General features: G+C 60.5%; 56 protein-coding genes (2 of these 56 running past the window's edge). 15 read left to right on the top strand and 41 right to left on the bottom strand.

Translation table 11 applies throughout. The features are described from left to right. From glyS to GGD46_RS00765, 11 genes are all read right to left on the bottom strand, one after another. Positions 1-548, bottom strand: the 5' end (the start) of a protein-coding gene (glyS, locus tag GGD46_RS00815) for a glycine--tRNA ligase subunit beta (protein WP_184700860.1). It extends 1,567 nt beyond the left edge of the window; 548 of the gene's 2,115 nt are visible here — the first part of the coding sequence; it begins with the start codon at positions 546-548; its stop codon lies off the left edge, out of view. Between the two features lie 85 nt (positions 549-633). Continuing rightward, a complete protein-coding gene (locus GGD46_RS00810; RefSeq protein ID WP_184700858.1) occupies positions 634-2,571 on the bottom strand; it encodes a DUF2207 domain-containing protein in 1,938 nt (645 codons plus the stop codon). A 93-nt stretch (positions 2,572-2,664) separates the two neighbouring features. Beyond that, a complete protein-coding gene (locus tag GGD46_RS00805) occupies positions 2,665-3,921 on the bottom strand; it encodes a 3-phosphoshikimate 1-carboxyvinyltransferase (protein ID WP_184702191.1) in 1,257 nt (418 codons plus the stop codon). Between the two features lie 293 nt (positions 3,922-4,214). After that, complete coding sequence (locus GGD46_RS00800; RefSeq protein WP_184700856.1) at positions 4,215-4,766, bottom strand: LemA family protein; 552 nt, start codon at positions 4,764-4,766, stop codon at positions 4,215-4,217. Positions 4,767-5,070: 304 nt separating this feature from the next. Continuing rightward, positions 5,071-6,030 carry a glycine--tRNA ligase subunit alpha gene (locus GGD46_RS00795; protein ID WP_047627810.1) on the bottom strand — a complete coding sequence of 320 codons (960 nt, stop codon included), beginning with the start codon at positions 6,028-6,030 and terminating at the stop codon, positions 5,071-5,073. 123 nt (positions 6,031-6,153) lie between these two features. Further along, the gene (locus GGD46_RS00790) at positions 6,154-6,555 is read right to left on the bottom strand and encodes a PIN domain-containing protein (protein ID WP_210325421.1); all 402 of its coding nucleotides are present in this window, start codon (positions 6,553-6,555) and stop codon (positions 6,154-6,156) included. After that, positions 6,555-6,785 carry an AbrB/MazE/SpoVT family DNA-binding domain-containing protein gene (locus GGD46_RS00785; RefSeq protein WP_184700853.1) on the bottom strand — a complete coding sequence of 77 codons (231 nt, stop codon included), beginning with the start codon at positions 6,783-6,785 and terminating at the stop codon, positions 6,555-6,557. Before GGD46_RS00785 ends, GGD46_RS00790 begins: the two co-directional genes overlap by 1 nt. Positions 6,786-6,848: 63 nt before the next feature. Beyond that, entirely contained in the window at positions 6,849-7,040 is a 192-nt protein-coding gene (locus GGD46_RS00780) for a hypothetical protein (protein ID WP_184700851.1), read from the bottom strand. Positions 7,041-7,056: 16 nt separating this feature from the next. Beyond that, on the bottom strand, positions 7,057-7,917 hold the full coding sequence (locus tag GGD46_RS00775) for a S49 family peptidase (protein ID WP_184700849.1): 861 nt from the start codon (positions 7,915-7,917) through the stop codon (positions 7,057-7,059). A gap of 107 nt (positions 7,918-8,024) precedes the next feature. Beyond that, positions 8,025-8,801: a tRNA1(Val) (adenine(37)-N6)-methyltransferase gene (locus tag GGD46_RS00770; RefSeq protein WP_184700847.1), complete on the bottom strand. Its 777-nt coding sequence runs from the start codon at positions 8,799-8,801 to the stop codon at positions 8,025-8,027. Positions 8,802-8,809: 8 nt separating this feature from the next. Continuing rightward, complete coding sequence (locus tag GGD46_RS00765) at positions 8,810-9,040, bottom strand: DUF2007 domain-containing protein (protein WP_184700845.1); 231 nt, start codon at positions 9,038-9,040, stop codon at positions 8,810-8,812. A 108-nt stretch (positions 9,041-9,148) separates the two neighbouring features. On the opposite strand from GGD46_RS00765, the gene GGD46_RS00760 reads away from it, so the two are divergent. From GGD46_RS00760 to moaB, 4 genes are all read left to right on the top strand, one after another. Continuing rightward, positions 9,149-10,165: a polyprenyl synthetase family protein gene (locus tag GGD46_RS00760; RefSeq protein WP_184700843.1), complete on the top strand. Its 1,017-nt coding sequence runs from the start codon at positions 9,149-9,151 to the stop codon at positions 10,163-10,165. Between the two features lie 123 nt (positions 10,166-10,288). Beyond that, positions 10,289-12,142: a tetratricopeptide repeat protein gene (locus GGD46_RS00755; protein ID WP_184700841.1), complete on the top strand. Its 1,854-nt coding sequence runs from the start codon at positions 10,289-10,291 to the stop codon at positions 12,140-12,142. An 8-nt stretch (positions 12,143-12,150) separates the two neighbouring features. Continuing rightward, a complete protein-coding gene (locus GGD46_RS00750; RefSeq protein WP_184700839.1) occupies positions 12,151-13,056 on the top strand; it encodes a 4-(cytidine 5'-diphospho)-2-C-methyl-D-erythritol kinase in 906 nt (301 codons plus the stop codon). After that, a complete protein-coding gene (moaB, locus tag GGD46_RS00745; RefSeq protein WP_184702189.1) occupies positions 13,056-13,610 on the top strand; it encodes a molybdenum cofactor biosynthesis protein B in 555 nt (184 codons plus the stop codon). Before GGD46_RS00750 ends, moaB begins: the two co-directional genes overlap by 1 nt. 132 nt (positions 13,611-13,742) lie before the next feature. Here the strand turns inward: moaB and GGD46_RS00740 are convergent, their stop codons facing one another. Both GGD46_RS00740 and GGD46_RS00735 read right to left on the bottom strand, forming a co-directional pair. Then, complete coding sequence (locus tag GGD46_RS00740; protein ID WP_184700837.1) at positions 13,743-14,057, bottom strand: hypothetical protein; 315 nt, start codon at positions 14,055-14,057, stop codon at positions 13,743-13,745. Between the two features lie 171 nt (positions 14,058-14,228). Continuing rightward, a complete protein-coding gene (locus tag GGD46_RS00735; protein WP_184700835.1) occupies positions 14,229-14,747 on the bottom strand; it encodes a glycosyltransferase family 2 protein in 519 nt (172 codons plus the stop codon). Positions 14,748-14,987: 240 nt separating this feature from the next. On the opposite strand from GGD46_RS00735, the gene GGD46_RS00730 reads away from it, so the two are divergent. Next, the gene (locus tag GGD46_RS00730; RefSeq protein WP_184700833.1) at positions 14,988-16,145 is read left to right on the top strand and encodes a PA0069 family radical SAM protein; all 1,158 of its coding nucleotides are present in this window, start codon (positions 14,988-14,990) and stop codon (positions 16,143-16,145) included. A gap of 106 nt (positions 16,146-16,251) precedes the next feature. Then, complete coding sequence (locus GGD46_RS00725) at positions 16,252-16,911, top strand: ribonuclease HII (protein ID WP_184702188.1); 660 nt, start codon at positions 16,252-16,254, stop codon at positions 16,909-16,911. Between the two features lie 22 nt (positions 16,912-16,933). On the opposite strand, the gene GGD46_RS00720 is transcribed toward GGD46_RS00725, so the two are convergent. From GGD46_RS00720 to GGD46_RS00655, 14 genes are all read right to left on the bottom strand, one after another. Further along, positions 16,934-17,698 (bottom strand): aminoglycoside phosphotransferase family protein, encoded by a 765-nt coding sequence (locus GGD46_RS00720; RefSeq protein ID WP_184700831.1) that lies wholly within the window; start codon positions 17,696-17,698, stop codon positions 16,934-16,936. 123 nt (positions 17,699-17,821) lie between these two features. Continuing rightward, entirely contained in the window at positions 17,822-18,310 is a 489-nt protein-coding gene (locus GGD46_RS00715; RefSeq protein WP_184700829.1) for a F0F1 ATP synthase subunit B, read from the bottom strand. Between the two features lie 3 nt (positions 18,311-18,313). Beyond that, entirely contained in the window at positions 18,314-18,907 is a 594-nt protein-coding gene (locus GGD46_RS00710) for a F0F1 ATP synthase subunit B (protein WP_184700827.1), read from the bottom strand. A gap of 78 nt (positions 18,908-18,985) precedes the next feature. Next, positions 18,986-19,213 carry a F0F1 ATP synthase subunit C gene (locus GGD46_RS00705; RefSeq protein WP_015338972.1) on the bottom strand — a complete coding sequence of 76 codons (228 nt, stop codon included), beginning with the start codon at positions 19,211-19,213 and terminating at the stop codon, positions 18,986-18,988. A 66-nt stretch (positions 19,214-19,279) separates the two neighbouring features. Beyond that, positions 19,280-20,032, bottom strand: coding sequence for a F0F1 ATP synthase subunit A (locus tag GGD46_RS00700; protein WP_184700825.1), 753 nt, complete (start codon positions 20,030-20,032; stop codon positions 19,280-19,282). A 78-nt stretch (positions 20,033-20,110) separates the two neighbouring features. Beyond that, on the bottom strand, positions 20,111-20,455 hold the full coding sequence (locus tag GGD46_RS00695) for an AtpZ/AtpI family protein (RefSeq protein WP_184700822.1): 345 nt from the start codon (positions 20,453-20,455) through the stop codon (positions 20,111-20,113). 311 nt (positions 20,456-20,766) lie between these two features. After that, positions 20,767-21,915 (bottom strand): cell wall hydrolase, encoded by a 1,149-nt coding sequence (locus GGD46_RS00690; protein WP_184702186.1) that lies wholly within the window; start codon positions 21,913-21,915, stop codon positions 20,767-20,769. Positions 21,916-22,073: 158 nt separating this feature from the next. After that, positions 22,074-22,805 carry a hypothetical protein gene (locus GGD46_RS00685; RefSeq protein WP_184700820.1) on the bottom strand — a complete coding sequence of 244 codons (732 nt, stop codon included), beginning with the start codon at positions 22,803-22,805 and terminating at the stop codon, positions 22,074-22,076. 137 nt (positions 22,806-22,942) lie between these two features. Next, on the bottom strand, positions 22,943-24,808 hold the full coding sequence (locus GGD46_RS00680; RefSeq protein ID WP_409527661.1) for a potassium transporter Kup: 1,866 nt from the start codon (positions 24,806-24,808) through the stop codon (positions 22,943-22,945). Positions 24,809-24,861: 53 nt separating this feature from the next. Then, positions 24,862-25,839 (bottom strand): magnesium transporter CorA family protein, encoded by a 978-nt coding sequence (locus GGD46_RS00675; protein WP_184700816.1) that lies wholly within the window; start codon positions 25,837-25,839, stop codon positions 24,862-24,864. A gap of 411 nt (positions 25,840-26,250) precedes the next feature. Further along, complete coding sequence (apbC, locus tag GGD46_RS00670) at positions 26,251-27,414, bottom strand: iron-sulfur cluster carrier protein ApbC (RefSeq protein WP_184700814.1); 1,164 nt, start codon at positions 27,412-27,414, stop codon at positions 26,251-26,253. 66 nt (positions 27,415-27,480) lie between these two features. After that, entirely contained in the window at positions 27,481-27,774 is a 294-nt protein-coding gene (locus GGD46_RS00665) for a hypothetical protein (RefSeq protein WP_184700812.1), read from the bottom strand. A gap of 238 nt (positions 27,775-28,012) precedes the next feature. Further along, positions 28,013-28,750: a LuxR family transcriptional regulator gene (locus GGD46_RS00660; protein WP_184700810.1), complete on the bottom strand. Its 738-nt coding sequence runs from the start codon at positions 28,748-28,750 to the stop codon at positions 28,013-28,015. A gap of 326 nt (positions 28,751-29,076) precedes the next feature. Then, positions 29,077-29,880 (bottom strand): IclR family transcriptional regulator, encoded by an 804-nt coding sequence (locus GGD46_RS00655; protein WP_184702184.1) that lies wholly within the window; start codon positions 29,878-29,880, stop codon positions 29,077-29,079. 134 nt (positions 29,881-30,014) lie between these two features. On the opposite strand from GGD46_RS00655, the gene GGD46_RS00650 reads away from it, so the two are divergent. From GGD46_RS00650 to GGD46_RS00630, 5 genes are all read left to right on the top strand, one after another. Continuing rightward, complete coding sequence (locus GGD46_RS00650; RefSeq protein ID WP_184700808.1) at positions 30,015-30,785, top strand: SDR family NAD(P)-dependent oxidoreductase; 771 nt, start codon at positions 30,015-30,017, stop codon at positions 30,783-30,785. A gap of 22 nt (positions 30,786-30,807) precedes the next feature. Further along, a complete protein-coding gene (locus GGD46_RS00645) occupies positions 30,808-31,740 on the top strand; it encodes a 2-dehydro-3-deoxygalactonokinase (RefSeq protein WP_184700806.1) in 933 nt (310 codons plus the stop codon). Continuing rightward, positions 31,740-32,375, top strand: a complete 636-nt coding sequence (locus GGD46_RS00640; protein WP_184700804.1) for a 2-dehydro-3-deoxy-6-phosphogalactonate aldolase — start codon at positions 31,740-31,742, stop codon at positions 32,373-32,375. The genes GGD46_RS00645 and GGD46_RS00640 overlap by 1 nt, the downstream gene beginning before the upstream one ends. Positions 32,376-32,378: 3 nt before the next feature. Continuing rightward, positions 32,379-33,269 carry an SMP-30/gluconolactonase/LRE family protein gene (locus GGD46_RS00635; RefSeq protein ID WP_184700802.1) on the top strand — a complete coding sequence of 297 codons (891 nt, stop codon included), beginning with the start codon at positions 32,379-32,381 and terminating at the stop codon, positions 33,267-33,269. Positions 33,270-33,617: 348 nt separating this feature from the next. Next, positions 33,618-34,250 carry a PRC-barrel domain-containing protein gene (locus GGD46_RS00630; protein WP_184700800.1) on the top strand — a complete coding sequence of 211 codons (633 nt, stop codon included), beginning with the start codon at positions 33,618-33,620 and terminating at the stop codon, positions 34,248-34,250. A 71-nt stretch (positions 34,251-34,321) separates the two neighbouring features. Here the strand turns inward: GGD46_RS00630 and GGD46_RS00625 are convergent, their stop codons facing one another. Together GGD46_RS00625 and GGD46_RS00620 are read right to left on the bottom strand one after the other, a co-directional pair. Beyond that, positions 34,322-35,677, bottom strand: coding sequence for a bifunctional diguanylate cyclase/phosphodiesterase (locus tag GGD46_RS00625; protein WP_184700798.1), 1,356 nt, complete (start codon positions 35,675-35,677; stop codon positions 34,322-34,324). Positions 35,678-35,803: 126 nt separating this feature from the next. Next, positions 35,804-37,543: a response regulator gene (locus tag GGD46_RS00620; RefSeq protein WP_184700796.1), complete on the bottom strand. Its 1,740-nt coding sequence runs from the start codon at positions 37,541-37,543 to the stop codon at positions 35,804-35,806. Between the two features lie 339 nt (positions 37,544-37,882). Here GGD46_RS00620 and mutL point away from each other — a divergent pair, with 339 nt between their 5' ends. Together mutL and GGD46_RS00610 are read left to right on the top strand one after the other, a co-directional pair. After that, the gene (gene mutL, locus GGD46_RS00615; RefSeq protein ID WP_184700794.1) at positions 37,883-39,727 is read left to right on the top strand and encodes a DNA mismatch repair endonuclease MutL; all 1,845 of its coding nucleotides are present in this window, start codon (positions 37,883-37,885) and stop codon (positions 39,725-39,727) included. A 149-nt stretch (positions 39,728-39,876) separates the two neighbouring features. Next, the gene (locus GGD46_RS00610; RefSeq protein ID WP_184700792.1) at positions 39,877-40,107 is read left to right on the top strand and encodes a DUF2093 domain-containing protein; all 231 of its coding nucleotides are present in this window, start codon (positions 39,877-39,879) and stop codon (positions 40,105-40,107) included. Positions 40,108-40,139: 32 nt separating this feature from the next. Here the strand turns inward: GGD46_RS00610 and lpxK are convergent, their stop codons facing one another. The 6 genes from lpxK to GGD46_RS00580 form a co-directional block, all read right to left on the bottom strand. Further along, positions 40,140-41,189 (bottom strand): tetraacyldisaccharide 4'-kinase, encoded by a 1,050-nt coding sequence (gene lpxK / locus GGD46_RS00605; RefSeq protein WP_184700790.1) that lies wholly within the window; start codon positions 41,187-41,189, stop codon positions 40,140-40,142. Between the two features lie 83 nt (positions 41,190-41,272). Then, complete coding sequence (locus GGD46_RS00600) at positions 41,273-42,004, bottom strand: HAD family hydrolase (RefSeq protein WP_184700788.1); 732 nt, start codon at positions 42,002-42,004, stop codon at positions 41,273-41,275. 12 nt (positions 42,005-42,016) lie between these two features. Then, complete coding sequence (gene waaA / locus GGD46_RS00595; RefSeq protein ID WP_184700786.1) at positions 42,017-43,336, bottom strand: lipid IV(A) 3-deoxy-D-manno-octulosonic acid transferase; 1,320 nt, start codon at positions 43,334-43,336, stop codon at positions 42,017-42,019. Positions 43,337-43,514: 178 nt separating this feature from the next. After that, complete coding sequence (locus GGD46_RS00590) at positions 43,515-43,760, bottom strand: DUF4170 domain-containing protein (protein ID WP_184700784.1); 246 nt, start codon at positions 43,758-43,760, stop codon at positions 43,515-43,517. A gap of 61 nt (positions 43,761-43,821) precedes the next feature. Then, positions 43,822-44,631 (bottom strand): 3'(2'),5'-bisphosphate nucleotidase CysQ, encoded by an 810-nt coding sequence (locus GGD46_RS00585; protein ID WP_184700782.1) that lies wholly within the window; start codon positions 44,629-44,631, stop codon positions 43,822-43,824. 25 nt (positions 44,632-44,656) lie between these two features. Then, the gene (locus GGD46_RS00580; protein ID WP_184700780.1) at positions 44,657-46,009 is read right to left on the bottom strand and encodes a TldD/PmbA family protein; all 1,353 of its coding nucleotides are present in this window, start codon (positions 46,007-46,009) and stop codon (positions 44,657-44,659) included. Between the two features lie 150 nt (positions 46,010-46,159). Here GGD46_RS00580 and GGD46_RS00575 point away from each other — a divergent pair, with 150 nt between their 5' ends. Next, positions 46,160-47,980, top strand: a complete 1,821-nt coding sequence (locus GGD46_RS00575; protein WP_184700778.1) for a monovalent cation:proton antiporter-2 (CPA2) family protein — start codon at positions 46,160-46,162, stop codon at positions 47,978-47,980. Between the two features lie 62 nt (positions 47,981-48,042). Here the strand turns inward: GGD46_RS00575 and GGD46_RS00570 are convergent, their stop codons facing one another. From GGD46_RS00570 to GGD46_RS00560, 3 genes are read right to left on the bottom strand one after another with little or no spacing between them, the layout of a single operon-like run. Then, positions 48,043-48,909: a patatin-like phospholipase family protein gene (locus tag GGD46_RS00570; RefSeq protein ID WP_184700776.1), complete on the bottom strand. Its 867-nt coding sequence runs from the start codon at positions 48,907-48,909 to the stop codon at positions 48,043-48,045. An 18-nt stretch (positions 48,910-48,927) separates the two neighbouring features. Beyond that, on the bottom strand, positions 48,928-49,494 hold the full coding sequence (rsmD, locus tag GGD46_RS00565; protein WP_184700774.1) for a 16S rRNA (guanine(966)-N(2))-methyltransferase RsmD: 567 nt from the start codon (positions 49,492-49,494) through the stop codon (positions 48,928-48,930). 6 nt (positions 49,495-49,500) lie between these two features. Further along, positions 49,501-51,552 (bottom strand): pseudouridine synthase, encoded by a 2,052-nt coding sequence (locus tag GGD46_RS00560; protein ID WP_184700772.1) that lies wholly within the window; start codon positions 51,550-51,552, stop codon positions 49,501-49,503. A 72-nt stretch (positions 51,553-51,624) separates the two neighbouring features. On the opposite strand from GGD46_RS00560, the gene GGD46_RS00555 reads away from it, so the two are divergent. Continuing rightward, on the top strand, positions 51,625-52,083 hold the full coding sequence (locus GGD46_RS00555; RefSeq protein ID WP_184700770.1) for a nucleoside deaminase: 459 nt from the start codon (positions 51,625-51,627) through the stop codon (positions 52,081-52,083). Positions 52,084-52,121: 38 nt separating this feature from the next. On the opposite strand, the gene GGD46_RS00550 is transcribed toward GGD46_RS00555, so the two are convergent. The 3 genes from GGD46_RS00550 to mctP all read right to left on the bottom strand — a co-directional run. Then, complete coding sequence (locus GGD46_RS00550; protein WP_184700768.1) at positions 52,122-52,751, bottom strand: hypothetical protein; 630 nt, start codon at positions 52,749-52,751, stop codon at positions 52,122-52,124. 234 nt (positions 52,752-52,985) lie between these two features. Then, complete coding sequence (ileS, locus tag GGD46_RS00545) at positions 52,986-55,871, bottom strand: isoleucine--tRNA ligase (RefSeq protein WP_184700766.1); 2,886 nt, start codon at positions 55,869-55,871, stop codon at positions 52,986-52,988. A gap of 297 nt (positions 55,872-56,168) precedes the next feature. Further along, positions 56,169-56,289, bottom strand: partial view of a monocarboxylate uptake permease MctP gene (gene mctP / locus GGD46_RS00540; RefSeq protein WP_184700764.1) — the 3' end only. It continues 1,355 nt past the right edge of the window; the window shows 121 of its 1,476 coding nt (coding positions 1,356-1,476); its start codon lies beyond the right edge, outside the window; the stop codon is at positions 56,169-56,171.

Here is a 56,289-nt window from a genome sequence, read left to right as displayed (position 1 = left end):
ACACCGTCGATCTCGAAGGGGATGACGACGGTCTCTTCATGCTCGGTGCCGAAGGTGCAGACGATGGACTGCAGCGGGCGCACCCAGCGCAGCGAGCCGGGCTTTACCGATGCCTTGCCCCAGCGCATGGATTTCGCCCAGGGGAAGTTTCTTATGATGTCGGGCATCACGGCCGCAACGATCTCCTCTGCGGCGCGACCGGGCTTTGAAATCACAGCAACGTAGAAATCGCCCTTCTTCGGGTCGCTCTGCACCTGAGCTTCTGAAATCGAAGAAAGGCCTGCGCCACGCAAAAAGCCTTCGATCGCCTTCTCGTTGGCATCGGTGCGCGGACCCTTGCGCTCTTCGCGCACATCGGCCGAGCGCGCGGTCAGGCCGCGAATGTCGAGCGTGAGGCGCCGCGGCGTCCAATATTCCCTCGCCCCCTCATAGGAAAGACCCGCTTCGACCAGGGCATCGGTCACCAGCTTCTTCAGGTCACCGGCAGCCTTGCGCTGCATGCGGGCGGGAATTTCCTCGGAGCGGAGTTCGAGAAGGAGATCGGGCATGGGAGCTGTCTTTGCGTTGAGGCAGAAATGGTCCGGGCGGACTTAGCAAGCCCGGCGACAAAAGTCACCAAGGCAAACGGCGAATTTACCACCCTCCACCGCCTCCACCGCCGCCGCCGCCTCCGGAGAAGCCACCGCCGCCACCTCCTCCACTACCGAAAGCGGAGGACGAGCTGGAGACGGGTGCGGGAATGGTCGAGGCGATGGTGGAAGCCATCGAGGAAGAGAAGTCGCCGATCGTTCCGCCAATGTTGCCCGGGCGGAAGTCGCCGGAATACCAGATTGGCGCATAGGCGGCGGCTGTTGCTCCCGCTGCCGTGGCAAGCCATGTCTCGAAGGCGCTGGACCATGGTTTTTCAACACCCAGCGCGACCGCATAGGGCAGCAGCGTTTCGAAATGCCGTGGCGACATCTGTGGTGCGCCCTGCATGTTCATCCGGTCGCGTTCCGCCAGCGTCAGATATTGTCTGAGACCGGCAATGCCATCCATCATCTTACGCCCGAGCGGCGTCGGCGCGCCCATCAGGAAATAGAAGACGACGTTGAGCACGAAAATGCCGACGATGCCTGCCACCAGCGGCAAAAGACCCGCCTCCCAGAGCGGCACGACCGCGGCGGCAAAACCGCTAACGGCAATCGAGACGAAGACGAAGCCGAAGAAGGCGAAGATCAGCACCGAAACAATGCGCTGGGCGAGGCTCGCATTATGCCTGCGGAACCTGCGGCCGATCGAGCTCGCAAAGATCGTCACGAAAATCGACAGGAAACCGGGCACGACGATCAGCGGCAGCGCATTCTCGTGCAGGCGGCCGAAGATGACGATCGCAGCCAGAACCAGAACAGAAAGCGCAATACCGGCAATCACATAGAGCGAATTCGCCTTGTAGTACTCGCCGCGATGATCGCGCTCGATGGCGCTGCGGAATTTCGAGCCGAGCCGCTGCACCACCTCGCCGTTCGCCTTGTCGATGACAAGTGGAGAGAGTGGCCCGACGGCCTGCATCAGCACCTTGTCGCCACCGCCCAGATCAGTGCCAGCCTTGCCCGTGGGGCGGATGACCACCTTTCCCGCGAGATCGTCGAGAATGACATAGCCGCGCACGGCAAGATCGATCGCCGTTGCCGAGAATGCCGTCCAGCTGGAGCTGGCAAAACCCTTATTGTCGATATAGTTGACCAGCGCCGGTGAAATGCCTTCGGGCGGATCCCAGCGCGGGACCATGACGCCGGCCGGCGGGTCGCGGCCAACCGCAATCCAGCTGCGCATGTAATAGACAAACAGCAGGATCAGGCCGCCGATGGCGATCGTCGTGTCGAGATGATCCCTGAGGAACCAGCCCCATTGCTGGCTGTCGCTCGGCGGCGCAATCGCCCCTTTTGCAAGCTTGATGGCGATTGTCAGACCTTCGGCGCTCGCGAGCGGCCGGGTTGTCGTAAAGGTAGCTACATTGCCGTCCGCGCTGGCGCTGGCACTCTTGCCGTTGGCGCCGAGCGGTCCGGTGAAGAAGGCAAGCTGCTGCGGCTGCACGCCGTCAGGCAAGGTGACGATCGCCCTGGCACTCGCAATCGGAAACAGCCAGCCATTGCCGGTCACATTCCAGTAAAGCTCGTCGTGATCGTCGAAATAGCGCATCTGACGATTGGTGTCGTAGGTGATGCGGAAGCTATGCGGGCCGGGTTTCAAGACCCGCTCGGCATTGCCGATGTATATGCGCTCGCCGCCCCTGATGCGCTCAGTGCGCCAATCCTCCGGCTGGCCGTCGCGTTCGACGGACACGACCTTGAAATCCACCTGGATCTCCCGGCCGCCGGCATCGGTCATAACAAGCGGAAAATCGCGGAAAATACCGCGTCTGATGTCTTGGCCTTCCGAATTGACAGCAATGGTCTCGACCACCCGCATGGAGCCGTCGCGATGCAGGGCAATCGCCTGATCGAATTTGGTGATGAGTTCGGCCGCGGTGACAGCCGTTGCGCAAAGCAGCAGGCAGAGAGCCAGGAAGAACCCGCAAAGCCGTGTCATCACTCCCCCAAAGGATGGCCGCGGCGCCGTTGCCGGCGCCGCCTTGCGTCAACAATGCTTCCGCACCCCACCATCCCTCGGAATGGCGGAGCGTCAATCTTCGTAAGAGACCCCGAGCGAAGCCAGCACGTTCCAATAGGACGGGAAGGTCTTGGCGACGCAATCGGGATCGAGAATGGTGATGCCACCGATCTTCAGGCCGGCGAGCGCAAAGCTCATGGCAATGCGGTGATCGGCGAAACTGTCGATCTCCGCAGGCAGCACCTTGCCGGCGAGGCTCGGATCGGATGCGACGATCAGATCGTCGCCCTCTTCCGTGCCGAGGTTCGGAACGATGCGCGACAGGCCGCTCGACAGTGCGCGGATACGGTCGCATTCCTTGACGCGCAGGTTCTCGATGCCGACGAAGCGCACCGGCGTTTCGTTGAAGGCGGCAAGGACGGCAAGCGTCGGGATAGCATCCTGCATCTGCGAGCCGTCGATGACGGCCGGAAGATGCGGGAACTTGGAAATCAGATCATAAGCTTTCGCATCCGGCTGAGAGAACTGTTCGGCCGGGGTGCCAAGATCGATCTTGCCGCCACCAAGCACTTCAGCTGCCCAGAGATAGGTCGCCGCAGAGGCGTCCGGCTCGATCAGGAAATCCGCGGCATGATAGCCGGTGGGCTCGACGCGCCACGCGACAGGGCTCACGCGCTCGACTTTGGCGCCGAAAGCACGCATGGCCGCAACCGTCAGATCGATATAGCCGAGGGCGCCGATATGCTCGCCGAGCAGCTCGACATCGACGGCGCGGTCGCCGCCGGCCGCCATCATCAACAGCGCCGAGACATACTGGCTGGAAAGGCCGCCATCGATCTGCACGCGGCTTGCCTCGAAACGACCGGTACCATTGACGGTCACGGGCGGGCAGCCGGTTTGCGTGGAAGCATCGATGCCGAGCGAGCGCAGCGCGTCGACGAGCGGGCCGATCGGCCGCTTGCGCATATGCTCGTCGCCATCGACGATGACCTTGCCTTCGACCAGGGCGGCAGCAGCTGTCAGGAAGCGTGTCGCCGTTCCGGCATTGCCGAGAAAGAGAGGAGCTGCGGGCGCCTTCAGCTTGCCGCTGCCTGTCACGATGAAGGTGGTATCGTCAGGCTCATCGATCGTGACGCCCATGGCGCGCAGCGCTTCGGCCATATAGCGGGTATCGTCGCTCTTCAGCGCGCCTGTTAGCCGGCTAGTGCCCTTGGCAAGGCCTGCCAGGAGCAGTGCGCGGTTGGTGATCGACTTCGATCCCGGCGGCATGGCGCGCCCGGTCAGAGGCTTGCCCGGCGGGATAATCGTGAGTTTGGCTCTACCCATCATCATTCTCTTTGGTCAGAGCCTTTCCACTCTTCTTCGAATCGCGAAAAGGCTCAATCTTTTTGTTTTTACGCAATTCCGTACGGAAAACCGCGACGCACTTTTCCTGGAATTGCTCTACTGCATAATTCCTTAAATCGGAATCGATTTAGGGATAAAATCATGCAGCAGATTTAAAGCACTACAGCGACCTTTGCGCGTCACATGTGACGCGCGGCGCTGTAGCCAGGAAAACGGCCGATGGCCGTCGGTCGGCATCCTTTACCGCCTCGCATGAAAAACCGATAGCAAAAATCTCAGAACTTTACCGTGGGAACGGCGCGATCCGCTTCGTTGGTGATTTCGAAATAGGCTTTTTTGACGAAGCCGAAGAGGCCGGCGATGAGGTTGTTCGGGAAGGTCTCGACCTTGACGTTCAGATCGCGTGCAGCGCCATTGTAATAGCGACGAGACATCTGGATCTCGTTTTCCGTCTTCTCCAGCGACTGTTGCAGCTCGACGAAGCCCGTATTAGCCTTCAGATCCGGATAGGCTTCGGACACGGCCATCAGACGGCCAAGCGCCTGGCTGAGAATGCCTTCGGCCGCAGCACGGCCGGCGACATCGCCAGCTGGCACGGCTTGGGCAGCATTGCGCGCCTGGGTGACCTCGACCAGCGTCTTGTTCTCATGGCCGGCATAGCCTTTGACCGTCTCGACCAGATTGGGAATGAGATCGGCGCGGCGCTTCAACTGCACGTCGATGCCGGACCAAGCCTCTTCGGCGACCTGACGAGCGCGAACGAGCCCGTTATAGATAAAGACGACGTAGAGCGCGGCCAGAACTATGATCGCGAGAAGAATGAGCATCTGATATCCCCGTGGCGACTGCAACCATGGGGACACTACAGCATCGGCCCGAAAATCGGAATCGATTTTCGGAAGGCCTGATGCGTAGATTCAAAGACATTGAGCGCCGTGCTTCCTTTCGGAAACACGGCGCTCAAGGCAGATTTATGGGCAATGTCACCCGGCTTTCGTGGCCGCATAGGCTGCGGGATCGTCGCCAATGCGCGATCTCATAGAAATCTGCCTTCGGATTCTCCCGAGGTGCGCCTAGCGAACATTTGTTCTGGGGAGCGCGCGTCTCACGCACTCCAACCCAAATTCAGGCTCAGGCAGCCTGTTGGTTCCAGTTGACGCCGCCGGCATCGGTCAGCAGGAAGGCCTCGCCACAAGCCTTGGCCAGCGTGCGCACGCGCAGAATATAACTCTGGCGTTCCGTCACCGAAATGACGCCGCGGGCATCGAGCAGGTTGAATACGTGGCTCGCCTTGATGCACTGGTCGTAGGCCGGGAAGACGCACTTATGCAGGCGATGGTTTTCGCTGTCGCCAGGGGCGCCAGCTGCCAGCAATGCCTGGCATTCCTTCTCCGCATCGATGAAATGGCGATGCAGCATTTCCGTGTTGGCATATTCGAAATTATGCCGGGAATATTCCTGCTCGGCCTGCAGAAATACGTCGCCATAGGTGATCTTGTCTTCGCCTTCGAGGCCGTTGAAGTTCAGGTCATAGACGCTGTCGACACCCTGAACATAGGTTGCGAGACGCTCCAGACCATAGGTCAGCTCGCCGGCAACAGGCGCACACTCGATGCCGCAGACCTGCTGGAAATAAGTGAACTGTGAGACTTCCATGCCGTCGCACCAGCATTCCCAACCGAGACCCCATGCGCCGAGCGTCGGGCTTTCCCAGTCGTCCTCGACAAAGCGGATATCATGCAGAAGCGGATCGAGGCCGATCGCCTTCAGCGAGCCGAGATATAGCTCCTGCAGGTTCGGCGGATTGGGCTTCAGGATGACCTGGTACTGATAATAGTGCTGCAAGCGGTTCGGGTTTTCGCCATAGCGGCCGTCGGACGGGCGGCGCGACGGCTGGACATAGGCTGCACGCCACGGCTTGGGACCGAGCGAACGCAGCGTGGTGGCCGGATGGAACGTGCCGGCGCCGACTTCCATGTCGTATGGCTGCAGAACCGCGCAACCCTTGTCGGCCCAGTAATTGTGCAGCGTCAGGATCAGCGCCTGAAAGGAGCGCTTCGGGTTCATGTGGTCGGGCACGTTGGCAGTCATGGGAGCTGATTTCTTCTGCTAGCGAATTGTTTGGCGGACAGGTGCCACGGCGGGGCGAACGGGTCAAGTTTTTACTCTGCCGCGTGTAGGAGCAATGCTGGAGTTTGGTTCCGAAGAAGGCCCTCAGAATGGATTGATGACCGTCAACCGCTTCTCTACTATCAGGCCACCGTGCAAATCTTCCGAATAGAACCGCTCGCAGCCAGCCTCGATCGCCGCGGCTAACATAGTCGCATCATAGAAGGAAAGCTGATAACGCTGGGCAAGCTCCAACCCTGCGAATGTGATTTTCTCACTTACCGGAATGATGGTTCCCGACAAAGCAACGAGAGCATCAATTGCCTCGCGAATATCAGGCCAGGACATATTGAGCTTCTTGCGCGCGACATTGGCAAACTCGTTTAGCGCCTGCGCGCTGATAGCGAATGGCTGAGCTAAAAGCGTCTGCGCCTTTTCAGCCCGCTCCCCCTCCATAAAAGCGTAGAGAAGAACATTGGTGTCGAGAAAATCCAAAACAGGACGCATCAGCGGGAACTGGCGTCTTCGCGATCAAACTTCCAATCCTCGGGAAGTTTGAGCTTGAACGCTCTGATCTTTTCCATAGCTCGGCGCCGCCTGTCGTCACGTTCGATTTCAAAGGCATTTCCTTTGCCGATACGCACAACAATATCATCGCCTTCCTTCAGGTCGAGGGCATCAACAACCGCAGAAGGGATGCGGATAGCCAGACTATTTCCCCATTTTGCGACCTGCATGAGACACTCCGATGATATACGACAAGGAATGTATATCAAGAACTTTTGCGTGAAGCAATTTGGCTATTCATCCTCGCGCTTCACCCGGTATTCTCCGGTCTTCGGATCCTTGATCAGCGTTCCCATCGCGCCGGTGCGCCGCTCCGTTTCGGCGCGGCGGGATTTTTCGGCAAGCCGCTGTGCATCGCGGACGAAGCGCCGATACAAGAACCAGATGCCGCCGATGACGACGATGAAGAAGATGATCCGGGACATTACCCAGCGCTCCCGATTACAAACCGTACCGGCCCCACAATGCCTTTTCCTCTGCCGCTTCGGCAAGCCCGGCTGCAAGGCCAGCGCCAAGGCCGTCCATGCTGCCCAGCGAAATGCCCGGAGACTTGCGACCGAAAAGGCTGCGAGGCGTGGTGACCAGCGCAAGCTTGACCTTGTCGCCGAAGCGCTTCCTCAGCTCCTGGCGCATGTCGCCGAGACCATCGATGAGGCCAAGCTCAAGCCCGCGGCTGCCGGTCCAGAACAGGCCGGAGAACACCGTTCCGTCCGCCGAGAGCTTTCCGGTGCGCCGCTCCAGCACCATGTCGATGAAGACCTTATGGATCTCGAGCTGCAGGCTTTTCAGATACTCGATGTCCTTTTCCTTCTCGGGCTGGAAAGGATCGAGGATCGCCTTGTTCTCACCGGCGGTATAGACGCGGCGCTCGACGCCGATCTTTTTCAACAGTTCGGGAAAGCCGAAGCCGCCGGAGACGACGCCGATCGAGCCGACGATGGACGTGGCATCTGCAATGATCTCATCGCCTGCAAGCGCGATCATGTAGCCGCCGGATGCCGCGACATCCTCAACGAAGACTAGGACCTTCTTCTTCTTTTCGGCCGCAAGATCGCGGATGCGATTGTAGATCATGCGCGACTGGACCGGAGAGCCGCCCGGCGAATTGACGACGATGGCAACGGCCGGCGCTTCCTTCATGTCGAAGGCCCTTTCCAAAGCCTGTGCCACGCCCGCCAGATTAAGCGATTGCCGCAGCGGACCGCCGCCGGAAGAGATGACGCCGCTCAGACGGACGACTGGCACGATCACCCGCTCCTTGCGGAAGCGCTTCGGAAGCATGCGTCTCAAGAACTCAACCATTCGTCATCCCTGAATCATGATGTTTGCTGCCCGTGATGTATGCACGGAAACGGCAAACGCAACATTACGGATCGTATTTCATGCCCCGACCGCAACCGGTCGACAGACTAGCGGCGCGGATAGGGCGCGCGGCCGTTGTTCATATCATCGACGAAATCGGTGAATTTGTGTGTCCCCTCGCCATGCATGGTCAACGGCGCTCGCAACGCCAATCTCGCCCTCGATCCCTTGATTGCCGTCACCAGGATACGTACGGCGCTCTCGCCTTCGCGCGGATGGATCGGCGTGATCTCGATGCCGCCGAAGCGCCGGCCGCAGGCGGCGATGATCTCGCCGATCGATTCCGGCCGCGCGATCAGAGACAGCTGGCCACCGGGGATCATGATCGCACCTGCCGTGCGTATCCAGCGCTCGAACAGCCCCTCGGTCATAGCGTGCGCCTCGGCCTTCAACGCATCGGGCGTCAGCCGGTCGCTGGCATCGTTGAAAGGCGGGTTCATGATGACATGGTGGAAGCTGTCGTCGATCAGGCCCGCTTCGTTGCGACCCTTACCGGTCAGCGTCACATCGGCTTCGATCACCGAGATGCGATCGGCAAACCGCGCATTTTCCGGCAGCAGCAGGCTCTTGCGGGCGAACGCGGCCATATCGGGTGAGCGTTCGAACAATACCACCTCAGCCCGATCAAGCCGCGATGCGACTGCCATGCCTGCGGCCCCGGCACCTGCGCCGAGATCGGCAACCCTCACTGCCCGCTCATCGGCGACGAGCGCTGCAAGCAGCATCGCATCCATGCCAGAACGATGCCCCCTGCCCTTCGGCTGGACGATATGGAATGCACCGCGGTGGAAGGCGTCGATCGTTTCGGAGGGACTTTCGGCCATGGCGAACCTCAGCCGCGCGCCGAGCGCAGCTCGTCGCCGAGACCGGCATCGATGAGGATACGCCGAGCCTGATCGGCACGCTCCTCCTCCACCAGGAAACGGCGCGGCAGCATGCCGAGCGACCCCTCCAGGACGCTCATGGCCTGATCCGCAACGAAGCAATGAATCCCCGCATCCTTCATCAGACTCTGCGCAAACGAGAGCAGGACGGGATCGTTGGTGCGGATGAGTTCGTGCATAAGCCCTAGAATTCCTGTCAAATTTACGCGACGAGACAATTCGCCTCTTGCCGCTTGTTTCGCCCCTTCTTATTGTGCTTTGCAGAAAATGAACAGGAGTCCGGATCGTTGGGCGTCGTGATACCGCTGGAAGAAAGCAAGAATAAACTGGCATCCATCAAGCCTTTGGTGGATCTGACCAAGGCGGACATGGAACGCGTCAATCAGCTCATCCTGTCGAAAGCCGGCTCCGATGTTCAGATGATCCCCGAGGTTGCCGAGCATCTCATCTCCTCTGGCGGCAAGCGCCTGCGGCCGATGCTGACCATCGCTTCGGCAGCACTCTACAACTATCAGGGCGACAACCATATCAAGCTCGCGACCTCGGTCGAATTCCTGCACACGGCCACGCTGCTGCATGACGACGTGGTCGATGAAAGCGATCTGCGCCGCGGCCGCTCAACTGCCCGCATGATCTGGGGCAACCAGGCAAGCGTGCTGGTCGGTGACTTCCTGCTCGGTCAGGCCTTTCGCATGATGGTTGAGGTCGGCTCGCTCGACGCGCTCGACGTCCTGTCTTCCGCCGCCTGCGTCATCGCCGAGGGCGAAGTGCTGCAGCTTTCCGTTTCCAAGAATATGGAAACGACTGAAGACGATTATCTCTCGGTCATCCGCGCCAAGACCGCGGCGCTTTTCGCAGCTGCGGCCGAAGTCGGCCCGATCGTCGCCAATGCCGGCAAAGCAGAACGTAACGCGCTGAAGTCCTACGGCACCAATCTCGGCCTCGCTTTCCAGCTCGTCGACGACGCACTCGACTACGGCGGCAAGGCTGCCGATCTCGGCAAGAATGTCGGCGACGATTTCCGCGAGGGCAAGATCACCCTTCCGGTGATCCTCGCCTATCGCCGCGGCACCGAGAAGGAGCGCGCTTTCTGGCGTGACGCCATCGAAACCGGCAACAACAGCGATGAGAATCTCGAGAAGGCGCTCGGCCTCATCACGAAATACGGCGCGCTGGCCGACACCATCGCCCGTGCCGTCCATTACGGCACCATCGCCCGCGACGCTCTGGCACCTTTGCCGGAAACGCCATGGAAATCAGCACTTCTCGAAGTGATCGATTTCTGCATCGAACGCGTTAATTGATGGCGGCTGCCTGAATTTGTTGCAGGGCCGCTTCAAAAAAGCCATCCTGTTGTGAATCAGTTGACACGAATGCGTTATGCCGCCGGCGATTTCGCTGGCCGTCCCTCGATGAAAGGCTTTCTAATGCGGCAGAGACTTGCCATCCGTTTCCTCTCGGGCGTCGCCCTGGCAGCGGTCCTTTCGGTGTCCGCCCTGAGTGTCGCGCGGGCTGAGAACAAGCCGGCAAAGGCGGAGATCACCGCTCCTGTCGCCTTCGATCCGGATAATGTCGATACGTTCGCCGGTGCATTCCTTGCCGCTCGTACGGCCGATGTCGATCACGACTATGACACTGCTATCGCGCTCTACAAGAAAGCGCTGATGATCGACCCCGGCAATCCGGAAATCCGCCAGCGGTTGATGATCTCGCTGCTACTCAACGGCAATCTCGAAGAAGGCGTAAAATACGCCAACGAGCTGAAGAGCGATCCCTCGGTCGAGCGGGTCACCACGATCGTCCGCGGCATGGACGCCATCCGCCGCCACGAATATCGGTCGGCGCAGGAAATCCTCAAATATAGCGGTCCGAACGATCTCGACCGGATGATGACTAACTTGCTCTCCGCATGGGCCCGCGCCGGTTCCGGCCGCGGCAAGGAAGCGATCTCGTTGGTCGACAAGATGAAGGGACCGGACTGGTTCAACATCTTCAAGAACTATCATGCAGGCGCCATCGCCCTGTCGATCGGCGATATCAAATCCGCTCGCTCGCACCTGAACGACGCCATCCTCGACAAGACGGGCGGCGCGACGGCCCCGGACACCTTCATGCGCGCCGTCATGGCGCTTGCACGCCTCGAAGCCAAGGCTGGCGACAAGCAGAAGGCGCTCGATGCGATTTCGGTCGGCGACAATCTCGTCAGCAATTACGCGCCGCTCAATGCGCTGCGCGACAGCATCAGCAAGGGCGACACGCCCGACCAGCAGGTGACCAACGCCAGCGAAGGTGCGGCCGCCGTGCTCTTCACCGTCGGGGCTGCACTGAACCGCGACGGCGCCGAGGATGTCGTCTCACTCTACCTGCAGATCGCCAATGCCCTCGACCCGAATGCTGCCGACACGCTGGTTCTGCTCGGCGGGCTTGCCGAGAAGCAGGATCAGACCGATCGTGCCATCGCCTTCTATAAGAAGGTGCCCGATAATTCGCCGATGGCCCGCATCTCGGAGCTGCAGCTGGGCCTCGCCCTCGCCCAGGCCGGCAAGATCGACGACGCGCGCAAGCATCTGAAAGCGCTGATCGATTCCGATCCGAACGATATCCGCAGCTACCTCGCCTATGGCAGCGTCCTTTCCGATGCCAAGGACTTCCAGGCCATGGCTGAAACCTATGACAAGGCCGTGCAGATCATCGGCCCTGTGCCGAAGCGCAGCGACTGGGCCGTGTTCTTCCAGCGCGGCATTGCCTATGAGCGGCTGAAGAAGTGGCCGGAGGCAGAGCCGAATTTCAAGAAGGCTCTTGAGCTCAACCCCGATCAGCCGCAGGTGCTGAACTATCTCGGCTATTCCTGGGTCGACATGAACATGAACCTCGACCAGGGTCTGAACATGATCAAGAAGGCGGTCGAGCTGAAGCCGGATGACGGCTATATCGTCGATTCGCTTGGCTGGGCCTATTTCCGCCTCAGCCGTTTCGACGATTCGGTGAACGAACTGGAGCGGGCAGCGCAGCTCAAGGCCGGTGATCCCACGATCAACGATCACCTCGGCGACGCTTACTGGCGCGTCAACCGCAAGCTGGAGGCGGTCTATCAGTGGAACCGCGCTCTCGCTTCGAAGCCGGAAGAAGCCGACATTCCGAAGATCAAGGAAAAGATCGAGAAGGGCCTGCCTGTCCTCGATAACGACCCGAAGACGGTCGACAAGAGCAAGCAGCCCGATCCAGCACCGCCGCCGGCTCCGGATTCGAGCGCGCCGGCTCCGGTCGATAAGAAGTCATAAGACTTCCCATGAACGCGATCTTGGCAGCGGGCGATTTCGACCTCACGGAGGAGGCGCCCGCAAAGATCAATCTTGCGCTGCATGTCACCGGCCGCCGCGCCGACGGTTATCACCTGCTCGATATGCTTGTCAGTTTCACGCGCCATGGCGATCGCCTTGGCTTTCGTGCAAGCGAGCATGACGCATTCAGTCTTTCCGGACGCTTCGGCCCGCTTCTTGCTGTGGATGCCGAGGCCGGCGACAATCTCGTGCTCAAGGCGCGTGACCTGCTCCGACAGGCCGCCGGCCGCGAAACCCCTGCAGTTCATATCCATCTGGAGAAGAACCTGCCGATCGCCTCGGGTATCGGTGGCGGCTCGGCGGATGCTGCTGCGACGCTGCGTGGGCTGATGCGGCTGTGGCGGCTCTCGCTGCCGCAAGAGACCATGAAGACCATCGCCTTGAAGCTCGGCGCCGATGTGCCGATGTGCCTTGCAAGCCAGCCGCTGGTGGCGCGCGGCATCGGTGAGGCAACTGAGCTGCTGCCGGCGTTTCCCTCTTTTTCCTTGGTACTCGGCAACCCACTCGTCGGCGTGTCGACACCAGACGTATTCCGCCAATTGTCCCGCAAGGATAATCCGCCGCTCTTGTTTTCATCGCAGCTGCCGCAGGGACAAAGCGAGTGGATCGACACCATCAAGACTTTGCGGAACGATCTGGAACCGCCGGCGCGCTCGATCTGCGCCGGGATTTCAGTGCTGTCCGGTTTGATCGAAAGCCAGTCTCCGATCGTGACGCGCATGTCCGGCTCGGGCGCAACGTGCTTCGGCATCTTTGCCGATCTCGCGCAGGCGACGGAAGCTGCCGCCTCGCTTCACAGGCAGCGGCCGGACTGGTATTTCCAGGTGACGGAAACGATCGCGGGAGAAGTATGATGGCCGCTTCAATCAACGAAAGATCCTTCATTCCCGTTGGCATCGCTGTGTTGACCGTCTCTGATACGCGCACGCTCGCCGACGACAAGTCAGGCGATATGCTGGTCGCACGTATCGCTGACGCCGGTCACAGGCTTGCGGCCCGCGCCATCGTGCCCGACGACAAGGAACGCATCCGCGCGCAGGTGGAAGCCTGGACAAAGGACGACGCGGTCGATGTCGTGATCACCACCGGCGGCACGGGCTTTACCGGCCGCGATGTCACGCCCGAGGCGCTGGAGCCGCTGTTCGAAAAACGCATGGATGGTTTCTCCGAGGTCTTCCACCGCATCTCCTACGACAAGATCGGCACGGCAACGATCCAGTCGCGGGCAACAGGCGGCGTTGCCAACGCCACCTTCATCTTCGTGCTGCCGGGTTCTCCCGGTGCCTGCAAGGATGCTTGGGACGGCATACTGAAGGCGCAGCTCGATTACCGGCATATGCCCTGCAATTTTGTGGAGATTATGCCGCGCCTTGACGAGCATCTGAAGCGCGGTGCCGGTTCCAAATAGGTAGGTCGCGCAAAGGTGTCGAGCGGGCTTGCAAAAACGACACGCGACATCAAAAACCTACAGCCCGACAGGAGAACCCGAGAGATTGCGAAACGCTGCAGGCCTTGGTCGATCACAATGCCTTTCGGAATATCAGGTCTTCTGGCCCGGCAAGACAGGAATTGATTCCCAACTCTCGCCGTTGAGGATAATGCAGCTGCGGCCGGAAACGTCGCTGAGCATCAGTGTCCAGTTACCGCTGTCGGCGGTGTAGACTTCGAGGATCGTGCTGGTGTCGAGCTTGCCGACGGCCGAGAGCTTCTCGGAGAGGTGATCGCTGAGAAAGCCGACGAGATCTACTCGCTTGGCACAGGCGAGCATCGCCTGGGAAGCGCCTAAGCCGGGATAAAAGATCGCTGCTGCCACAAGGGCCATCGCCGTGAAGCGGGTGAGCATCGTGCGTTTCATAACGCACCTCCTTTCGCCGGCATGCCGGCGGACGAGGAGTGCTGCGCTAGCCTGTTCCGCCGCATATCGGCATCATGATGGTCGGCCGCCCCACGCGACACGCGAAAGGTGCCGCCACTTGGGGAATTATCGCAGCTATTTGCAGCTTTTCAAATGGAATCGCGAATCGGGCTAGCGAGCGGCGCGCGCTACCCAGGACGGGATGAGCTCGCTGGAGAGGCGCCGGCTCTTCTGCCCTTCGGCAAATTCCGCCAGCCGCATGCCATTTCTAGCCGTTGCAATGGCTTGCGGCTTGGATAAGAGCCAGCCCAGCTCCAAGGGAGCTTTGGCGCGGCCAATGCGTTGCAGAAAAGGTCGGCGATAACCGCGCGATGCCGTAAAGCGCGCCGGAACCTTATTCAGCGAGACGTATTCCGCAATCTCATCTATCCAGCCCGCTTGCGGCCGGGCACCGGGCTCGACGAGCAGCAGCCATTCGCCACGTGCCGAACGCAATATATCGTTAATATCCCACTGCGAATAGAAACGGCAGCCTGCAGCATCCGCCACCCGCGAAGTACCGTCCTGCGAGCCGTGATCGAGCACGACGACATCGCAGACGAGGCCTTCGATCGCCCCCTGCACCAAGGCTGCCAATGTCTGCGCCAGCTCAGGTTCCTGATCCTGGCATTCGATGATGACTGTCAACATTGCCCATTTATAGAGCGGCGCACAATTTATTGCCAGCGCCTAACCCTCGCGTCCGAGTGTTTAAGAAATGCGAGATAATCGCGCTCCAAATCTCCTCGCGATCGCATCGGGAGCCTCGAACGAACGGGGATGATAACGGCGACTTCACATTTTTGTTCTTGCATTGTTCTCATTTGTCGGATAGGAATTTAATCACCTTAGACGCGGCATGCAGCGCCATGAACCGCCCTGGAGCCACCGATGAACGAGCAGTCCCTCGCAGGGCAGGCCGCATTCGCGCCTGCCAATACGCCAGACATTGCCAACGCTCTGATCGCCGATGCCGGCCTCAGGGTCGACGTCGAGCGCCGGCGCGGGCGCGGCGCGGGCCTGAACCCGAACGGCCGCTTCGAGAAGCAGCAGCGCGAGACCTTCGACGACGGCTGGCAGACGCTGGAAGAGCTCCCGCCCTTCAAGACAGAGGTGCAGGTCGAGAAGCCGCGCACCGCCATCACCCGCAATGAATCGCCCGATATCCCCTTCGATCGCTCCATCAACCCCTATCGCGGCTGCGAGCATGGCTGCATCTACTGCTTTGCCCGCCCGACCCACGCCTATATGGGCCTATCGGCAGGGCTGGATTTCGAAGCGAAACTGTTTGCCAAGCCAGACGCAGCCAAGCTTCTGGAACGCGAGCTGGCAAAGCCAGGCTATAGGCCTCGGGTCATCGCCATTGGCACCAATACGGATCCGTACCAGCCGATCGAAAAGGAATGGCGGATCATGCGCCAGATCCTCGAAGTGCTGAACCGCGCGAACCATCCGGTCGCGATCGTCACCAAGTCGGCGCTGGTGATGCGCGATATCGACATTCTGAAGGAGATGGCCGCCAAGAACCTAGTTCGCGTCGGTCTCTCAGTGACGACGCTCGACCGGAAACTGGCGCGCACCATGGAGCCGCGTGCAGCCACGCCAACACGCCGGCTGGAGGCGATCCAGGCGCTGAGCGAAGCCGGCGTCCGCACCTCGGTCATGGTGGCGCCGATCATCCCGGCCCTCAATGATCACGAGATCGAACGTATTCTCGAAGCTGGCAAGGCGGCCGGCGCGCAGGAGGCGAGCTACGTCATTCTGCGGCTGCCGCTGGAGGTGAGCCCGCTATTCCGCGACTGGCTGCTGCAGCACTACCCGGATCGTTATCGCCACGTCATGTCGCTGATCCGCTCGATGCGCGGCGGCAAGGATTATGACGCCGATTTCGGCAAACGCATGAAGGGCGCCGGACCCTATGCCTGGCAGATCAGCCGGCGCTTCGAGATGGCGACGCGGCGGCTTGAGCTGACCCGGCGCAACATCGCATTGCGCGACGACCTGTTCGTGCCGCCCGACGGCAGCGGCGTGCAATTGTCGTTGCTCTGATGCTTCCTCGCGGGTTGTCCCTGTACCCGCCGGAAAAGCCCCCTGGTTCGCCGCTCTGATCCACCGGGGGCTTGCAGGAGATCGGGTGGTGTGCGAGCTTCGCCGCATGCCACGTAGCACATCATCCGATTCTCCCATGCTTTTCGACGATGGGCCCATCGTTCCGTCCTTCGAGCTGGAACTGATCGCCCGGCGCGCCGGGCACTGGCCGGTTGCCGGTGCAGACGAAGTTGGCCGCGGACCGCTCGCGGGACCGGTCGTCGCTGCCGCCGTCATTCTCGATCCCGAACGTATCCCCGAAGGGCTGAATGATTCCAAGCAGTTGACCGCGGCCAGACGGGAAAGACTGTTTGTCGAAATTCTGGCAACTGCGACGGTTTCCATCGCCTCATCAAGTGCAACGCGCATCGATGCTACAGATATTCGCAAGGCGAGCCTCGATGCGATGCGCCGCGCTATTTGCGGCCTAGCCGTGCCGGCAAGCTATGTGCTGACCGATGGCCTCGATGTGCCGGCCGGCCTCAGCTGCCCGGGAAAGGCCGTGGTCAAGGGCGATGCGCGCTCCTTCTCGATCGCAGCCGCTTCGATTGTCGCCAAGGTCACGCGCGACCGGATGATGGCGCGTGCGGGCAGCGTCTTTCCCGCCTACGGCTTCGCTGCCCATGCCGGTTACGGTACTGCGCAGCATCGCGCCGGCATCGAACAGCATGGCCCCTGCCCTCTGCATCGCATGAGCTTCCGCCCGCTGAGGAAAGACGTGGTCTGAGGCGACCGAGATAGTTCACCCCTCAATCAACAAGCCCAGCGGTGATCTCCAAAGACCATTTCAGCACATAGGCTATGTCGTGGCGATAGATGCGATCGTGACCATCCTGCAAGTTCCGGCGATAACGCTCGACGCCGCGTGAAGCCTCGTGCTCCATGAAAGCAAGCAATGCTTCCAGCCTTGCAACGATGGTTTCCGGAATGAGGTGGCGGGCGTCAATCGACATTCCATACGCATCGACAAACATGCGTGCACGCCTAATCTGATCGTCCAACCTGCCCAGGCCTTCCACCTCAACATCCGAAGACAGCGGTGCCCACCGGTAGATGGCATAGGCGATATCCCAGGAGCGCGGGCCTGGATGAGCGGCCTCAAAGTCGATGATACCAGTCACTTCACCATCGTTCAGAAGGACGTTGTAAGGCGCGAAATCTCCATGACAGATGATCTCAGCAGGCTCTCTGGAGGATAGTTGCCATACGAGCTCCCTCTCAAGACAAGGCAGGAGCAGCGCGGAGCAATCGTGATAATGGCGAAGAAGAGAGGCTGCGGATCGCAGGGCCTTTTCGGTGCGCATTTCGCGACTGCTATCGAGATCACCCGTTGCGCCGGGCAGATAGCTCACCCTCTCCCAGACAGCATCAAAGCTGATCGGCGCGGGCGCCGCGGTAAAGCCATGTTCGGGTAAGGCCGCCAATAAAGCGTGTATGTTCGGCGTCCACGGACACGCCTGCCGCAGGACAGTGTCGCCATCGCGAAGCGGCCCTTGATCGTGCGATGTTTGCATCTGCCTCCCCTTCCCGTGAAACGATCTAGACGTGCATGGTAACGCTAGTCAAACGGCGGAAAGTGAGATGAAAACAAAAAACCCCGCCGAGGCGGGGTTTTCGAAGTGCAATCTCTCACACGCTCAGTTCAGTTTGGTCTTCACTTCATTGACTGCGTCATTGAAGAGACCTGCCTGAACGCTTCCGCCGGCCTTGTTTGCAAGCACGGTTTCAGCGGCGGCAATCGCCAGGTCAACGGCAGCGGAGCGAACCGCCTTCATTGCATCGGCTTCAGCCTGCTTGATCTTCTGCTCGGACAGAGCCGTACGGTTGGCGACGAATTCCTCCGTCTTCTTCCGGGCTTCCGTCGTCAGCATCTCGGCTTCGCGCTCGGCAGCGGCAACGATATTCGCTGCGTCTGCTTCGGCTTCCTTACGCTTGCGCTGATATTCGGCCAGCAGATGCTGAGCCTCTTCGCGCAGACGCTTGGCTTCGGCCAGTTCGTTGCGGATCTGATCGGCGCGGTCGTCCAGCGACTTTGCCATCATGCCCGGAACTTTCAGGTAAACGATCAGAGCGAGGAAGATGAGAAGGCCGACAAACGCGAAGAAAGTATTGTCTAAAGCGAACATCGATCAACCCTCCTGCTTGGCGGACGCGGCGGCCACAGCGGACGCGACGTCGGCTTTGCCGGCGACATTGCCAACCAGCTGCTCGACGACAGCACCGGCCGTCTCTTCGGCAATCGCGCCTACATCGCCAAAGGCTTTCGCCTTAATCTCTGCGATACGGGCTTCGGCAGCCTTGAGCTTTTCGGCCAGGCTTGCTTCGATCGCCTTGCGATCTTCCTCAGCCTTGACTTTTGCAGCATCGCGGGCGCTGGCACCGATGGTGTTCGCCTTGGCGCGAGCTGCAGCCAGATCGGCTTCATAGGTCGCGACGGCAGCGTCGGCTTCGGCCTTCAGACGCGAAGCTTCCTCGATATCCTGGGCGATCCGGTCATGCCGGCTTTCCAGAATGCCGCCAACACGCGGGATGACGATCTTCTGCATGGCCACGTAGAAGATGACGAAGGTGATCACCAGCCAAAGCAGCTGTGACGGATAGGTCGTATGGTCGAACGGCGGGAATACGCCGCCGTGATGGCCTTCATTCGGCGCACCCGTTTCCGTGTGCACCGCTCCGGCGGCCGGCGGTGCTTCGTCAGCATATGCCGGGGTCACAAACATGCTCACCTCCAGGTGGTCTGCAAATACAAAGAATCACGGCTCGCTAACCGCGAACCGTGATCTATGACGCCGCTGATATCAGACGGCGAAGAGCAGGAGGAGAGCGACGAGCAGCGAGAAGATGCCCAGAGCTTCCGTAACGGCGAAGCCGAATACCAGACGGCCGAACTGGCTGTCAGCAGCCGACGGGTTGCGCAGTGCGCCGGACAGGTAGCTGCCGAAGATATTGCCGAGGCCGAGAGCCGTGCCGGCCATACCAAAGCAAGCCAAACCTGCGCCGATGAACTTTGCTGCTTCCGCGTCCATGTTGAACTCCTTTGAAATGGTTGTGCGGTGAATGACTGACGCCGTTAGACGCCAATGTCTTTATCCTTAGTGGCCACCCGGATGGATTGCGTCATTGAGGTACATGCAAGTCAGTACCGCGAAGACGTAAGCCTGAAGGAAGGCGACAAGGAACTCGAGACCGGTGATGGCGACGGTCATGATGAGAGGAAGGATAGCGCCACCGATGCCGACTGCGCCGAGAGCTCCGAGCGAGGCAACGAAGCCTGCGAACACCTTGAGCGTGATATGGCCAGCCAGCATGTTGGCGAAGAGACGAACGGAGAGCGAAATCGGGCGGGAGAGGAACGAGATAATCTCGATGATCACCACCAGCGGCAGAAGGATGCCGGGAACGCCGTGCGGTACGAAGAGCTTCAGGAAGCCGAAACCGTGCTTGATGAAGCCGTAGAGAATGACCGTAAGGATAACCAGCAGCGCCAGCGCGAAGGTAACGATGATCTGGCTGGTAACGGTATAGAAGTAAGGAACGAGACCGAGCAGGTTCGCCGTCAGGACGAACATGAAGAGCGAGAAGACAAGCGGGAAGAACTTCATCCCCTTCGTTCCCGCCCCCTCTTTCAGCATGGAGGCAATGAACTCATATGCCATTTCCGCGACTGACTGGGAGCGGCTCGGGATGACGCCGCGCGGTGCTGCGGCGAAATACAGGAAGCCGGCGGAAAGCACGGCGGAGGCAACCATGAACAGCGAAGCGTTGGTGAACGAAAAATCAATTCCACCGATGTCGATCGGGATAATCTTGAAGATCAGGAACTGATGGGTAGGATCGTTTGCCACCGCTTGTTCTCTTTCATTTTCCCGCTCCACCGAGCGGATGCCTCTTATTTGGAAGCAGCGACATAGCGCCGCCTCCGCTCATTTCTTGTCAGGCCTACGTTCATCGAGCATAGGCGTCGCCACCCTGCCTGCAGACCGCAGCACATTCAGTACGCCAGCGCAAAATCCGAGAAGCAGCAGAATAATCATGCCCCACGGCGCTGTACCAATAAAACGGTCGAAGACGTAGCCCAGAACGGCGCCAACGATGATTGCGGCTATGAACTCGCTGGAAAGCTTCATCGCCTGAGCGTAGCCCTTGCGGCTCACCTCGGCGCGAACCTCCCCGTGTTCACCCTCTCTCATCTCGGAGCGCTTGTTTGCCAGTTCGGCCCCCAGTTGCGCTCGTCGCTGCTCCAGACCTTCGTCGCGGTCATCCGCCATGGTGGTATCCTCCCTGTTCTCGTTGCGCGTTATCCCATTACCCCGGTCAACGCGTAAACGAACAGCAGGTTTCGCCACCTTTCGGCCCGTTTTGAAGTCGCGCGCAACATAGTTTTAGGAAAAAGCATAGTCAAGGCGTAGACGTCATCTGTCCAGCCATAAATTAGCCTAATTAAATCATGAGCTTAAACAGAAAAAGCCGTGCCGGGTGAAAACTGAGCCGAAGAATCCTCTTCAGCCCAGGCTTTCCTGTGGCCTTTTTGCAGGTGATCGCACGCTTTCGTTCGGCGAGAACACCCGAACCGGGCTCCTCAGCTCCAGCCGCCGCCATAGGTCCTATAGAAGATGTGCATCCCTATACGACCGACCTTCACCATTTCGGCGGCCCAGCTCGGACGGACATAGACCGCATGATAATGAGTGGCGGAGCCGACTTCCGGCAGCCAGATCTTGCCGGCGGTCACCGCCATGGCGACCTGACGGGCAATGCGCCAGTGCTCCGGCGAGTTCACTCGCTCCTTGACGTTGTCGCAGGCGAAGGAAAACTGGCAGGCATTGTGCCAATCCTCGTTCTGGTAGACGACGCCGCAGATGGTCTTGGGATAAGCCGGATTGCGAACTCGGTTGAGGATGACCTGGGCGACGGCCGCCTGCCCCTTCACGGATTCGCCGCGCGCTTCGAAATAGATGCCGGTCGCCAGGCACTGCTGTTCATCCGAAGAGAATACTGATGGCGGCAGGACGTTTGCGGCCCAGGAGTGATCCTTCGGTCCGATCTGCGGCACGAAACGCCCTTCGCCGTCCTGATCCTTGGCAAGGATGCTGTCGAACGGCGATGTGCGGGCATAGTCCGGCGCCGGCGATGCGTAAGCGGCGGCCAAGACGTCGGCTTTCTGATTGGTGACGAGGTTTGCAAGATAGGTCGGCACACTGTCATCCGGCTTTACCGGCTGCTTCTTGTAGAAGGCAGTGGCAATCTGGATTTCCTTGCCGCCGAGTTTCGGCTTCAGGAAAGCGGTGCGCTCGCCGGTATCGGATTGCGGGCGGAGCAGCATGCTTTCACGCTGCAGCACCGAGCCGGCGGAAAAATCCTTCGGCGGCTGCATCGGCGCGACGGCAACCACGCGGCTCTTCTTCGCCCGCCTGTTGACGCGCTCTTCATCCGGGCGCGGGTCGCTACCTTTCTGCTCGGACTGGAAGGCGATCCGGCGACCATCGGGCAACACCAGACCACCGTCGCCGACGGCGGTGGCGGCTTTCGCATCTCCGAAGGCAAGCTCAGCCTGGTGCGTGGAACCGGCCGGTGACGCGGTCATCACCATGCGCCAGTTGGCCCCTTCCCGATCGATGCCCGCGAGCAGGCCGGCAAGATCGCCATAGGCGGCCTGTGCTGGAAAGATGAGCCAGGCGCAAAGTCCGAAGACAGCTGGCGACGTCCAGTTCTCCGGCAGGAACCGCATTTTTCGGCTGATATAACGCGAACGAGACAACACCGGACTCCAAACGGCACTCGACACCAGGAGCCGGAATAATCTCCCATTAACCTTGATGGATGGTTAATTCGGATGGTTACGTGTTGCCAACGTGGCGGGCGTGCTCAAGCTGGCGCCCCGGAGAATTACGTGAAGACCTTGAGTAGCTCCGCCCCGGGTGAAGGCCCAATGTGCTCGGCCTCCATATACCTGCGTGTTAGCAAGACTGCTACATATGTCCAGCCGACGGCCTGAAAGGCGTTGGCCGCCAAAGCCAACAAAATGGCATAGATGTTTAGATGACCATCCACAATCAGCTCCACGCTGCTGAAGGACATCTCAACCATAGCTGCTATGAACGTGGCAACGAGAGGCATGGCTAGGCCCAGGAGCACCAGAAGCACCGTCGAAGGGAAGCGCGCCAAACCTCTTCGTAGAGCATCTCCCATGGTCGCATTCGTGCCCTGAATTTTTGCCGGTAGCCAAGTTCCCAAGAGCGAAAGAATAATGGAGAACGTTGCTATATATGCGAGCGTCGCCCAAATCACGATATATGCTTTACTCGAGCCATCTCCGCGCAAAAGCAATATCAAGGCGGGTACCATCAGTATAAACGCCAGCAGGGCGAGCACGAAACTCCTGAACATGTACCCGCCAAACGGAAGCTTATTGCCTCTGGTTGCCGTCGTGAAATTCTGGCCTCGAAGAACGGAGTTCTGCACATTCATAACCAACAGGGCCGATAGAAAGAATATCACGCTCGTTGCTGTCGATTTCTTGGAATATTCGTCGAAGACGGCGACAGCGACCGAACCTATGATGAACATCGCATAGAACGCCGGATTGCTACGCATGGTGGATAAGGTCTGCTTGAGCATTCTCGATGTCCCCCTCCGAAAGCAGCGAGCTATTCACTTTTAAATTGAATATCATCACACTCTACTTGCGCAATAGAAAAGCAAAAGGCCTGGCGGATATCCGCCAGGCCTTTCGAGAAGCAATGACCGCGTGTGCGTTAGATGATGACGTGCGAGCCGAGTTCCACCACGCGATTGGCCGGCAGGCGGAAGTAATCCGAGGGGTCGGTCGCGGCGTTGGCGAGTGCGATGTAAAGTCGGTCCTGCCAATGCGGCATGCCCGACTTCGCATCCGGCACCAGCTTGCGGCGACCGAGATAGAAGGAGGTCGACATGATGTCGAACTTCAGACCGGTCTTGCGCAAGGTCGCCAAAGCCTGCGAGACGTTCTGCGATTCCATGAAGCCGAAGCGCAGCTCGACGCGCGAGAAGCGGTCGGAAACCTTTTCGACAGAATAACGCTCTTCCTGGGCGACGCGCGGCTTGTTGGTGGTGCGGATCGTCAGGATGACGTTCTTGTCGTGCAGGACGTGATTGTGCTTCAGGTTGTGCAGCAGTGCGGCGGGTGCCGATTCCGGATCGCTCGTCAGGAAGATCGCCGTGCCCGGCACATGCGCGGGCGAATGATCGCTCTTGCGCTCGATCGAGCTGACGAAGGACGACAGCGGGATATCGGTGTGCCGCGTCTTTTCCATCAGGATTCTCGTGCCGCGGCGCCAGGTCCACATGATGACAGTGAATGCCGTTGCAATCGTAACCGGAACATAGCCGCCGTCGTGGATCTTCAGAAGGTTGGCGCCGAGGAAGACGAATTCCAGCAGCAGCAGCGGCGTCAGCACGGCGGCAGCCATCGGCAACGACCAGTTCCAGCGAACGCGGACGAACTCGAAGGCCATGATCGAGGTGACGACCATCGCGCCGGTGACCGAAATACCGTAAGCAGTTGCCAACGCGTCCGAGGTCTTGAAGCTCAGCACCAGGAAAATGACGCCGAAGAACAGCACGGTGTTGACCGACGGCAGGAAGATCTGGCCGGTATTGGTCTCGGAAGTAAACAGGATTTCCATGCGCGGCAGGAAACCGAGATGGATGGCCTGCCGTGTCAGCGAGAAGGCACCTGTGATCACGGCCTGGCTGGCGATGATCGTCGCGAGCGTCGCGAGAATAACGACAGGCAGGATCGCCCAATGCGGATACATCAAGAAGAACGGGTCGGACATGGCCTCCGGATTGTGCAGAACCAGCGCCCCTTGGCCGAAATAGTTTAGCGTCAGCGACGGGAAGACCAGCACAAACCAGGCCCACTGGATCGGGCGGCGGCCGAAATGGCCGAGGTCGGCGTAGAGCGCTTCGGCACCGGTTACGGTCAGGAATACGGCACCGAGCACGACGACGCCGAGAAAGCCTTCGCGCAGCAGGAAGCTGATCGCATACCAGGGATTGAGCGCCGCCAGAATGCTGTAATCATCGGAAATGTGCATGATGCCGGCAAGGCCCATCACGATGAACCAGATGGCGGTGATCGGGCCGAAGAAACGGGCGACGGCGCCGGTGCCATGCGATTGGATCGCGAAAAGCAACGCCATGATCGCGACCGATATGGGCACGATGTAATCGGACAGTTGCGGCGTGACGAGCTTCAGACCTTCGACCGCCGAAAGAACCGAAAGCGCCGGCGTGATCATCGCGTCGCCAAGGAAAAGCGCCGCGCCCAGCAGGCCGAGCAACATCAGAATGGCGGTGTGGCCATTCGCCGTCTTCATCAACAGGGCAAGCAGCGACAGCGTGCCGCCTTCGCCGTCATTGTCCGCACGGAGCAGAAAAAGGACATATTTGATGGTGACGATGATGGTCAGCGTCCAGAACATCAGCGAAATGACGCTGATGACTTCGCCGCGCGTCAGCCCATCTGCAGCGACCGGTTTCAAAGCTTCGCGAAAGGCGTAGAGCGGGCTCGTACCGATATCGCCATAGACCACGCCGATCGAACCGAGCGCGAGGTAGGCAAGCTTACGAGCGTCCATTTTCCCGTCGGGAGAATGATGGGTTTCGTTAGACATTCAGGATCACTAGACTCTCAGAGCCAGCCTTTCCAGCGAAAAAAGAAAAACGGAACGATGGCGGATATGACCATCAGCGTCAGCGACGCCGGGTAGCCGTAGGCGAAATGCAGTTCGGGCATACGCTCGAAATTCATACCGTAGACGGACGCCACGAGTGTCGGCGGCAGGAACACCACGGAAGCGATCGAGAAGATCTTGATGATGGCATTCTGCTCGATATTGATCAGTCCGAGCGACGCATCGAGCAGGAAGGTAATGTTGCCTGCGACGAAGGAGGCATGCTCCGACAGGGATTGAACATCCCGCGACACATTGCGGCAGAGCTCCTTGGTCTCCGGATCCTGCTGCATGGCGGGGATGGTATGCAGGAAGGTCAGCACTCTGGACAGGGAACTCAGGCTGTCACGTACCTTGCTGATCGTACGATGATAGCCTGCAATGTCCTTGAGCTTTTCTTCCAGATAGTTCGACGGACGGCGAATCTTCTTCAAACGATCGCCGAATACGTGCACCGACAATATATCGATACCGGACACCGCCTGTTCAAGGACCTCGGCGGTGCGGTCGACGATCGTTTCCAGCAGCTTGACGAGGAGCGCGATGCCGGTGCGCCGCTCCTGCGGAATGCGCGGCAGCGCCGCAATGAACAGCGCGAAGGATTTCGGCTGCGCATAGCGAATGGTCACAAGCCGATTTCCCGTCAGGATGAAGGCGACATCGGTCAGCATCGGCAGATTGGTGTCGGCCTTCCACAACAAGGAGCCTGTCAGAAAGACGGAACCATCTTCGATATAAAGCCGGCTCGACGGCTCTATATCCTTCATGTCTTCGCGGGTCGGCACTTCGAGCCCAAGAAGGCGCTCGATATTGGCTTCCTCTTCGCGCGATGGTTCGACCATGTCGATCCAGACGGCATTGTCAGGCAATCGCGCAGCGGCCGAAAGATCCGGAAGCTCAAGAGGCTTGGAATCTGAGCAATAGGCAGTGATCAACCGCGAGCTCCCGCCGCAGGGGCAAAGCTACGGCCGAAGCGTGTTGCGCACGCCTGCCGCGATCCCACCAATGGCCAACGAAAAAAGCTCATAAAACCCCGGTCTTGTCCCGCCGGGCCGGCCGGGAATCCGTGTCCACGTTGCACTGCGCTGCTGTACCAGCCCTTCGCCCGCCCCAGCGAAATCGCCGGTCCGAACAAGGCAGAACCACCATTCGGCGGGGAACAATCATCGGAAATAACCGACCGGCTCCACGCCGGCGGCGCATATGCAGCAAAGCTCGCAAAGAATCAAGTCACAACCCCTTCATTGCGCGCTTTCACCGCGGATTTTGTAATCCCGCGAAGTCATATCACAGGATACAATCAAGACAATCCGTCGCTCTATAGAAAGCAGACAAGGCGCCGTGAATTATTCGAACACGATCGCCGGGGCAGGACGCTGCGGCGTGTCAGCGATTTGCTTCCAGACCTTGGCGGCGATTTCGCGATAGATGCCGGCTGTTACACCATCCGGCTCGGCGACGACGAGCGGCGTTCCGGCATCGGAACTCTCGCGGATGCCCATGGTCAACGGAACCTCGCCGAGGAAAGGCACGCCGATCCGCTCTGCTTCCTTTCGGGCGCCGCCATGACCGAAAATGTCGTAACGCGCGCCGGTATCCGGAGCGATGAAATAGCTCATGTTCTCGATGATGCCGAGGGCGGGAACCTCGACCTTGCGGAACATGTTCAGCCCCTTGCGCGCATCGATAAGCGCGAGGTCCTGCGGTGTCGAAACAATGACGGCACCGGCAAGCGGCACCTGTTGCGCCATGGTGAGCTGCACGTCACCAGTGCCGGGCGGCATGTCGACGACGAGCACGTCGAGCTCACCCCAGGCGACTTCGCGCAGCATCTGCAGCAGCGCGGACTGAACCATCGGCCCGCGCCAGATCATTGCGGTTTCCTCTTCGACGAGGAAGCCCATCGACATGACCTTGAGGCCATAGTTCTGCATGGGATTGATGATGCGGCCATCGATCTGCGTCGGACGACCGGAGATCTTCAGCAGGCGCGGCATCGACGGGCCGTAGATGTCAGCGTCGAGGATGCCGACGCGCAGACCGTTGGCCGCAAGGCCGAGAGCAAGGTTGACTGCGGTCGTCGACTTGCCGACGCCGCCCTTGCCCGAAGCGACGGCGATGATGGCGCCGACACCCGGAACGCCGATCTTACCGGCGCGCGGCTGTTGCTGCTGCTGGCCTTGCGGATGAGCGTGGGCATGGCCGTGACCATGAGGAGCGGCTTGGGGCGTGGCCGGGCGCGGCGTCGGACTGCCGGCCTTCTTGTCAGCCGTCAAGGCAACCATGGCGCCCTTGACGCCGGGCATGTCCTTGACGACACGCTCGGCCGCAAGGCGCATCGGCTCGAGATCCTTGGCGCGCTCGGCGGGAACGGTGATGGAGAAATACACCTTGCCATCCGAGATGAAGACATCCGACACCATGCCGAGCTCGACGATATTGTGCTCCAGGTCCGGGCCACGAACCGTCTTCAACGTTTCCAGCACCTGTTCCTTGGTGATGTCTGCCATGCCATCCTCGCTGCGCGCTGCATCGAAAGTGCGGCATGCGCCGCAATCTCTCGAAATCCATCTGGCTTAGATAGTGGAGTGGCAGGAGTTCGCCAAACGAAAATCAGCGCCGTCGTTAAAAAGCGCTTCGGTTGCGGCCGGCAGGTCCGCCGGGTCTATGACCCTACCAGCCGCAACACACTCCCAACCTGGGAAGACGTTTGCGGGCCGACATAGAGCAACCATCGGAAAGGAATAGGGCAAGAACGTGAAAAACGGTCTGTCTATGTCGTCGATCTTGCTAAGCGTGTTAAATAAGCAACAACCGCCGCCGGTGCCTGCGCCTGGAGAAGCGGTGGCGATGGCATCGGCGACGGTCATTTGATCCGCGCCATTGTTCGGCGCTGTTATCAAAGTCCCCTCCGGACTTCTATCTCTTGATAAGCAGGAAGCGTGCCAACTTTGCAGCTCTAAGAAAATATCAATTATTATAATTAGTTAGACGAAATTCCCGCACTCTGACCGACTTAGCGCAATAAAAGCCTCCGCACATTTTATGCGCACCGTGCAAAATTGAGGCAGAAAGCCGTACAAATCTCGATCACCAAGCCCGCGATCGCTACTTGATCAATCCCACTCGCAAAGCCTTGGCAACGGCTTGCGTGCGGTTGACGGTGTCGAGCTTCTTGGTTGCCCGATTGAGGTAATGATTGACCGTATGTTCCGAGAGCGACAGGATTTCTGCAATCTCGGCGCTGGTCTTGCCTGCCGCTGTCCAGTTCAGGCAATCGATTTCGCGGTCAGTGAGCGCATCGACGACACGCACATCCATGCTGCGGATTTCCGCGAGCCGATCAAAAACGTGAATTGCTATATAGTAGAGATCCTTGATTTCCTCGGGCGTAAAAGGCTCCCGGTCGCCGGCGAGCGATACCGCACCACGAAGACCGGAGACGTCGTGGGTCGGCAGATAGACGAAGCGCGTCATGCGAAACCGCTCGAACAGAGCGACGACGAACTGGGATTTACTCTCCTCGCGGTTCGGTGTGGCGGCGACATCATAGACAAAAGGCAGAGTCGTACGACGCATGCGCTGCAGCACGGGACTGGTCGGCAGCAATCCCTCTTGATCGTAGATCGAAAGGAGTTCGGCCGGCCAATTGTTGATCACCGAATTGCTCTGCAAGTCGAAGGAGGTGATGGGCGGAAGGTTGACGATCATGAACGCCCGGCAGCGATAGACCTCCGTCAACCCCTTCATGAAGCGAAACACATCGAATTGTGTTTTCAGCCTGCCGATTTCCTCAATGAAATCCTCGCCACGAGGAGATGCGCCCGCCTGCATCAATGCTGCCATTATTAGTCTTCTTTATGTAAAAGAGGGAAGAATAGGCAATTTCCGTCGCTCTCTCCCTCGGCGTCATCGTACCAGCCCCGGATAACCGGCGCTTGCGCAAATATATACTTTATAGAATTTCCCTTACGTCAATGTTCATTACTATTATATCCGCCCACCATCTCGCAAAATCCTCTATGACTCGCCAATCATTAGAGGATAATGGCAGTTCTTACGCACATCTCAACAATCAAATTCAGGTTTAAGACACAATTCAGCTAAGATCTTGCACGAATAACGATAAATTAACCGAATTTAAGTGACAGCCGTATCAAACCGGCACAGTCTTAGCGCTTCGGACCCATCCGGTTGCGCATATCGGCCATGATGGAATCGGCCGTCGCCACCACTAGTGGCGCCCATTCCTGCAGCTTGGCTGAGGTAACGCGATAGGCCGGACCGGTTACGGAAACGCCGGCCAGCATGTGATCGCCATGCGGACAGATTGGCGCGGCAACACAGCATATGCCGCTCTCATGCTCTTCTCGATCGAATGCATAGCCCCTCACCCTTATATCGCGGATATCCGCGAGCAATTCGGTGGCGCTACGTAAGGTATGCTCGGTATAGGGCAGAAATTCGAGACCAGCGATCCGCTCGGCGAGTGCGGCATCGTCGAGCGCGGACAGGGCCGCCTTGCCGACGCCTGTGCAATAGGCCGGGGACGCGTTGCCGATCTGCGAATACATGCGCACGGACTGCCGCCCCTCGACCTTATCGAGATAGATGACTTCCACCCCGCGCAACACGCCGAGGTGCACGGTTTCACCGGTTACCTCCTGCAAGCCTCGCAGATGCGGCTCGGCTACAGCGCGGAACTCGTTGCTGGCCCAGCTGCGTGAGGCCAGTTTCAAAAGCCTGATGCCAATGAGGTAGCGGCCATCGCGATCGACCTCCAGCAACCCTTCCTCGACGAGATGGGTCAGTTGGCGATGCAGAGTACCGCGTGGCTGATCGGTGAGCGAAAGGATATCGGTGAAGCGCATCGGTGCGTCTGCAAGCGCGACGAGGTCAAGCAACGCGACCAGCTTGCCGAGCGTGCCGGTTTCTCGTTCGCGGCGGCTATCGCCCTTCTCGCGGTCGGAACTCAGCTTCGTAGCCTTTCATTTGTCGCCCGCGCTGCGCGGGGCATCCTTGACATAGTCAAAGTGTAATTGGATAATTCCACATAGTCAAATTTTGTTCCAAATAATGGAACTTTATCACGAACAGAGGAGGAAATACCTTGGCTGGCACGCAGGCACAATTTCCCGATCTGAAAGATCGTACCGTGCTGATCACCGGCGGCGGCACCGGCATCGGCGCGGCACTTGTGGAAGGCTTCGCCCGACAAGGCGCAAAAGTCGCCTTCATCGATATTGCCGAAGATCCGAGCAAGGCGCTTGCCGCGAAACTCTCGGCGCAGTCGGGGCATGCCGTTTCCTTCTATCATGCCGATTTGCGCGATATCGGCCAGATCAAGAATACGGTCGCTGCGATCGAGTCCGATCTTGGAGCCATCCGCGTGCTCGTCAACAACGCGGCATGGGATGACCGACAGGATATCGACACGACGACCGAGGACTATTGGGACAACAGTCAGTCGATCAACCTCAAACAGGTCTTCTTCGTGTCGCAGGCGGCCGCACCCGGCATGCGGGCGGCCGGCGGTGGAGCGATCGTCAATTTCTCCTCCATCGTCTTCAAGATGAACCCGCCGGCACTTTCCTCCTATGCGGCCGCGAAATCGGGGATCATCGGACTGACGAAGAGCTTTGCGGGTCGGTTCGGCCCGGAAAACATCCGCGTCAACGCCGTCCTGCCCGGCATGATCGTGACGGATCGACAGCTCGAACTCTGGCTGACGGAGGATGGCATGGCCAAAACCGTCGACCGACAGTGCCTCAAGCGGGTGCTGAAGGCCGAGGATCTCGTAGGCCCGGTACTTTTCCTTGCTTCCGACTGCTCGGGCGCGATGACGGGACAATCCGTCATCGTCGACGGCGGCATTTTCTAGTGAAAGATTTGGAGCATTTCCTATGACAAAACCCGCATTCATCGCGGTGGATTGGGGCACCAGCAGTTTCCGACTGTGGCTGATCGGCGAAGACGGCAGCATTCTGGCGGAACGCAGAAGCGGCGAAGGCATGACGACGGCCGCCCAGACCGGCTTTGCCAAGGTCTTGCAGGCGCATTTGGACGCCATCTCCGCCCCCTCGGATATTCCGGTCATCGTCTGCGGCATGGCCGGCGCGCGCCAGGGCTGGGTGGAAGCAGGCTACATCGACACGCCGACATCGCTTGCCGCCATTCTCACGGGCGCGGTTGCCGTTCCCGGCGAGGCGCGTGACGTTCGCATCCTGCCGGGCCTTGCGCAGCGAGCCAAGGAAGCCCCCGATGTGATGCGCGGCGAAGAAACGCAATTGCTCGGCGCGATTGCCGCCGATGCGAAGGGCGAGCAGATCGTCTGCATGCCGGGAACTCATTCGAAATGGGTGCGCGTGGTCGATGGTCGTGTGACGGGCTTCTCCACCTTCATGACGGGAGAGCTTTTCGACGTCATCACCAAGCACAGCATCCTCTCCCATGCCGTGGCCGGCGCGGCCGACATGCCCGCCGATGCCAAGGCCTTCGATACCGCGCTGAAGGCAGCCTATGAAAAGCCGCAGCTCGCCACCAATCTACTGTTCACCGCCCGCTCCGGCCAGTTGCTGCACGGCACGACGGCCGCCGGCGCGCAGGCACTGATCTCCGGTACCTTGATCGGCGCGGAGATCGCGGGCGCGCTGTCATCCGCCGGACAGGGAGCGACCATCACCCTCGTCGCCTCCGGTCGATTGCAGGCACTCTACGAGGATGCGTTCCGCAGCCTGTCTCTCACCTACCAGACCATAGATGCCGATGCCGCCGTCCGCCGGGGGCTCTCCGCCGCCGCCGAAGCCATCTGGTTCAACAAGGAAAGCAAAAGCTGATGACCACCCGTGTCCCCTTCCCGCCCATGAAGCGCCCGCTGATTGCCATTCTTCGCGGCATCAGGCCGGAGGAAACGGCCGAGATCGTCGGCGCCCTGATCGAGACCGGATTCAGCGCCATCGAGATTCCGCTCAATTCGCCGGAGCCTTTCCGCTCGATCGAGATCGCGGCAAAGATGGCGCCTGCCGATTGCCTGATCGGAGCCGGTACGGTTCTCACGGTCGAAGACGTGGACAGGCTGGATGGCGCCGGCGGCAAGCTGATGGTGACACCGAATGTTGAGCCTGCGGTGATCAGCCGCGCTCGCGACAAGGGCATGGTGACGATGCCTGGTGTCTTCACCGCCACCGAGGCGCTTTCGGCGGCCCGCGCTGGTGCTACCGGCCTGAAATTCTTTCCCGCAGGCGTGCTCGGCGCTTCCGGCATTACAGCCATCCGTGCCGTGCTGCCGCCCGAGCTCGTTATCGCCGCAGTGGGTGGTGTTTCGGACAGGAATTTCTCCGATTACACCAAGGCCGGCATCCTGGCTTTCGGGCTCGGGACCAGCCTCTACAAGCCTGGAATGACGGCAGCAGAGGTTGCCGAACGCGCCAAGACGACCATTTACGCCTATGACGCCGCCATAGGAGCCTGACCCATGACCGATATCCATGATTTTCAGGGAAATATTCTCTGCAACACCTCGTCCGTCCTGGGAGAAGGCCCGACCTACGATCCCGATACGGACACCGTCTGGTGGTTCAATATCCTCGGCAAGGAGCTGCATGAACTGCACCTGCCGACCGGTAAGAAGCAGGTTCACGCGTTGCCGATGATGGCGAGCGTGCTTGCCCGCGTCGATGCCGAGCGGCAGATGATCGCCACCGAAGAAGGTTTGTTCCTTCGCGATATCGCGAGCGGCGAGTTGAGCTTCTACACGGCGATCGAAGCCGACAAGCCGGAGAACCGTTCCAACGACGGCCGAACACACATTTCCGGATCGCTCTGGATCGGCACCATGGGCAAGCGCGCGGAATTGCAGGCAGGCGCCATCTATCACGTGGCGGCCGGCGGCAAAGTTACCAAGATCTTCGATCAGATCAGCATTCCGAACTCGATCTGCTTTTCGCCCGACGGCACCATCGGCTATTTCACCGATACGCGCGTCAGCCAGCTTATGCGGGTTCTGGTCGACCCCGAAACCGGGCTTCCGGCAGGCGAGCCGATCGTCATGGTCGACAGCATGGAGGATCCGGGCGGCTTGGACGGTTCGGTCTGCGACGCAGACGGCTATATCTGGAACGCCCGCTGGGGTTCCGGCTTCGTTGACAAGTATAGCCCGGACGGCCTGCGCATCGAACGCTATCGCGTGCCCGCCATGCAGCCCTCCTGCCCGGCCTTCATCGGCAAGAACGCCGACCGGTTGGCGGTGACGACCGCATGGGAAGGGCTCGATGACGAGGCCCGGTCCATGCAGCCACAGGCCGGCGCGCTTCTCGAGCTTGGCCCGACGGTCCGTGGCGTTTTCGATCCGCCATACAAGCTTTGATTGAAACATGCCTTCGCGTCAGTTCACGCGAAGGCCACTCCTGCGACGTTGCTCACGCTACGGCGATCTGCCCAAATCTTGCAAGAGTGAGCGTGAGCATTTTTCGACACTGCTGCGGCCTTCAAATTTCAGCCTTCATTATGAGGCCAACCATTTGTTTTTTCACAAAATTACTGCAATCTACAGCTTCGAAGACCCGACTTTCTGCAACTTTTGACGGAACCAATGCTTCTCTGAGCCATTAGCCTTACGACCGGTACGATGATGGTCAGTAAGCAAGAAGCCCACTCGCACCGGTATGCATGCGTTCCATTAGGCATGCCCATCAGAATGAAAGGTAGGTTCACGATGACTGGGAAACTTTTCACTTCCGTTGCTGCGGGCGCGATCTTTGCCGCTGCATCCGTTCTGTCGCCAATGGCTTTCGCCCAAGCACAGCAGCCTTCGAACGGCGGGACAGATAATGGTGGCGGCAACGCGCCGCTGACCCAAACCGCTCCAGCGACCCCCGGCGCAGCAAAGACGAACAATGCGATGCCGCAGACCAAGGCGCAGGCTCCAGCTCCTTCGACGAGTACCGAGCAGGCGGGCGGTTATCTGACCACGCAGTCCGCGGATCAGATCAGTGCCAAGACCTATATGGGCCAGTCGGTCTATAATGGTCAGAATGAAAGTATCGGCAGCATCAACGACCTGATCTTGCAGAAGCAGGGCGGCGTTGTCGCCGCAGTGGTCGGTGTCGGCGGCTTCCTCGGCATGGGCCAGAAAAATGTCGCCGTCCCCTTCACCAAGATCAGCGCCACCCAGAATGCGCAGGATGGTACGATCAAGCTGACGACGACAGAAACGGCCAATGCGCTGAAATCGGCGCCTGAGTTCAAGACGCTTGCAATGCAGGCTTCGGATAGGGCGGCAAGTTCGGCCGGAACGTCGACCATGCCGGCAACCGACAGCACGACAACGTCTTCGACCAGCAAGTAACGGGGTCGATCTCAACCAAAAGCGAAGCGGCGACCCTCGTGGGCCGCCGCTTTCATTTGGCACTTATAGCTTCAAGCGATCTCGCGCTCGCTGCCCTGTTCGAAGTAATGGGTTTGCAGATAGCGAAGCGTCGCGGCGCTGTCGGCGGGCTTGCCGAAGTAATAGCCCTGCCCCATGGCGCAGCCGAGCGCTCTTAACTTCGCAGCCTCGGCATTTTCCTCGATACCTTCGGCGACCACACGCAGTTCCAGCCCCTCGCACATGGCAAGCACTGCCTTGATGATATGTTCCGACGCCCGGTCGGAATTCATGCGGGAGACGAAAGCGCGATCGATTTTTACCTTGTCGAAAATGAATTCACGCAGGCGCCCAAGGCTCGACTGGCCGGTGCCGAAATCGTCGAGTGAAATACGAACTCCGGCCGCGCGAAGATCGGCAATAATCCGATGGGCAGTGTCGGCCGAGCTCATCACGGCGGTTTCGGTGATTTCGAGCTCAAGCCGATGGGGGTCGAGACCAACGCGGGCAAGAATGGCCAGCACGCTGCTGCTGGTGCCCGGATCCATCAATTGCGCCGAGGAGAGATTGAAGGACAGGAAGAGGTCACGCGGCCAGGAGAGAGCGGCTTCGGCAGCCTTGCGCAGCAGCGTCTCCGACAGTGCGTCGATGAAGCCGCGCTCTTCGGCAAGCGGCACGAAGACGGCGGGAGAAACGAAGCCGAGATCGGGATCGTTCCAACGGGCAAGCGCCTCGAAGCCTAGAACCATATTGTTGGCGAGCGAAACGATCGGCTGGAAATGCACGTCGATGGCATCGGAAATGATGGCATTTCGCAGGGCCTGCTCGAGCTGGGTCGCCCGCTTCATTTCCTGGGCGATTTCGCGGGAATAGACGGTGATCTGGCCGCGACCGCGGCGCTTGGAGCGATAGAGCGCAGTTTCGGCGTTCTTCAGGAGATCGTCGAATTCCTCCCCTCCGAAGGGATGGATGGCGAAACCGAAGGAGGCGGACAGACGGACATTGCGATCACCGAGATCATAGGGCGCCGACAGGACCTCGCGGATCATCTGCCCGAATTTCTCGGCACCGACCCGTTCGAAGACCAGAGGCAGGACGAAAGCGAACTCGTCTCCATCGTGGCGCGTGACAGCCGCGCCATCCGGAATGCAGGCCCTCAGGCGATGGGCGACCTGGCAGAGGATTTCATCGCCGGCCTCGACGCCAAACAGATCGTTGATCGGCTTGAAGGAATCCAGATTGACGATGCCGATGGTGAAGGGCGCAGGATCGCTGGCGCGCTCAAGCGAAAGCTGGCGCGTGCGTTCGCGCATGCGATGACGATTGCCCAATCCCGTCAGCGGATCGGTATAAGCTACAGCCTGCGATTCCTGACTGACTGGCCCAGACAGCATTTCAGCCGATTTCATATTCGGTTCCGATGTTTTCTCCACCCTGGACGAAGCATGAAGGCGAAGTCTTAACAAAGGATAGCGAGACGACAACCAATCGATACCAACGACAACTTGCCGCCAGATGTGGTATCATTGTAACATTTACCTGCTCTGAACCTTACGAGCAGAGCGCATATACTTCTGAAATACCGTTTCGATAATGTCCGGACTGACCGGCTTCAGAACGACATCATCCATGCCGGCGTCTTCACACTCCTTGCGATCGCGCTCGAATGCCTGCGTCAGCACGCCGATGATCGGCGTATGCGAGCCGCTGCCTTTTTCCGCACCGCGGATCAGCCTTGCGGCCTCGAAACCGTTTAAGCCAGGCAGCGTAATATCCATCAGGATAAGTTCGGGACGATGTTCCTGCCACAGCCGCACGGCATCGTCGCCGCTGGCCGCGATGGCATGGCTGTATCCAAGGCCTTCAAGGATCTGCGCAAAGACGATCTGATTGATGTCATTGTCTTCGGCGACCACGACTTGCACCCGGCGCTCCTCGCCCGCGTCCCCTCGCCGCCATTCCGGCGCTGGCCCAGACTGCGTGGCGTCTCCGGCAAGCGCGCCGCGAATATTGCGATTGAAGTGGCGGGCAATGAGGAATGTCAGTTCGGTGGCAAGCTGCGATCCATCCAGCGAAAGAACCGCCACGTTCTGCCGCTCGGCCAGCTCGATGCCGCGCTTGCCCAGCTGATTGTCGACGATGACGAGATCGATCTTGACGCCATGCGCACTCGCCACGTCCAGAAATGCCGCCTCTTCGTTCTCGTCGTGCACGACGCAGGCTTCGAAGCCATAGGCGCCGAGCGTCTTAAGCGCAGCCGTCTCTGCCGCGAAATCGGCTGTCACGACAAGCACCTTGCGACCGCTGAAGCTTTCGGGCGCGAAGGTCTCCATGGCAGCCGGCCGGCGCGAAACGGCCTGCAGCGCTGCCATTGGAACATAGGCGCGGCGATAGGATCGGTCGCTGTTCTCCCGGATATGCGACGCAAGCGCGAATTCGTCGAAATCACTTCCGTCCTTCGGCAGATCCTGCATGGTGCCGACGAGGAAATAGCGGCCGGGCTTGCCGATGCGCTGCTTACGCGTGACGATATCGCGCTCGAGGCCGTCACGGGCAATCTGGCGCTGACGCGAAATCGACATTTCGCCGGTCTCGATGACGTGCCGGTCGCTCTCGTCAAATCGAGTGGCAAGGTCGGTGGAGAAGAGATCGATGCCCTTGCGCCCGCGAACTTCGTCCGCTGCTGTCTGATATTTGTCGCAGAATGCCCTGTTGACCGCGACATAGACCATGTTCTGGTCCTTGACGAAGAGCGGAAACGGCAGGCCGTCGAGAATATCCTCGGTGAGCTGCACACGCTCCATATCGATGCGCCATTGCTCTTCGCGTTTCTTCATTTCGGAGACATCGGAGAGAATGCAGAAACCGATACCGGATGACAGCCGCCGATTGATGATGCGGACACGGCGATCGTCGACAAAATGTTCCGTCGTCTCTGATCGCTCACGCCAATGCGAGGCGATGCGTTGCGAAATCCAGCCGTCGCGATTGGCCACCGATTTGCTGGGGCCAGCCTGACAGAGCACGCCTGTATCGAAGACGGCGCCGAGAAAATCGCGCAGACGGGTGGAGGATCGCAGAAATTCAGGCTGGATTGGAAAGAAGTTCAGAACCTGGCGGCTGGCGAACAGTAGAAGATCATTCTTGTCGTAGGCGAAGAAAGCGCTGGAAAGCCCGTCGCAAAACGCATCAAAAAACATCGAGTGCAGGTTGCTGCCGGAAGGCGGATCTTCCGTCATCATTGCCAAAGCTGCCTTCTCAATCTCGGCAGTCATTCGTTCTATTCCTACACTCTACCAGTTTCACAACATGACAAATCGACAGGGCGGCGCCCGCTCTGCAGGTAAACTTATGAAAATATCATGCTGGCCTGGGCACTTGAAGCAGATGGAACCATGGCTCATGGAAGTTGACGGCCACCAACCTGCCGTCAAGAGCCCTCAGCGTGCACGAGGCGCGCCATCTGCAGTCATTTCAAGTTCTTGCTCGGCAACCTGTCATCATTCCCTTAAACATTGATTAAACCCCTCGGCAAGGCACGGAAACGGGTGGAAGAGACTGGGCAAATCGCCTTTCCTCTTTCTTCTCCGCCGCGAATCCACGAGAATGCAGCAATGGCCATCAAGCAACTCTCCGAAACCCTGATCAACCAGATTGCCGCCGGCGAAGTCATCGAGCGCCCGGCGAGCGCCGCAAAGGAATTGATCGAGAATGCGCTGGACGCCGGTGCGACGCGCATCGAGATCGCGACGGCCGGTGGCGGCAAAGCATTGCTGCGGGTCAGCGACAACGGCTCCGGCATGGAAGAGGCGGATCTGGAGCTTGCGGTCCGCCGCCACTGCACCTCGAAAATCTCCGATACGCTCGAGGATATCCGCACGCTCGGCTTCCGCGGCGAGGCCCTCCCCTCCATCGCTTCCGTCGCCAAGCTGTCGATCGCCAGCCGTAGAACGGGTGCCTCGGGCGGTGCGGAGATCGCCGTTGCCGGCGGCAAGGTGCTGCATCTGCGCCCGGCTGCGGCCAATCCCGGCACGATTGTCGAGGTGCGCGACCTCTTCTTCGCCACGCCAGCCCGCCTGAAATTCCTGAAGACGGAGAAGGCGGAAGCGGCAGCCATCACCGAAATCGTCAAGCGCATGGCAATCGCGTTTCCCCGGGTGCGCTTCGTTCTCTCGGGCAGCGACCGCTCGACGCTTGAATTTGCGGCGACCGGCGACGACCATCTCGCCCGCATGGCGCAGATCCTCGGGGCCGAGTTCAAGGACAACGCCATCGCCCTCGATGCCGTGCGCGAGGATGTCAGCCTCACTGGTTTTGCCGGGGTGCCGACGTTCAATCGCGGCAACTCGGCGCATCAATATGCTTTCGTCAACGGCAGGCCGGTGCAGGACAAGCTGATCCTCTCGGCGATCCGCGGCGCCTATGCGGAAACCATCCCTTCCGGACGCTACCCCGTTGCCGTCCTGTCGCTGACGCTCGACCCGGCGCTAGTCGACGTCAACGTGCATCCGGCGAAATCCGACGTGCGTTTCCGCGATCCCGGCCTCGTTCGCGGCCTGATCGTCGGCGCCGTGCGCGAGGCGCTGGCGCGGGAGGGCGATCGCGCCGCGACGACGGGAGCGGACGGCATGTTGCGCGCCTTCAGCGCCGGCCGCTCCGGCTTTCAGCCCGGGTGGCGGCCGTCGCAGTCGACCACGCCCTGGACGCCGGAGACCTCACCAACGCGCCCCTATGCCAGCGGCTATGAAAGAGCGGCGTCATCTAATGGATATGGTTTTACCGAGAGGCCGCAGGCGAGCTTTGACGGGCTTGTAACACCCACCGCACGCGCAGAGGCACCGCCGCAGGTGGAACCGGTGCGGGCGGAGGAACCTTCTCGTTTTCCGCTCGGTGCTGCGCGCGCGCAGCTGCACGAAAACTACATCGTCGCCCAGACCGATAGTGGTCTTGTGATCGTCGACCAGCACGCCGCGCATGAGCGGCTGGTCTTCGAAGCGATGCGCAAGGCCCTGCACTCGAAGCGGCTGTCCTCTCAGGTGCTGTTGATCCCCGAAATCATCGATCTTCCCGAGGAAGATTGTGATCGGCTGATGGCGTTTGCGGAGGAACTTGGCGAACTCGGCCTTGCCGTCGAACGCTTCGGCCCCGGTGCGGTCGCGGTTCGGGAGACGCCAGCCATGCTCGGTGAAGTCGACGCGCAGGGCCTGATCCGACAACTGGCCGACGAGATCGCCGAGTGGGATACGGCGTCCGGCTTGGCCGCCAAACTCGAATACGTCGCCGCGACCATGGCGTGCCACGGTTCTGTGCGTTCGGGACGGCGGTTGCGGCCGGAGGAGATGAACGCTTTGCTGCGCCAGATGGAGGCGACGCCGGGCTCCGGACAGTGCAATCACGGCCGGCCAACCTATATAGAGCTGAAACTGTCGGACATCGAGCGGCTCTTCGGACGTAGCTAGAGACGCCTGAGTTCGAAAGGATTAGGATGTTTTCCTAGTCGAGGTGCTACGGATGGAAACCCGCCAGGCACTTTTCCTGGAAATGCTCTGGAAAAGTGCCGTCCATCGCGGTATGGCAAACAGGTGACAGAGATCAAGGACGGCAGGATATGAATCTTTTCGAGGGACACGGAAACCGCGAGGCGAAAATTCGCTATCTCGACGGCGATTTCCAGATCCTGATGCCGGGTTCCCACGTCATCTGCGCCATGACCGGTCAACGCATTGCGCTGGACGAGCTTCGCTATTGGAGCGTCGCCCGCCAGGAGCCCTATGCCGACGTGATTTCCTCGCTTGAAGCCGAAAAACGCGCCGGCGCTCTTCCCAATCAGAAGCGCTGACTTCTCCTCCGCTTCGCGTATCGCGACACGCTTTAGCCAGACCTGACGCTGCTTCCCTCCCGCAGACGGCGCTCGCGAGCGGCTGCGATCGCCTTGTCGATGATCATGCTCGGCGCCTGCGGATCTTCGAAGACCATGTCGATCTCGATGACCCTGCAACGCCCGAGCAACTCATCCGCACGGCCGTGATGGCCTATCAGGCGAACGTAATCCTTTGATGTGGTGACAATCTCCAAGCCTTCGCGGGAGGCGAGATCGAGAATATCCGACACCTCATCCTCGCCTGGATGCTCATGGTCCCCGAAGGTGCGGGTGGCCGCGATATTTGCCCCGAGCGTCTCGACGGTGCGAAAGAACTTGCTGGGGTCGGCGATGCCGGCGAAGGCAAGAACATTCCGGCCGCGCAGGTCCTCCTGGCCACGAACCTTGACTGCAGCCGTGAAGAACGGCTTTCCGGCACGGGCGGCAAGGCGAACGACGCGATCGGCCGCGCTGCCATCCCCAACCTTCAATATGCCGGAGGCGTAGAGGAGCTGCGTGCGCAGCGGTGCCCGCACCGGGCCTGCCGGAACAAGATAACCGTTGCCGATGCCCCTGCCAGCGTCGATGACGACAAGGGCATAATCGATGGCGAGATGCGCGCTCTGGAAACCGTCATCCATGATGATGAGATCGGCACCTTCGCGCACGAGCCGTTCGGCGCCCTCGGCACGACGGCGCGCAATGACCGTCAAGGCTTCGCGAGCCAAGAGAAGCGGCTCGTCGCCGACCGCCGTTGCGTGATGATGTGCGGGATCGACGACGGTCGTAACATCGAGCGAGCCGCCGTAGCCGCGGCTCAGGAAGCCCGGCGTCAGGCCCTTGGCCTTCGCAGCCTTGGCAAGCGCAAGCGCCGTAGGTGTCTTCCCCGCCCCGCCGACGGTGAAATTACCGATGCAGATGACCGGCGCGCGCACGGAGGCACGGTGGGCATGCACCATTCGATGCCCGGCAATGCGGCCATAAAGAAAGGAAAAGGGCGAGAGCCCCCACGCACGCCAATCCGGTTTTCGCCACCAGAAGGGTGGTGCTTCCGATACCATATTCTATTCCAGCCTCGCGCCTGATACGTCAGCAAAGTGGCAAAAAACGGCAGATCGGATGAAAAAGCAAGCCCTTGCCAAGATCAGGCAAGCTGGGCGACCGGCATAAGCAGGCTTTCCAGCTCGGTGATATCGTTGAGGCAATAGTCGGAGGCGGCGGTCAGCGTCTCGCGCGACCCGGTGCCCGTCAGCACGCCGACGGTTAGGCCGACGCCGGCATTGCGTCCCATGTGGAGATCGTGATTGTTGTCGCCGACAACCGCGACCTGCGCCGGCGAGAGGCCGGTTGCCGCATAGAAGCCAAGCACCATGCCGGGCTCCGGCTTGGTGCCGAAACCGCTGTCATAGCCGGCGATATAATCGAGATAGTCGATGAAGCCGAAGCGGCGCGCGGTCTGGCGGATGGAACGTTCGTTGTCGCTCGACGCAACGCCGAGCTTGTAGCCGCGCTGATGCAGCCTCTGAAAGAAGGCGGCAAGGTCGGTGACGGGGGAAGAGAAATCCGCGGCATGTGCAAAAAGCGCGTCCAGCTTCTCCACCAGCTCGGAAACGGCCAGCTTCGAGCCGGCGACCACGAGGCCCTCGGAAATCTGCCGGGTATTGCCGGCCGCCAGCAGGCTGTCAGGAACAATGTGACCGGTGATCGGGTCCATGCCGCAGGCGGAAAGCAGATGATCCGCCAGAATGGGATCGTCTTGGGCGGCAATTCTGGCCAGCTCGCGATTGACCGGCAGCCAGCTCGCATCATAGTCAAGCAGCGTGCCATCCTTGTCGAAAAGAATGCCCGCAATCGCTCCCAGCTTGACCGCTGCCATGCCTTTTCCTTCTTAACCGTTCGCCAGCGTCTTCGGCATCAGCCGCGCCTTCACCGACAGCGGATTGATGTAGGGCTCAAGCCCCTTGACGGTTGCCGCCAATGCACCGCGCATATCATGCACAGCAACGAAGCCGGCATCGATCATTGTGCGCCGTGCCGTGTCGTTGGTCAGCAGATAATGCACGCCGCGCGCCAGCATCTCGGTATCGCGCACCATGCGGGCGCTGCCGCGGCGAGCAAGCACCTGATAGGCGTCGCGGAAATTCTGGACATGGCCGCCGGTCAGAATCGCGCAGCCGAGCATGGCAGGCTCCAGCGGATTCTGGCCGCCTTCGTTGAACAGCGACTTGCCCATGAAGGCGACTTCGGTCATGCGCAGATAGAGCCCCATCTCCCCGATCGTATCACCGAGGAAAACATCGACATCCGCCGAAAGGATATCGTTGCGGGTGCGGCGGGCCACCTTTAAGCCTTGCTCGATGAGCATCGCCTCGATCGCATCGCAGCGGTCCGGATGGCGCGGCACGATGATGGTGAGCTGGCCGTTATGTTCCTTGAGCATGGTATGAACCGTGCCCGCGGCAGCCTCCTCGCCCTCGAAAGTCGAAACCGCCGCCCAGGTCTTCCGGTTGCCGATTTGCTTCATGTAGCTGGCAAGCGTCGGAGCGTCATAGGACGGCGCGTCGGTATCCACCTTGAGGTTTCCTGATTTGAGCACCTGCACGGCGCCGAGATCGCGGTAGCGCTCAGCATCGAGATCGGACTGGGCAACAACGAGGGCAAGATTTTCAAAGAGCGCCTCAGCCAGCGAAGGATGTTTGCTCCAGCGAGCGAAAGAGCGATCCGACATGCGGGCATTGACGAGAATCTGTGGAATACGGCGCCGGCCAAGCTCGGTGATGGTCGTCGGCCAGATCTCGGATTCGGCGAAGATGGCGCAATCGGGCTGCCAGTAATCGAGGAAACGGCGGATGGCCGGTCGGAGATCGAGGGGCACGTATTGATGAATGACCTCTTCGCCGAGGCGCTCATGCGCCACCTTGGCCGAGGTGATCGTGCCCGTCGTCAGGATGACGTGAATGTCGCGGCGGCGGATTTCGCGGATCAGCGGAATGACCGCCGATGTCTCGCCCACACTTGCGGCATGGAACCAGATCAACGGTCCCTGAGGCCGGTTAGCGCTCGCATAGCCGGAGCGCTCCAGCTTACGGGTGCCGTCTTCCTTGCCCTTGGCCGCACGGACCGCGAGATACGGCCCGAGAAACGGATAGACAGCGATGCCGCCAAGACGATAGGCGCTCAAGGCAAGACGCGCCCTGAGGCTGCTCATCTCGATCGACTCCTATCCCAGCTGATCATCATCGATGCCAATCCTGATTATCAAACGGCCGGATAAACGGCCGAGTTTTCGTTCTTATTGTGACAAAGATACTGTTTCGGTGCCGGATTTAAAGCGATAACGCCTCTCCGGACGAAAATATCAAACGCAAACTTTGGTATCAGGCGGCTTAGGAGGCCGCCTTTTCCTGCGGATCGAGCAAACGATGCAGATGGACGATGAAGTAACGCATGTGGGCGTTGTCGACAGTCTGCTGCGCCTTGGACTTCCAGGCCGTCAGTGCGCTCGCATAGTCGGGATACATGCCGACGATGTCGAGTTCCTTGAGGTTACGGAATTGAACTTCTTCGAGGTTCTCCAGTTCACCACCGAAGACGAGGTGCAGGAGCTGCTTTTTGCCGCTGGTATCAGTCATTTTCGTCTCTTTCTACTATCGTCCCCCTCCGCTCTTCATCTGAGGGATTTTGACGCAAAGGTCAACCGTCTCTTCGGTGGGAAAGCTGGCGGAGAAACTCCGGCAATTGCGCTGCCGACGCGCCACAGAGTTCGTCATGGGACACTTGCTGGCGATTGTAGCGCAACATACTGCCTGAGAGATCCACAAGCGCTCCGCCTGCCCGCTCCAGAATGAGATCGGCGGCGGCCAGATCCCAATCATGGGAGTTGCGCTTGACGATCGTTCCTTCGAGGCGCCCATCCGCCACCATGGCGAGGCGATAGGCAAGCGAAGGGATATGCTTCACGCGCTCGACGTTCCTGCGAAAATCAGGATCGAAACTCTTGAGCATGTCTTCGCCGGTCGCCAGTCGATGCGGATCGTCACCAAGCCTTTGCGAAACGCTGATGGGCTTGCCATTCTTCAGCGCCGGACCACCGGCAGTCGCGACAAACAGCTCGTCCAACGCCGGTGCGTAGAGTACACCCGCCACAGGCCGTCCGTCGGTGACGATGGCGACGCTGACACACCATAGTTCCAGGCCAGAGAGAAACCCCCTCGTACCGTCGATCGGATCAACGACGAAAACAGTCGCCTGCGACAAGCGCTGCTCATCGTCGTCCGTTTCCTCGGAGAGCCAGCCATAATCGGGCCGCGCCGAACGCAGAATGGCGGCCAGGCTCTCGTTGGCGGCGAAATCGGCCGCGCTGACGGGCGACTGGCCGTTATTCTTCCACCAGACCTCAGGCGATTGCCGAAAGAAACCGAGAGCGATTCTGCCCGCCTCGAGTGCGGCCTCAACAATCAGGTCCACATCATTAGGCCGGCCGGCCGTCTGGTCATCGCTCATTTACAGTTCCAATCTCTGCCGGTCGTTAACGTCCGGCAAGCGTCATGCCCTCAATGGCAAGCGTGGGGGCGGCAACGCCGAAATCGCGATCGATGTCGTTCGCCGGCGTCACGCGCATGAACATCTCCTTCAGATTGGAGGCGATGGTCACCTCCGACACCGGGAAGGTCAATTCGCCATTCTCGATCCAGAAGCCGGTGGCGCCACGGCTATATTCGCCTGTTATCATATTGACGCCCTGGCCGATCAGTTCGGTGACATAGAAGCCCGTCCCGACGTTGCGGATCAGTTCCTCGGGCGAGATATCGCCCGGCTCCAGCGCGAGATTGGTGGATGCGGGCGATACCGCCGTGCCACCGCGCACGCCGCGGCCGTTGGTCTTCAGGCCGCCGCCGATTTCGCGCGCGGTCGCGGTCGAGAGGAACCAGGACTTCAGCGCGCCATCCTCGATCATGACCAGCCGCTTGCCGGACACGCCTTCACCATCGAAGGGACGTGAGGACGGGCCACGTACGATCAGCGGATCGTCGGTGATCGAAAGGCCTGCCTTCAGCACCTGCTGGCCCATCTTGTCGCGCAGGAAGCTGGTTTTGCGGGCGACGGATGCACCGTTGATCGCGCCGGCAATATGGCCGACGAAGCCGCGGGCAACGCGCGGATCGAAGATGACGGTGACGTTCCTGTCCGTCGGAACCTGACGCGGGTTGACGCGCTTGACCACACGCTCGCCGGCACGGCGGCCGATTTCCTCGGCAGCGTCGAGATCGGCGAAATAGAGGCGGCTGTCGAAATCATAGTCGCGCTCCATGCCAGTGCCCTCGCCGGCAATGACGCTGACGGAGCGCCCGAAGCGCGAGCCCATGTAGTGGCCGGCAAAACCATGCGACGTCACAAGCACGAGGCCGCCCATGCCGGCGGAAGCGCCGGCGCCGGAAGAGTTGGTGACGCCGGGAACGGCAAGCGCTGCCGCCTCGGTCGCAAGCGCCGCTTCCCACAGCTGCTGTGTCGAAACCTCGGTCGGGTCGAACAATTCGAGATCGGGGTAGCTCTTGGCGAGATCTGCCTCTTCGGCGAGGCAAGCAAAGGGATCTTCCGGCGAAACCTTGGCCATGGCCACGGCGCGCTCGGCAAGTGCGTTCAGATCGAAGCCCGGATTGGCCGAAACGCTGGCGACACGATTGCCGACAAAGACCCTGAGCGAGAAATCGTCGCTCTCGGAGGATTCAGTGCCCTCGACCTTGCCGAGGCGAACGCTGACGGAGTGTGCGCGCGATCGCACGACGACGGCATCGGCCGCATCCGCACCGGCTTTCCGGGCGAGATCGATCAACTGGCTGGCACGGGAAAGCAGAGTGGCGGAATCGATTTCTGAGGTCATGATTTGGCCTTTCCTTCGCGTTCCATTTATTGTGCACTACATAAAGCATCAAGGGCGGCAAAGCCGATTCTTGTTCTAATCCCTTCACGCCTGGTTGTTTATGATGGCCATGCGTTGCAAGACCGCCTGCCCCACGGAAAGAAAAAGACGATGTCCGCCCCCAATACGCTTTTCACCGAAACCCTGCTGCTGCTCGGAGGTGCCGTCGTCACGGCGCCGATATTCAAGAAATTGGGGCTCGGCACGGTGCTTGGCTATCTGGCCGCCGGCGTGGTGATCGGCCCGATCCTCCACAGCATCGGCGACAGCGAAGCCGTGTTGGCGGTCGCCGAACTCGGCGTCGTCTTCCTGCTGTTCATTATCGGCCTGGAATTGAAGCCGTCCCGCCTCTGGCAGATGCGCCGCGATATTTTCGGCCTCGGAACGGCACAGGTCGTCTTCAGCGGCGTGGCCTTGATGGTCGCCTCCTATCTCGGCGGCATAGCCGGCTGGAAAGGCAGCATCATCATCGGTTTCGGCCTGGCGCTCTCCTCGACAGCCTTTGCCATGCAGATCCTCGAGCAGCAGGGAGACGTCAATACGAGATACGGACAGCGCTCGTTCTCCATGCTGCTGCTGCAGGATCTGGCCATCGTGCCCTTGCTGGCGCTGATCACCGTCCTCGACGGCGCGAAGGAAACCTCCAACCCACTGCCGAGCCTTGCGATCGCCGTCGGCGCGGTGGCGGCGATGATCATCGCCGGCCGCTATCTGCTGACGCCGCTGTTTCAGGTGATCGCACGCACCGGCGCCCGCGAAGCGATGATTGCCGCTGCCCTCTTCGTCGTCATGGGATCGGCAACGCTGATGCAGCTTGCCGGCCTCTCCATGGCGATGGGCGCCTTTCTCTCGGGCGTGATGCTGGCGGAATCTTCTTACCGCCACGAGCTGGAAGCCGATATCGAACCCTTCCGTGGCGTCCTGCTTGCCATTTTCTTCATTGCTGTCGGCCTGTCGCTGAAATTGGAAGTGATCCTCGACAACTGGTTGCTGATCGTGCTTGCCGTGCCTGTCATGATGGTCATCAAGGCGGTGGTGATCTATGCGCTTTGCCGCGTCACCGGCTCGCCGCAAAATGATGCAGTGCGCATCGCCGGCCTCCTGCCGCAAGGCGGCGAATTCGGCTTCGTGCTCTTCAGCGCTGCGAGCGCCAGCGGCGGGCTCTTCTCTGCCAATACCGCATCGACGCTGATTGCCATGGTGACGCTCTCCATGGCGCTGACGCCGCTCAGCTCCGCGCTCGCGAAGCGCCTGATCAAGGGCGATGCGCAGGAAGAGCTGGAAGAGGATTTCGAGGGCGCGGGCTCCGATGTGCTGATGATCGGCTTTTCGCGTTTCGGCCAGATCGCCGCGCAGATCCTGCTCGCCAGCGGCCGCGATGTCACCGTGATCGACTTCTCCGCCGATCGTATCCGCCAGGCATCGAGCTTCGGCTTCCGCATCTATTTCGGCGACGGCACCCGCAAGGACGTGCTGCGCTCCGCCGGCATCGACCGAGCCAAGATCGTCGTCGTCAGCACGCATCTGCGCGAGGTGACGGACAAGATCGTCGAACTCGTGCAGACGGACTACCCGCATGCGCGCATCTTCGTGCGCTCCTATGACCGCGTTCACTCGATCGAGCTGCGCCACAAGGGCGTCGATTACGAGCTGCGCGAAACGCTGGAATCCGGTCTGCTCTTCGGCCGCCGCACCCTTGAGGCGCTGGGTGTCAGCGAGGCGGAGGCCTATGAGATCGGCGAGGATATCCGCAAGCGCGACGAGCAACGGCTCGTGCTGCAGGTGAGCGAGGGGCTGCAAGCCGGCACCGACATGCTCTACTCGCGACCGGTCAAGCCAGAGCCGCTGGTCAAGCCGAAGCGCGCGGCCGAGACCTACAGCGATGCCGACGATCTGGTGGCCTTGCCAGAGGAGGAGCCGGAGCGGGCTTAGCTGGCTGTCATTAGGCGGCTTTGCGGAGTTCGGCAAAGCAACTTCGGGAAAAGGGAAATGCCCTAGTTTTTCGCCATTATCACCCGGTCCAGGGCGAATTTGAGTTCGTCCTTGACGCCGGCGGACATGGCGAGAATATCGCGGGCCTTCAGAAAATCGAGAACGCCGGTGCGGCCGACAATCGGACGCAGGAAGATTTGCGGCGCCTGGAGGCGCAATTTCAAGGCGATGTTGGACTGCATGGTCAGCTGGCCCGCGCCGAACAGGCTTTCGATGCGGTTCGGAATGTGCCGGCCACCACCTTCCGGGCCGCCGACGACGTCGACGCCGATGATGATATCGGCGAGCCCAGCCAGATGCTCGTAGGGAACCGGGTTCATGATGCCGCCATCGATCATCACGCAATCACCGAGCTTTACCGGCATGAAAACGGCGGGAATTGCGGCGGATGCGGCGAGAACCGGAAACAGCTCTCCCTTTTCGATCACCACCTCGGCCTGGCCGTAATAATCTGTCGTCACCACCTTCATCGGGATATGCAGCCCCGAGAAATCCTCGGGAAAAGCGGGGGGCAAGAAAGCCCGGAGAATGCGTTCGAGATTGAACTGGCCGAAACGGATGCTGCGCATGTTGACCGGCCGCAAGCTCCAGATCTTGTTGAGCACGGCGGGCCGGTTGCCGACCGTTGCCAGCGTATAATCCCGGATTTCGGCACCGCTCATGCCGGCGGCCATGGCCGCGCCCATGATCGAGCCGATCGAGGCACCCGCAATCGCAACCGGACGGATGCCGAGTTCGTCCAGCGCTTCTATGATGTGGATATGAGCGAGGCCCCGCGCACCGCCGCAGCCGAAGGCAACCGCGACGCTCGGCGTGCCGGAGGCGGCAGCCGGATAGTCGCTGCCGACGAAATCAGCGTAGTCGCCCATTTCCTTCTCCTTCCACCGCTATGCCGATCGCGGCTGATAACGGAAGAAATGCATCTTGCTGTCGCCGAAGGTGCGCACCTCCAGAAACAGGAAGTCCGGCGGCACTGCAACGGTCACATCGGCGCGCTCCTCAAGGATCGCGAGGGCTCCCGGCACCAGCCAGCCGCCTGCTGCGGCAGCGGCAAAGGCCTTTTCGCCAAAACCCTTGCCATAAGGCGGATCCGCAAAGAGAAAATCGAAAGGCTCGAGATTGCCGACGCTGCCGAGATCGGTCGCGTCCCGCCGCAACATGCGTGTGCGGCCATGCAAGCCGAGCGCATCGATGTTTTCCCAGAGCAGGCCCCTGCCTTCGACACTGCTTTCGACGAACAGCACATGGCGGCAGCCGCGGGAGGCTGCCTCCAGGCCGACCGCACCCGTGCCGGCGAAAACATCCATCATCCGGGTGCTGTCGATGGCCTCCGGATAGGCATGGCTCAGAATATTGAACAGGCTCTCGCGCGTGCGATCCGCCGTCGGACGAATGTCGTTCGACTTCGGCGTTGCAAGCGAGCGACCGCGAAACTCACCGCCGACGATCCTCACAGCGCGTCAGCCCCTTCCGCCCTTGGGGCCGCCCCTGCCGGCGCCACCGCGACCGGGACCACCACGGCCCGGGCCACCGGACGGACGACCGCCGCCACCGGGCTTGCCGCCAAAGCCGCGCGGGCCGCCGGGCTTGCCACCCGGTTTGCCGCCAAAGGATTTACCACCACCCGGCTTCTTGCCGAAGGGCTTGCCGGCCGGCCGATCACCGAAGGAACGCTCTCCCTGCGGACGGTCACCGAAGGGCCGATCGCTACGCGGCGGGCGGTCCCCAAATGGGCGATCACCCCGAGGCTTATCACCAAAAGGACGGTCACCGCGGGGACGCTCGGAGCGCTGCTCGCCATCGAAGGACCTGGCGCGCGGACGCTCGTCTCCCCCGGCACGCGGACGCCGGTCACCACGGGGCTTGTCACCAATAGGACGGTCACCGCGTGGTGGACGATCCCCAAACGGGCGGTCGCTGCGGGGACGTTCGGAACGGGCTTCGCCGCCGAAGGACTTCGCACGAGGACGGTCGCCACCCTCTGGTCGCGAGCCGCGGGGTTTGTCGCCATAGGCACGATCCCCACGAGGCTTGTCGCCAAAGGACCGGTCGCCACGCGGAGGACGGTCGCCAAATGGACGGTCGCGCGGCGGACGATCACCCTGAGGGCGATCGCCGCGGGGGCGGTCAGAGGAGCGCTTACGATCGAAGCCTTCGTCATCGCCGCGCGACCTGCGCGGCGCTTCCTCGCTCGAACGGATCCATTCGCCATCACCCTCGTCGACGCGATTGATGCGAACGCGGGGCCCCTCGTCCGGGCGGTCGAAGCCGCCGCGCTGGGGACGCTCAGGTTCGCCGCGCCTTGTGGCGGTCTTGATATTCTTAGCGGCCTTTGCAGCTGCTTTTTCGCCGAGTGGGCGGGCGCCAGGCGCCATCCAGACATTGGCGTTGCGGCGCGCGCCAAGCGGCTGGCGCTGCGGCCGGTCCTCGTCCTTGCGGCCACCTTCTCGACGGCCTTCATCCCGGCGATCATCGCGCTTGGTATCGAGACGGCTCAAGGCCCGCTCGCGCTTGTCTTCCGGGCGCTCGCGACGAGGACGTTCTTCCTTGGTCGGGCGTGCGGAGGCCGTGCGCGCAGGCTTCGCCTCCACCTCTTCGGCATCAGCAACAGCCGGAGCATTGTAGAGCGGTGCGTCGAAATTCGCCTTGGCATCCTCAACCAGACGCGGGCCGAGCTGATCGCGCAGCGTACGACCGCGGACTTCGAGCACGCGCCCTTCCGGCAACTCGCCCAGCTGGAACGGACCGTAGGAAATGCGGATGAGGCGATTGACATCAAGGCCGAGCGCGCCCAGCACGTTCTTGATTTCGCGGTTCTTGCCTTCGCGCAGGCCCATGGTGATCCAGACGTTGGATCCCTGCGTGCGGTCGAGCGTCGCCTCGATCGAGCCGTAGAGCACGCCGTCGACGGCGATGCCTTCCTTCAGCTTGTCGAGCGCTTCCTGATCGATCTCGCCATGGGCGCGGACGCGGTAGCGGCGCAGCCAGCCTGTCGTCGGCAGCTCGAGAACGCGCGCAAGGCCGCCGTCATTGGTCAGCAGCAGCAAACCTTCGGTGTTGATATCGAGACGGCCGATCGACATGACGCGCGGCAGTTCTTCCGGCAGGTTGTCGAAAACGGTCGGGCGCCCTTCCGGGTCGGCATTGGTCGTCACCAGGCCGGCCGGCTTGTGGTAGAGCCACAGACGCGTGCGCTCGATGCCGCGGATCGGCACGCCATCGACCTCGATCTTGTCCGAAAGGGTCACGTTGACCACCGGCGTTTCCAAGAGGACGCCATTGAGCGTGACGCGACCGTCGAGGATCATGCGCTCGATGTCACGACGCGAGGCTACGCCGGCGCGCGCCATGACCTTGGAAATGCGCTCAGCCTTTCCATCTCCGGCTGCCGCCTCGGCTACAGCGCCTGCGGCCGAAGCCTTCGCCGGCTTCGCAGCATCGCGCTTTATCGTCTTCTTGTCGCCAGCAAAGGGTTTCGACCCAGGCCGCTTGGGCTTGTCATTCATTGTCATTTGTTGTTTGCCTGAATTTTTAAGGCGTGTTCCTATCAGGTCGCGCCCCTGCGGTTAAGTGGAAAATCTTGAATGGCGGCTACAAATCATTTCATGGAGCTTGCACTCGCCGAAGCGCGCAGTGCCGGAGAGCGTGGCGAAGTGCCGATCGGTGCCGTCGTCGTCCTCGACGGCAAGATCATCGCCAGGGCCGGCAATCGCACCCGCGAACTCAATGACGTCACCGCCCATGCCGAAATCGTCGCCATCCGCCTGGCCTGCGAAGAGCTCAGCCAGGAGCGGCTTGCAGGCGCCGATCTCTATGTCACGCTGGAGCCCTGCACCATGTGCGCCGCGGCCATTTCGTTCGCGCGCATCCGCCGTCTTTACTATGGCGCCGAGGATCCGAAGGGTGGCGGTGTCGACAATGGCGTGCGATTCTATCAGCAACCAACTTGCCATCATGCGCCGGAGGTCTATTCCGGCCTCGGCGAGATTAGTTCCGCCGAAATTCTGAGACGCTTCTTTCAAGCGAAACGCTCCGAAGACTGAAAAGCGGCGGAGCTGGCGCCGCCGCTTTCTCAAGTTGCTTACTGGAAGGGCTTCCACCAACTGCTGTTGTTGGACTGCTGCGCAGCTTCGGCATCCTTCTTGCGCTTCTTTTCCTTCTTCGACTCGGGCGTGCCGACGTCGTTAAGAGCTGCCGGATCGGAAACCTGACGATATTCCTGCGGCGGGTCGATGAGGTAGCGGCGCTGATCGATGTAAGTACCGGCCTGATCCTGGCGGGCGGCGCGATAGGCGGCCGTCTGCTGCGCTTCGGTCATGCGGTTCTTGCTGGTGTCGGCCTGAGCCAGCGGCGAACGATAGTTGACGTCGTTCTTCTTCGCGTCGGCTTCCGCTGCGAGGCGCTTACGGGCGTCTTCTGGCGATTCCAGCCAAGCCGGATTGTCCTTGCTTGCCAGCGACTGCTGCGGCACCGTGAGCGCGTCTTTGTCTCCACCCACGACAAGGCCGGGGCGGTTCGGATACTTCACGCCCTTATCCTTCGGCGTCGCGGCCGAAACGGAAGCGATATCGCCAAGATCGTCCATGAGCTGCACGCCAGCCGTCTTGCCGGTACCGTAAGTCGGGCTGCTGAGGCAGCCGGACATCACGCCGCAGCCAATCACAAGTGCCGTCAAGCTGACGCCGACACGAACGCTATGCATCGCTCTCATGAATACCCTTCCCAGCCATGCCGGAATAAACGTAACAGAACCCCATTTCACGGCAACTGCCGCAAAAATCAGGCCAATTTCAGGCAGCTTTTACCGGATGAACACTGCAAAGGCAATTCACCCGGTAATATTCTTCAGTTGACACTAGAGCGCCGTGCTTCCTTTTGGAAGCACAAAGGACGCTCTACCTCTTTTACTCTACGCATCAGGCTTTTCGAAAATCGATTCCTATCTTCAGGCCGATGCTGTAGCGAGTTCGCGCAGCGCCAAAGCGTCACGCGCCGAGACATCCGGGTATTCCGGGTCTGAGCCGACGTCGGTCGTGATGCGCCACGAACGGGCACATTTGCGGCCTTCGGCAAGCTTCGGAAGCACGCTGACCTTGGCGGCATCGTCGAGACGGAATGCATCCGCCGGGCCTTCGCCGCTCTCGATGGTGATGCTCGACGTGATGCAGATTTCCGAGAAATCCTGCCCTTCAAGCGCCTTCAACAGCTCAGGATCGGCGACATAGACGACCGGGGCGGCTTCCAGCGAGGAGCCGATCCGCTTGTCCTTGCGCTCGATTTCAAGCGCGCCGGTAACGACGCTGCGCACAGCGCGGATTGTCTTCCACTTCTCGGCGAGCGCTTCGTTCTTCCATTCGGAAGGAACGGTCACGAACTGCTCGAGATGCACGGAAACAGCCGACGGATTGCGCGACAGCCATGCCTCTTCCGTCGTGAACGGCAGCATCGGCGCCAGCCACGTCACCATGCAGTCGAAGATCGTGCGGATGACGGCGAGCGAGGCGCGGCGGCGCAGGCTCGATGGCGCATCGCAGTAGAGCGCGTCCTTGCGGACATCGAAGTAGAAGGCCGACAGCTCGACATTGGCGAAATCGATCAGGGCGCGGGCGATGCGCTTGAAGTCGAAGGCGTCGTAACTTTCGCGCACCAGCTCGTCGAGCTCGGCAAGACGGTGCAGCATCAGCTGCTCTAGCTCCGGCATATCGGCATAGGCGATGACCTCACCCTTGTCGTGCGCCAGCGTGCCGAGCATCCAGCGGATGGTGTTGCGCAGCTTGCGATAGGCGTCGACATTGGTCTGGATGATGGCTTTGCCGACGCGGAGGTCTTCGGCATAGTCCGAGGTCATGACCCAGAGGCGCAGAATATCAGCGCCGGCATCCTTCATCACTTCCTGCGGCGACGTGACATTGCCCTTGGACTTCGACATCTTTTCGCCCTTCTCGTCCATGGTGAAACCATGGGTGAGGACGGCATCATAGGGCGCGCGGCCACGCGTCGCCGCACTTTCGAGCAGCGACGAATGGAACCAGCCGCGATGCTGGTCGGAGCCTTCGAGATAGAGATCGGCCGGCCATTTCAGATCCGGGCGGTCCTCCAGGGTAAAGGTGTGGGTCGAGCCCGAGTCGAACCAGACGTCGAGAATGTCCATGACCTGCGTCCAGGGCTCGTTGGCCTTCGCGCCGAGGAAGCGCTCGCGAGCACCTTCGGCAAACCAGGCATCAGCCCCTTCCTTTTCGAAGGCTTCGAGGACGCGGGCATTGACGTCGTCGTCCTGCAGGATCTTGCCCTGCTCATCGACGAAGATCGCGATCGGCACGCCCCAGGCGCGCTGGCGCGAAAGGACCCAATCCGGGCGCTGCTCGATCATGGCGCGCAGACGGTTCTGGCCGGCAGCCGGTACGAAGCGGGTGTCGTCGATCGCCTTCAGGGCACGACTACGCAGCGTCGAGCCGTCATCGAAGTCCTTGTCCATATAGACGAACCACTGCGGCGTATTGCGGAAGATGACCGGCTTCTTCGAGCGCCAGGAATGCGGGTAGGAATGCTTCAGCCTGCCGCGCGCAAAGAGCGTGTTCGTCTCGATCAGCGCCTTGATGACTATGTCGTTGGCGTTGCCCTTCTTGCCGTTGTCGTCCATGACGCGGCCACCCTCGAAGCCGGGAGCGTCGGCCGTATAGAAGCCGGCGTCATCGACCGGGAACGGGATGGTGGCCGAGATACCGCGCTTTTCGAGATCACGCGCATGCGACATCCAGGCGTCAAAGTCCTCGCGACCGTGGCTCGGTGCGGTGTGCACGAAGCCCGTACCAGCATCGTCGGTGACGTGATCGCCATCGAGCAGCGGCACCTTGAAGTCGTAGCCGAGAGAGGCGAGCGGATGCGCGCAGGTGATAGCAGCCAGATCGTCGGCAGAGACATCGGCCAGACGCTTGTACTGCAGTTTTGCCTTGGCGAAGGATTCTTCCGCAAGCTTATCGGCGAAGATCAGCTTCTCGCCGGGGCGCGGGCCGAAATCGTTGGCGGCTTCCGTAACTTCGTAAAGCCCGTAGGACACGCGCGACGAATAGGCGATCGCACGGTTGCCGGGGATCGTCCAAGGGGTCGTCGTCCAGATGACGACGAAGGCGCCGGCAAGATGTGCAGAGCCTTCGGCCACCGGGAACTTAACCCAGATCATGTCGCTCTCGACATCGGCATATTCGACTTCGGCTTCGGCGAGCGCGGTGCGCTCGACCACCGACCACATGACCGGCTTGGAGCCACGGTAAAGCTGGCCGGTACGGGCGATCTTCAAAAGCTCGCCGGCGATGCGGGATTCCGCATGGAAGTTCATGGTGAGATAGGGATTGTCGAAATCGCCGACGATGCCGAGGCGCTTGAACTCCTCGGACTGGATCTTGATCCAGCCGGCGGCAAAGTCGCGGCATTCCTGGCGAAACTCGTTCACCGGAACCTCGTCCTTGTTCTTGCCCTTCTCGCGATACTTTTCCTCGATCTTCCACTCGATCGGCAGGCCGTGGCAGTCCCAGCCCGGAACGTAATTGCTGTCATAGCCGCGCATCTGGAATGAGCGGGTGATGACGTCCTTCAGGATCTTGTTAAGCGCGTGGCCGATATGGATGTGGCCGTTTGCATAGGGAGGGCCGTCATGCAGGACGAACTTCTCACGGCCGGCGGCGGAGGCGCGCAGCTTTTTGTAGAGGTCCATCTGCTGCCAGCGGCCCACCAGCTCCGGCTCCTTTTGCGGCAGGCCGGCGCGCATCGGAAAATCAGTTTCCGGCAGGTAAAGGGTCTTGGAATAGTCCATCTTTTCGGTGGTATCGGTCATAGTTCTGACAATTGCCTCGGTGTCTCGGGCGTCTTGCGCTTGAAAAGCGCAGCCATATGGGGATTTTTCGGCGGCGGAAAGCGCCCTGGGAGCGGGCGCCAAAAACCCGGACCTTCCGGCAGCTTAAAGCGCGCGGAAGGCCGGGCCAATAATTCGTATCGATAGGCTCAGCCGAAATTGGGTCATAGCCGCCGGTTCATAGGCGTTTTTTCCAAGGAAAGGAAGAGGAAACAACGCGCGCGGCACATAGAAAGACCGCGGACGTTTCCGCCAGCGGTCGATAGGGTGTTGCGCGTATCAGGCGCGCGCGGTGGCGCGTGCCGGCATGACTGCATTGAGGATGACGGCAACGACGATGTTTGCCGCCAGCGCCAAAAGCCCCGTATAGGCCGTGAAACCGGCATCTCCGAGGGGAACC

The sequence above is a fragment of the Martinezella lusitana genome (assembly GCF_014207095.1).
In the GTDB taxonomy this organism is placed as follows: domain Bacteria; phylum Pseudomonadota; class Alphaproteobacteria; order Rhizobiales; family Rhizobiaceae; genus Rhizobium; species Rhizobium lusitanum_B.
Note: the sequence above shows the minus strand (reverse complement) of the source record. Positions and strands in the feature narration are given on the sequence as shown.

What these genes read in the sequence shown, in the direction of transcription:
- GGD46_RS00680 (WP_409527661.1), bottom strand. Translation starts at nt 24,808, where the DNA reads ATGGACGCTCGTAAGCTTGCCTACCTCGCGCTCGGTTCGATCGGCGTG.
- GGD46_RS00715 (WP_184700829.1), bottom strand. Translation starts at nt 18,310, where the DNA reads ATGTTCGCTTTAGACAATACTTTCTTCGCGTTTGTCGGCCTTCTCATC.
- apbC (WP_184700814.1), bottom strand. Translation starts at nt 27,414, where the DNA reads ATGGCAGACATCACCAAGGAACAGGTGCTGGAAACGTTGAAGACGGTT.
- GGD46_RS00720 (WP_184700831.1), bottom strand. Translation starts at nt 17,698, where the DNA reads ATGCAAACATCGCACGATCAAGGGCCGCTTCGCGATGGCGACACTGTC.
- GGD46_RS00805 (WP_184702191.1), bottom strand. Translation starts at nt 3,921, where the DNA reads ATGATGGGTAGAGCCAAACTCACGATTATCCCGCCGGGCAAGCCTCTG.
- GGD46_RS00785 (WP_184700853.1), bottom strand. Translation starts at nt 6,785, where the DNA reads ATGCAGGTCGCAAAATGGGGAAATAGTCTGGCTATCCGCATCCCTTCT.
- GGD46_RS00555 (WP_184700770.1), top strand. Translation starts at nt 51,625, where the DNA reads ATGGCGGCTACAAATCATTTCATGGAGCTTGCACTCGCCGAAGCGCGC.
- GGD46_RS00550 (WP_184700768.1), bottom strand. Translation starts at nt 52,751, where the DNA reads ATGAGAGCGATGCATAGCGTTCGTGTCGGCGTCAGCTTGACGGCACTT.
- ileS (WP_184700766.1), bottom strand. Translation starts at nt 55,871, where the DNA reads ATGACCGATACCACCGAAAAGATGGACTATTCCAAGACCCTTTACCTG.
- GGD46_RS00690 (WP_184702186.1), bottom strand. Translation starts at nt 21,915, where the DNA reads ATGCGGTTCCTGCCGGAGAACTGGACGTCGCCAGCTGTCTTCGGACTT.
- GGD46_RS00570 (WP_184700776.1), bottom strand. Translation starts at nt 48,909, where the DNA reads ATGGGCGACTACGCTGATTTCGTCGGCAGCGACTATCCGGCTGCCGCC.
- GGD46_RS00755 (WP_184700841.1), top strand. Translation starts at nt 10,289, where the DNA reads ATGCGGCAGAGACTTGCCATCCGTTTCCTCTCGGGCGTCGCCCTGGCA.
- GGD46_RS00810 (WP_184700858.1), bottom strand. Translation starts at nt 2,571, where the DNA reads ATGACACGGCTTTGCGGGTTCTTCCTGGCTCTCTGCCTGCTGCTTTGC.
- GGD46_RS00575 (WP_184700778.1), top strand. Translation starts at nt 46,160, where the DNA reads ATGTCCGCCCCCAATACGCTTTTCACCGAAACCCTGCTGCTGCTCGGA.
- waaA (WP_184700786.1), bottom strand. Translation starts at nt 43,336, where the DNA reads ATGAGCAGCCTCAGGGCGCGTCTTGCCTTGAGCGCCTATCGTCTTGGC.
- GGD46_RS00705 (WP_015338972.1), bottom strand. Translation starts at nt 19,213, where the DNA reads ATGGACGCGGAAGCAGCAAAGTTCATCGGCGCAGGTTTGGCTTGCTTT.
- GGD46_RS00730 (WP_184700833.1), top strand. Translation starts at nt 14,988, where the DNA reads ATGAACGAGCAGTCCCTCGCAGGGCAGGCCGCATTCGCGCCTGCCAAT.
- lpxK (WP_184700790.1), bottom strand. Translation starts at nt 41,189, where the DNA reads ATGGTATCGGAAGCACCACCCTTCTGGTGGCGAAAACCGGATTGGCGT.
- GGD46_RS00665 (WP_184700812.1), bottom strand. Translation starts at nt 27,774, where the DNA reads ATGACCGTCGCCGATGCCATCGCCACCGCTTCTCCAGGCGCAGGCACC.
- GGD46_RS00725 (WP_184702188.1), top strand. Translation starts at nt 16,252, where the DNA reads ATGCCACGTAGCACATCATCCGATTCTCCCATGCTTTTCGACGATGGG.
- GGD46_RS00685 (WP_184700820.1), bottom strand. Translation starts at nt 22,805, where the DNA reads ATGCTCAAGCAGACCTTATCCACCATGCGTAGCAATCCGGCGTTCTAT.
- GGD46_RS00590 (WP_184700784.1), bottom strand. Translation starts at nt 43,760, where the DNA reads ATGACTGATACCAGCGGCAAAAAGCAGCTCCTGCACCTCGTCTTCGGT.
- GGD46_RS00710 (WP_184700827.1), bottom strand. Translation starts at nt 18,907, where the DNA reads ATGTTTGTGACCCCGGCATATGCTGACGAAGCACCGCCGGCCGCCGGA.
- GGD46_RS00695 (WP_184700822.1), bottom strand. Translation starts at nt 20,455, where the DNA reads ATGGCGGATGACCGCGACGAAGGTCTGGAGCAGCGACGAGCGCAACTG.
- GGD46_RS00635 (WP_184700802.1), top strand. Translation starts at nt 32,379, where the DNA reads ATGACCGATATCCATGATTTTCAGGGAAATATTCTCTGCAACACCTCG.
- GGD46_RS00610 (WP_184700792.1), top strand. Translation starts at nt 39,877, where the DNA reads ATGAATCTTTTCGAGGGACACGGAAACCGCGAGGCGAAAATTCGCTAT.
- GGD46_RS00765 (WP_184700845.1), bottom strand. Translation starts at nt 9,040, where the DNA reads ATGCACGAACTCATCCGCACCAACGATCCCGTCCTGCTCTCGTTTGCG.
- GGD46_RS00660 (WP_184700810.1), bottom strand. Translation starts at nt 28,750, where the DNA reads ATGGCAGCATTGATGCAGGCGGGCGCATCTCCTCGTGGCGAGGATTTC.
- GGD46_RS00585 (WP_184700782.1), bottom strand. Translation starts at nt 44,631, where the DNA reads ATGAGCGATGACCAGACGGCCGGCCGGCCTAATGATGTGGACCTGATT.
- GGD46_RS00770 (WP_184700847.1), bottom strand. Translation starts at nt 8,801, where the DNA reads ATGGCCGAAAGTCCCTCCGAAACGATCGACGCCTTCCACCGCGGTGCA.
- GGD46_RS00790 (WP_210325421.1), bottom strand. Translation starts at nt 6,555, where the DNA reads ATGCGTCCTGTTTTGGATTTTCTCGACACCAATGTTCTTCTCTACGCT.
- GGD46_RS00645 (WP_184700806.1), top strand. Translation starts at nt 30,808, where the DNA reads ATGACAAAACCCGCATTCATCGCGGTGGATTGGGGCACCAGCAGTTTC.
- GGD46_RS00625 (WP_184700798.1), bottom strand. Translation starts at nt 35,677, where the DNA reads ATGAAATCGGCTGAAATGCTGTCTGGGCCAGTCAGTCAGGAATCGCAG.
- GGD46_RS00740 (WP_184700837.1), bottom strand. Translation starts at nt 14,057, where the DNA reads ATGAAACGCACGATGCTCACCCGCTTCACGGCGATGGCCCTTGTGGCA.
- GGD46_RS00800 (WP_184700856.1), bottom strand. Translation starts at nt 4,766, where the DNA reads ATGCTCATTCTTCTCGCGATCATAGTTCTGGCCGCGCTCTACGTCGTC.
- moaB (WP_184702189.1), top strand. Translation starts at nt 13,056, where the DNA reads ATGGCCGCTTCAATCAACGAAAGATCCTTCATTCCCGTTGGCATCGCT.
- GGD46_RS00620 (WP_184700796.1), bottom strand. Translation starts at nt 37,543, where the DNA reads ATGACTGCCGAGATTGAGAAGGCAGCTTTGGCAATGATGACGGAAGAT.
- GGD46_RS00780 (WP_184700851.1), bottom strand. Translation starts at nt 7,040, where the DNA reads ATGTCCCGGATCATCTTCTTCATCGTCGTCATCGGCGGCATCTGGTTC.
- mutL (WP_184700794.1), top strand. Translation starts at nt 37,883, where the DNA reads ATGGCCATCAAGCAACTCTCCGAAACCCTGATCAACCAGATTGCCGCC.
- GGD46_RS00640 (WP_184700804.1), top strand. Translation starts at nt 31,740, where the DNA reads ATGACCACCCGTGTCCCCTTCCCGCCCATGAAGCGCCCGCTGATTGCC.
- GGD46_RS00795 (WP_047627810.1), bottom strand. Translation starts at nt 6,030, where the DNA reads ATGACTGCCAACGTGCCCGACCACATGAACCCGAAGCGCTCCTTTCAG.
- GGD46_RS00630 (WP_184700800.1), top strand. Translation starts at nt 33,618, where the DNA reads ATGACTGGGAAACTTTTCACTTCCGTTGCTGCGGGCGCGATCTTTGCC.
- GGD46_RS00775 (WP_184700849.1), bottom strand. Translation starts at nt 7,917, where the DNA reads ATGGTTGAGTTCTTGAGACGCATGCTTCCGAAGCGCTTCCGCAAGGAG.
- GGD46_RS00560 (WP_184700772.1), bottom strand. Translation starts at nt 51,552, where the DNA reads ATGACAATGAATGACAAGCCCAAGCGGCCTGGGTCGAAACCCTTTGCT.
- GGD46_RS00735 (WP_184700835.1), bottom strand. Translation starts at nt 14,747, where the DNA reads ATGTTGACAGTCATCATCGAATGCCAGGATCAGGAACCTGAGCTGGCG.
- GGD46_RS00580 (WP_184700780.1), bottom strand. Translation starts at nt 46,009, where the DNA reads ATGACCTCAGAAATCGATTCCGCCACTCTGCTTTCCCGTGCCAGCCAG.
- GGD46_RS00750 (WP_184700839.1), top strand. Translation starts at nt 12,151, where the DNA reads ATGAACGCGATCTTGGCAGCGGGCGATTTCGACCTCACGGAGGAGGCG.
- GGD46_RS00600 (WP_184700788.1), bottom strand. Translation starts at nt 42,004, where the DNA reads ATGGCAGCGGTCAAGCTGGGAGCGATTGCGGGCATTCTTTTCGACAAG.